Raw genomic sequence first — 43,466 nt, 5'->3', positions numbered from 1 at the left:
CGTAGGTCTTCGCCATTACGGTTGTTATTGCCGCAGTCAAGGTCGTCTTCCCGTGATCTACGTGTCCAATCGTGCCCACGTTCACGTGTGGCTTATTCCGTTGAAAGGTCTCTTTTGCCATGATTACTTAATTTTATCTTAGTGTTTAATTTCTTTTATGATTGACTCTCGATGATCTCCTGAGCAATTGCCTCAGGTACTTCAGTGTAATCAAAGAATTCCATCGAGTATACCGCACGACCCTGCGTCGCTGATCGCAAGTCTGTAGAATAACCGAACATTTCGGATAACGGTACATGAGCTTTTACAACTGACCCTTCATTATTAGAGTCCATACTCTGCATAATTCCTCGACGACTATTCAAGTCACCGATCACGTCACCCATATATTCTTCAGGAGTGATAATCTCAACTTTCATTACCGGCTCAAGTATTTTTGGCTTAGCCTTACGAGCTGAGTTTCTAAATCCAAGTTTTGCACATAATTCAAAACTTAACTGGTCAGAATCAACATCGTGGTATGAACCGTCATATAAACGGAACCCTACGTTTTCTACTGAATAGTTAGCTTGAATACCGGAATTTAGCGCTTCTTTGAATCCCTTCATTACAGATGGGATAAATTCACGAGGAATATTACCACCTACAATCTCATTGATAAATATGAAGCCTTCTTCTCGAGTGATACGATCTTCGTTTCCATCGTAATCCTCAAACTCCTCAATTGGTCCTACTTCAAAAGAGATATCAGCAAACTTACCACGTCCACCTGTCTGCTTCTTGTAGATTTCTCTGTGATCAACTTTCTTAGAGATTGTCTCTCTGTAAGAAACCTGAGGCGCACCAACATTTGCTTCTACTTTAAACTCACGCTTGAGTCGGTCAACAATAATTTCAAGGTGAAGCTCACCCATTCCGGCGATCGTAGTCTGGCCTGTTTCATGATCAGTTTTTACAACAAAAGTTGGATCCTCTTCAGCAAGTTTTTGAAGACCAGTTGATAGTTTTTCACTATCAGCTTTAGTCTTAGGCTCAACAGCCAGCTTAATTACTGGCTCAGGGAAAGTAATTTGCTCAAGAATTACCGGATGATCAGGATCACAAAGCGTATCACCTGTATGTACTTCTTTAATACCGATAACAGCAGCAATATCTCCTGCCTGAATATAATCTAAATCTTTTTTGTCGTTGGCATGCATCTCAAGCAATCGACCAACACGTTCTTTATTTCCGGTTGAAGAGTTAAAGGTATAAGAACCTTTTTCTAATCTTCCTGAATAAACCCTCACAAAAGTCAACCTACCTACAAATGGGTCGGTCATGATCTTAAATGCAAGAGCTGAGAAAGGAGCGTTTACATCAGGCGCCTTCTTAACTTCTTCTTCGGTTTCAGGGTCAATACCTTTAACCGGAGGAATATCTAACGGATTAGGCATGAAATCCAATACTCGGTCAAGTAGTACCTGCACACCTTTATTTTTCAAAGCTGTACCGCACAATACCGGAGTAATAGCCTTGGAGATAGTCGCTTCACGAAGAGCGTCAATGATCTCTTCCTCAGAGATCTCCTCTTCCATGAGATATTTTTCCATCAATGCGTCATTCTGATCAGATACAGCCTCAAGTAATAACATTCTATACTCGGCAGCTTTTTCCTTCAGATCTTCAGGAATGTCAACTACTTCATAAGTTGCACCCAAGGATTCATCATCCCATACAATAGCTTCCATCTTGATCAGATCAACAACACCTTGAAAGTTCTCCTCAGAACCAATAGGAATCTGAATAGGGATTGGGTTTGCGTTTAATTTCTCGTCAAGCTCCTTAACTACATTGTAAAAGTCAGAACCGGTTCGGTCCATCTTATTTACAAAGGCCATACATGGCACGTTATATTTATTAGCTTGTCGCCAAACAGTTTCAGACTGAGGCTGAACAGCTCCAACTGAATCAAGCACAAAAACAGCACCATCCAAAACACGCAAAGAACGCTCTACCTCAACGGTAAAGTCAACGTGACCCGGTGTATCAATAATATTAATTCGGTGATCTTTCCAGATACAATGTGTTGCAGCAGAAGTAATAGTAATACCACGCTCCTGCTCCTGCTCCATCCAGTCCATAGTAGCTGCGCCATCATGCACTTCACCCATACGGTGACTACGACCGGTGTAAAAAAGAATTCGTTCGGTCACGGTAGTTTTACCGGCATCGATGTGTGCCATGATACCGATGTTTCGCGTGCGGCGAATCTTCTCTAAAATTTTTGGATCTGTTTTTTGCTTCGTTTCGGACATAATACTTTTAATAAAATCTTTTAGAATCTAAAGTGAGCAAAAGCTTTGTTAGCATCTGCCATACGGTGCGTTTCGTCTTTCTTACGAACGGCACCACCTTCATTGTTTGACGCATCGATCAATTCTCTTGAAAGACGAATTGACATCGACTTGTCATTTCTGGAACGAGCAGCCTTAATCAACCACCTCATTCCCAATGCGGTTCCTCTTTCCTGGCGAACTTCAATTGGCACCTGATAAGTAGCACCACCAACACGGCGAGACTTAACCTCTACAACCGGTGTTGAGTTTTGAAGCGCATTTCGGAATACATCGATTCCGGTTTCGCCTGTTTTTTCTTCAATAACTTCAAATGCCTGATATACAATTTTGCGAGCTACATTCTTCTTTCCGTCTCGCATCAGGTTGTTTACAAAACGAGTTACCAGCTTATCCTCAAAAATTGGATCCGCTTGTACATCTCGTTTATCTGCTGTTTTTCTACGCATGCTCGATTAATCTTAATTTCTTAGTGTTACCCTTTTGGCCTCTTGGTGCCATACAGACTACGACTTTGAGTTCTTCCCTCAACGCCCGCTGTATCTAATGTTCCTCTAATAATATGGTATCGAACACCGGGTAAATCTTTAACTTTACCTCCGCGGATCAATACTATACTATGTTCCTGCAAGTTGTGACCTTCACCAGGAATGTAAGCCGAAACTTCAATCCCGTTGGTCAAACGTACACGAGCTACTTTACGCAATGCCGAGTTCGGCTTTTTAGGCGTAGTTGTATAAACGCGAGTACAAACACCACGCTTCTGCGGACAATTCTGTAGCGCAGGAGCAGTTGTTTTACTTACTTTGCTTTTTCTACCTTTTCGTATGAGTTGTTGTATAGTCGGCACTGTTCAATTATTTGGTTATTGCCATCGAATCGAGAGCTTGCAAATATAGGATACATTTAGGTACGAATGCAAAATATTTATCCGAATTATTTTCTTAATATTCAATACACCCCCTGTAGCAGTACTAAACATTAAATTAAACCATTAATTTCGGTATTTTATTTATAGACCGATATATAATTTTATAACAGTTGAATCTTTCTGATTTATCCAATTTAAGCTCCAAAAGACTCGAAGCCCTCAGTAATGAAGGCATCAAGGAAGTATACGATCTGCTCAACTTTTTCCCCCGTCGTTATCTGGACCGAAGTAATACCCAAAAGATCAAGTACCTGGCGGGGTCTGGTGAGGAGGTTACCGTAGCGGGAAAAGTTACCGATATTTCCACAGCCGGCTACGGAAAAAAGAAACGTCTGGAAGTCTATATCAACGATGGTACCGGAATGGTAAAAGGAGTATGGTTTAGGGGAGTCGGCTATTTCAGTAAGTTTTTCAAAGAAGGAGAAACGGTTGCTTTTTTTGGGCCTGCAAAACGATATGGGAAGTCTATCTCCATTGCACATCCTGAAGTGGATAAAATTTCTTCGGAAGGTGATCTCGATTCTTTTTCCCGGATCTTTCCTATTTATCCGGGAAGTAAAGCTCTTAGCAAGGCACGGATCACAAGTAAACTTGTGCAACAGTGGATGGAAGAAATACTCAATAAACATACTTTTGATGAGTTTCTGCCCGATCACCTTCTCTCTGAATTCAAGTTTCCGCGAAGGCAAGAGGCTTATCGGATGATCCACTTTCCTGAAAGTCACAACGAACATAAGAATGCCCTGAACCGATTTAAGTTCGAAGAACTTTTCCTATTTGAATTGAGCATGGAGAAGATCAATTACACCATAAAGGAAAGAGCCAATGGACATGTTTTTAACGAAACCGGCACCTACACTTCAAGATACTTTAATGAATTACTTCCATTTGAATTAACTGATGGACAACGCTCATCTCTTGCTGAAATTAAGACGGATGTCCGCTCGGGCCGACAAATGAATCGTTTGATCCAGGGAGACGTGGGGGCAGGTAAAACCATTGTTGCCATTGGAGCGATGTTGATGGCACTGGATAATGGATTTCAAGCCGCATTCCTTGCTCCGACTGAAATTTTAGCCGAGCAGCATTACAGAACCCTTGCCGATCACCTCAAAGAATTGGACATCAATGTTCGCCTCCTGGTCGGTTCACAAAAAAAGGCACTTCGAACTGACATCCTCACAGACACTGAAGGTGGAAATGCACAGATCGTGGTTGGAACTCATGCCATTATTCAGGACGAAGTTCGTTTTCATAACCTGGGCTTGGCGGTAATAGATGAACAGCATCGGTTTGGCGTACAGCAAAGAGCTGACCTATTAAATAAAGGGAGCCATCCTCACATGCTTGTAATGAGTGCCACCCCTATCCCCCGTTCCTTGGCCATGACTGTTTATGCGGACCTTGATGTTTCCATTATCAGGGATATGCCTGCGGGGCGGAAACCGATCAAGACCGCTATTAGATCCAATAAAAAAAGAGAAGACGTCTATAATTTTGTGCAGCAGGAAGTAAAAGACGGCGGACAAGTTTATGTGGTTTACCCATTGGTAGAGGAATCAGAAGCGCTGGACCTGAAAGATGCCACTGCAGGATTTGAGAAGCTCAAAAAACGATTTCCCGATTTCAATATTGGGTTACTTCATGGCCGGATGAAAACGGAAGAGAAAGATGCAGTTATGAAGGCCTTCATCAATAATGAGATCCAGATCCTTGTTTCGACGACTGTAATTGAGGTTGGTGTAGATGTAGCAAATGCTTCCATTATGATCATTGAACACGCCGAGCGATTCGGGCTTTCTCAGTTACATCAATTACGGGGAAGAATTGGACGTGGTGAGCGACAAAGCTATTGCATCCTCATGCCGGATGTGAAAGTGAGCAAGTCCGGAGCTTTTCGCTTAAAAACTATGGAAGAAACCAATGATGGATTCCGGATCGCTGAGGCTGACCTTAAGCTTCGCGGACCGGGAGATTTTCTGGGAACCAAGCAAAGCGGCCTTCCCGATTTCAAATTTGCTGATATTGTAGAAGACCAATTCCTACTTACCCAAGCCAAAGACAAGGCCAAAAAACTCTTGGAAAGTGATCCGGATCTACAAACTCCTCAAAACTCAGATCTGGAGAAGGTCTTCACTCCCTATTTCAAAGAGAAGGTTCAGTTTTATGGGATGGGGTAGATTGGCTTAATAAAACTTCCTTTCCGCCCAAAGAGTTGTTTGAAGCAGCAGAAATCCGATCAGCCAGATCCAGTTTGGGATCTTGGTCGTTGTAGATCCGGCTTCATCAATTGGAGTGGATCTCGTGATCAACTTCTTCGTGAATTCGTTCTTTCTTACTGAATCGTCATACCCCCATCTATCCCCATACACATAGAACCATGTTTTCCGGTTCTCATACTCTGCAAAATGCCACCCGCTTTCGGTTGGCCAAAAAGATGTCTCCCCCACACTTAAATTCTGTAGAGTTTGAGAGACTGGGATCTTTAATGAGTCGGATGAAAACACCGGTTTGATCAATATATCTGAGAACTCCGAAGGCTGAGAAATGAAAATTTTCGTTTCCTCATTTCTCCTTGGCAGAATGGGGGCTACTTCAATTTGTGATGACTCCAACATTACAGACCTGCTTAAATAATCTACCCAAAAAGAGTTGTAAGCTTCTTCCTCTCCTTCCAGCAACCATCCATAAGTTTGATAAAAAAGCTGACCGGTCACACTTCCCGAACCATTTAGTATTCTCACACTCACCGCCTCGTTACCTGCACTTTGGTGAAGAATCTCTGAGGCTTCGGGAAGGTCGATAAAATCAATATTCAGTAAGGGTGACGGAGTTATGATCTCAGCATTATCTTGAAGAAAACCGGGAAGCCAGTTCCGTTCTTCAAGACGATTGATCGGTTGCACGTTCACTTCTTCACCGGTAATATCTGAAAAAACCTCAGCCCATTGTTGTGAACTTTCAACGCTCGGAGATCTTAATATTACATCCATTCCATTTTGTACTGCCTCCCTTATCTGTTCTTTTGCTGAAAGCGGAAGTTCCAGATATTCCCGGCTGTCCAGGATCAGTACGTCCATGGAATTTAGGTTATCTATAAATGACTCCGCCTGGTCTGTATTGGCATTTATGCCATCGAATCGAAACCGGTCCTGACCCACCCGGGTTTTGCTTATTACGGCATGACCCCGGTTACCAAAATGCTCGGTTAGATAATTGATCTCAAAGGAAGGACTGTACATCAGCACTCCAAAGGTCAGTAATTCAGGTTGTACCGCTCTGATATTCAGGCTTTCGGTGTACAGTGAATCTTCTTTCATCCATTCCAGATCGTAGGTAATTGGGCCCTGCATATTCAACTGATCTTCTAATATGATCTTTGAATCCTGATCCACACTTTGGTTTTGCCAAAGTTTTCCGTCTTTATAAACCTGAATTGAATCCTCATCTCCGGCTCCTTGAGCAGTAATGGAAATTTCGAATCTTTTCCCAACTTCTACTTGTTTCGGAGCATCATCTAATATGAATCCATTTCCGGGGTCTTCGAGTCGGTCAAACCATCGATAATTTTCAGGCAGTTCTTCCTTCACCCCAAAACCAAACAAATCGATTCCGCTTCCCAAAGGTACTTCATCGGCGATCATAGATATCGAGCTTAGCCATGTTCTTCCTGAAGTGTATTTATCTTCATCCCTGAGTGAATAGACTACATCATATCTGTTCGGGTTGAAATATTCGGATTCAAATCCATCTGTCAGTAATGCATAACTACCGGATTCAGAAGGCCACCATTTCGGCTCCGCAACAAAGCCGATCAATAATAATCCGGATAAAATGATGAGAAGTGCTCTGATCTTATTTTGATATGCACGGAAGTCGACCCATACGGCAAATCCGGTGATAGCCACAATAACTAAAGACCAAATAGCGATGATCATCTCTGTGATTGAATTTTTCGGATTGACGGATAGGTTTTGGGAGTAGGGTCAAGCTGGATCTCACTGCTTATTTCACTGATCAACTGAGTGATCTGATCTTCGATTTCCTTATCTCGCCCTTCATTTTCAATGGTTCTGATACGGTTCAGCAAGAATAATCGGTTGGCATCGGAGATCTCTGCTTCTGCCAATAACTCTCTCGCTTCCTCAGCAAGATCCTGACCTGAAAGTGTTTCATCGCGAACCAAAAGCTGAAGCTGTACCAACGGGTTTTCAGGCCTTCCCATTTGTTGAGAACCATCAGGATCAGCAAAACCATCATAGGTTCCCGTTAATCTCTTTTCATCCTCATCAATAGGAGGAAGTTCATACCCTGCTTTTCGGGTGTATTGGCGATTAGCCTGCTGTACTGCTTTCAATAATTCCAGAGCGGCATATTCGTATGGCAGTGCTTCTTCAGGGCGCCGGGTACTCAGGTACAGCTCGGCATTCCACATATTATCGACTGCTTCTTTTAGCATGGCTCTCGGGCTTTGAGCAAACAGTGTATTCATTTCCGCGGCACCGTGATCATGAAAAAATTCATCGGGAATCACACTTGTGGCTTCACTTTCAGCGTTCGTCAATCCCACCCCATTGAGCTCTTCTTCCTCATGATCGTGGCCTTCCTCGGCACCGGCATCATGTTCCTCAGCTCCGGTTTCAGCACTTGCACCCATACTTCCACCCGTTGACGATGCCATTTCATCTTCCTGTCCAAGATATTCCCCATAACGCTGACGGAGTAAATTTTGATCATGCCCAATACTCTCTGAGCGATCGTTGAATTCATCCTTGCTGATGTTTGGCTTATCCTCCAATAACTGCTCGGTATCAATAATGATCTGACGCTGACTTCGAAAATATTCCGGGAGCAGATCCACACCTAATCCTGCCACTTCTATAGTGCTTACTTCGCCGGAATCTGCATAGATAATGAAATAGGTATCTGACCGGGCCAACTGAGGTTCGGGTTTATTATCCCTTGCAGTGATGTAGAAATAGAGTTCATCTCCCGGTTCCATCTCAAGCGAATCTGCATTTAATCTGCTTATCCCTATTACTTTTTTCGACCCCAGCCCGGATATTTCTGCAAACGAAAATGTTTGTTCCCTGAACCTAACGTTTTCGCCGGAACCTTTAGCCAATGTTGCGCGGATCTCTGTTTCAGTAACACCGTGATCATCTCCGATCTCAGCTTCAATATTGAAGGTTCTTTTTTGCGGGGTGATGAAGTCCCGTTTTGCTGTTGGCTGTAAAACTACAAATCCCGGTGGCTGATCGGTGATCACTTCAATACTCTTAAAAGCAGAGAACACGGTCGTATCCGCATTCGAAAGCCTGATCTGATAAATTCGATTCTCAATGCCTGTCATTAAAGCCGAATAAATTCCGGAATCTCCGTTCACGTTCATCTCAATTGATTCACCATTTGAAAATAGCACACTTACATTTTCCAGTGTCTCATTTACTTTCACGCTCCAGTTTATAGTCGCTCCCTCCGGCACGGAGATATTCTCAAATTCATATTCTTCTGTACCCAGTCCGGTATAAGAAGGAGGACTGATCTTGATCCGTGCTTCTTCAATTTCCGGAATCAGTGTTGACTCATCTTGCTCATTCCTCTCTTCAGTCACAGCATCAGTCTGGTTCTGAAATTGCGATAAACTTTGATTCAAAACCGGCTTGGCTATGATCAGGATCAGGGAAATGGCAAGCCACAGTCCGCCCATCGCAGATGCTTTTTTAAGCTCTTCTTTTGGAAGTTTTATTTGTGAAATTTCAGACCGAAGCCGATTTGAAATTATCTCTTTCTGCCAATTTTCTATTAATGACCCCGAACTTTCTGAGGTCAGTAATGAAGCAGACTCTTCCATAAAGGGATACTTTCGATCCAGAAACCTGGTGATCTCCTGGGCTGAAGGCTTTTTAAACCTACCCAACAAGACAGCAAGTCCAACGCTTCCCACAAAAAATACTCCACTTATTATCATTGGAGCGGCCGACTCATCCAATGCAAAAACAAAAGTGAACACCCCCATAAGAAAACTGACGGCTGCTATCTGAATAAGCTCGGCCAACACCCGGTTTCTATGAAGCCTTGATCTTAATTTCCGAAGCTGTTGTTCCATCACATCCCCCTCTTTGGCGCCAGCCATCTCTCGAATAACCAACAACACGCCAATAAACCCATCAGCCATAATTGTGCTGAACGCTGCTCTGTGGGAACTGATCCTCTTTCACTTGATGCAAGGGTAGCAAGATCACGCTGTGGCCCGATCAACTCAGGAGATAGAATGTGATCCGCTCCAAATGCTTCTATAAAAAGGCGTTGTGCAATTCCTGCATACACCCAGCTTTGCAGTTCTTGTGCTATTGTCCCGTTTACGACCATATTCCCATTTATATCAACATAAAGAAATGGAGTATTTCCATTCCGGGTAGTCAAAATTTCTTTTTGAGGCTGAGCAACAGCTCTCATCTCTTTTACTGATATTGAAATTCCAAAAATCCTGTTGGCTTCTATCAGATCGCTCCCCCTCAATTCCTCTGTTTCCTGAATCAGCCGGATCGTTCGTTCTCCAAATTCTAATTGCGGCAGTTCTTTCATGGGCTGTTCTTCCATTTCAATTTCCCACCTATCTGCTGCATATTCCAACCCAAGATTTATCCCTTCCTTATTTTCAGGATTCAGAATAAGTCTTGGTCCATCTATCACTTCCACTCCACTATTTCGAATCTCAGACGGAGTCACTTCCTCAATAAAAGTCTCAATTCCAGTCTCTGTCCTCTGCTGAATTAATGCCCGGTATTGTTCATCCCCAAGCTGCCATACAGCAAGGGTCAATTCATTGGTGTAAAGAGAATCCAAAGGCTCCCAGTTTATCACTGCATCAGAAGAAGGGCGCCCACCACGGAAATGAGCTTCTGACAGATCTCCTCTTATTGTCACCCTTTCCGGTTGCTCCCGGTATTCGATCTGCTCCAAAATATTCCACCATCCCTTTTGCTGCACTTCTTTGGAAGATACTGTCACTAAGGGAATTCCGTCTTCCTCCGCATCCTGTGCAAATTCTCCGCTTGAAGTTTCAGAAATGATAATGCGTTCAACTCCCTCCAATTCATCTTCCAAAAATAATCCGGCTAGTAACAGTGTAAGTAACAGAACTATCAGCATCCGTACCAACATCAATGGGATCTCGTGGAGCTCTATTCTTTTTGCAGAAGCAAAGGATTCCTCAGGAAGGAAACGGAATGTACCTAACAGCCGAGGCCGGCCCGATCTCTTATTCCATAGATGAATAAGTACAGGGATGATCACCGCCAAACCCAACCAAAGCCATATGGGGGTTCCAAGTATCATAATCGCTCCCTGAGTTTTAAAAATTCAAACAGTGCGTCCCTAATGGATTGGTTCATTTCCATTAAAAACAGATTCGTTCGCGGACTCATCAAGCCTGATTTCAATTCCTCCAGATAGGCGTGTAGATTTTTCAAATATTCTTTTCGCACTGAACTGGTTCGAATATTCTTTTTAGCATGACTTTCAGGATCTTCCACTGTAACCGCTTCTTCCAGTTCTAGGTGAAGTTCATCATGCCCTAAAATTTGCAGGAACTGAATTTCGTGTCCCACACTTTTACTCAGCTGAATGAAAGTCTCCCAGCGTTTCTCTCCATCCAGCAGGTCTGAACAAACGATCCAGAGTTCACGGTCATGCGTGTTCAAATTATTGGTAAGCCAATCTGTTGATTCCGGCCAGTGTCCCCGGCACTCCGTATTTTCAAGCAGATGAATGAATCGGTTTAAATGGCTTTTTCCTCTTTTCTCCGTGAGACTTTTATGTTCAGAATTATTCACCAGATGTAGTGCGATCGCATCTCCCTGCTGACTGGCGATGGTTCCCAGAACCGCTGTAACCAAAGAAGCATACTGAAATCTTGAGATACCGTTTTCCTCGTATTTCATGGAAGCAGACATATCCAGAAAAAACCGAACAGTAACTGACGATTCCGTTTCCGATTCTTTTATATAATAACGATCGCTGCGGGCAAACATCTTCCAGTCTATCTGACGGATATCGTCTCCCGGCTGGTAGCTTCGGTATTGACTGAATTCACTCCCAATTCCGCGCCGGGTGCCTTTGTGCATACCTATCATGAAACCATCCACGATGTGTTTGGCAAGCAAGCCGAGATCAACCCCGGAACGTAATAAATCCAGTTCTTCGGGTTCTCTTTCCATGATCGGTTATACCGTACTTTGCGGAGGCTGAATTTCTTTCAGCAGCTGTTCAGTTACATTATCTGTTGATATCCCTTCGGTTTCCGCTTTGAAATTGAGCAACATCCGATGCCTTAATACGGCCGGTGCCACAAAAGCCAGGTCATCCAGCGTAACCGCATAGCGATCATCTAAAAGTGCACGCGCTTTGGCCGTCAGAATCATAGCCTGCCCGGCTCTCGGACCTGCTCCCCAATCCACATTTTTTCTAACAGTTTCACTTTTGGTTTGATCGGGACGAGTGTTACGAACCAGGCTGTTTACATAGGTGATCAGGTCATCACTGATCACAATTTGCCTGACCAGTTTTTGAACTTCAATGATTTCCTTTGCCGACATAATGGGTTTTATGACCGGCTTTGAATCACCCGTTGTCAATTTCAGCACCTCAAATTCTTCTTGCTCGGTGGGATAATCCACTTTCAAGAACATGAGGAAACGGTCAAGTTGAGCTTCCGGCAGCGGATAGGTTCCCGATTGCTCGATAGGATTTTGAGTGGCTAATACGAAAAACGGGAGATCCAATTCCAGGGTCTTTCCACTGGCCGTGACTCTATATTCCTGCATTGCCTCGAGCAGTGCCGATTGAGTTTTTGGAGGTGTCCTGTTGATCTCATCCGCCAATAAAATGTTCGTGAAGATCGGCCCTTTCTCAAATTTGAAATAACGCTTTCCGGTTCCATGGTCTTCTTCCAGAATTTCCGTCCCGATGATATCCGTTGGCATTAGATCGGGAGTGAATTGAATGCGATTAAAATCAGCATCAATGGCTTCAGCAAGGGAGCGGATCATAAGCGTTTTAGCAAGCCCGGGAACACCTTCCAGCAAAGCATGTCCGCCGGCGCAAAAGGTGATTAAAAGTTCATCAAGCACTTTTTCCTGCCCAACGATCACCTTGCCTATCTCTTTTTTTAGCCGTTGAAGTTTACTTACTAATTCAATGACATTCTCTTTTTCGATATTCACGTACTGTACATGTTTTTGTTCATGGCGTACATCACGATGTTGACGCCAAATTTAGTGTTATCGCGGGCAAGCCAGCGTTTATTCCGATAGTCGTAATCCCATTCACAACCGTAATCCTTATTACTGTAAAGCACCCTGATCTCTCCATCAATTTCAATGGCTTTCAGGTAATCATGCACAAGGTCATCGCCCCAACCATTCAATTCAAAACTGGTAGTAGGAGGGCCATCCTCAAATTCAAAGAATGAAGAATAAATAGGGTGATCGTTGGGGATCTTTCTCAGGGCATCAGGACCGAAGATCTCTGCCATCTGTGCTTCAAATGATTTGGCAAAAAGTCCGTCAATATCATGGTTACAATCGTCCACAAAAATAAAGCTTCCGTTATAGACCAACTTCTCAAAATTCTCACGTTCCTTATTGGAAAACTCAACCAAACGGTGCCCACTCATATAACAGAAAGGTGAGCTAAGGATCTTATTGCTTGAAAGCGGAATTACCTTTTCTTCCTGATCGATGGAAAGCGTCGTGTACTCTACCAGGGAATTCAAAAGATTGGCCGGCATGCGTTCATCCACATACCAGTTTCCCGACTCATATTGAATACGAGTGAAGAAAAAATCAGTATTTGAAGATCTGGATAAAGCCATACCTGATTATACGAAATTGGAAGGGAAGTTGATTCCTGTAATCATCCTTAAATCCGCTTCGTAATATTTTTTAACGTTGTTTTAGTAACGAGTTCGATGCTTAATATTCACCGGCTCAATATTTGATATTAAAAAAGCCACACACGAAACTCGTGTGTGGCTTTGATAATTGATTATTTCGACGATCCTATACAGCGTCGGAGAGACTGCTGAAGGTAAAGTCGCGGATCTTCATTGGGGGGATCATATTTCCTTCACAACGAACGGGCTTGCCTAATTCTTCAATGTTATTAAGCATGATCACCGGACTTTCATTGAATCGGAAATTCTTCACAGCGTGTTTGATCTCACCATCTTCAATGTAGAACGTTCCATCGCGAGTCAATCCTGTTAACAGCAGTGACTGTGGATCAACCATTCGGATATACCATGTTCTGGTTACCAGTATTCCACGCTCTGTAGAGGCCACCAATTCAGCAGTAGATTTTGTTCCTCCTTCCATAATTCCGTTTACCGGTCCGGGAAGAGGATTTACCCCTTGTTGTTTCGCCCAGAATCTGGAATATGCAAGATTCTTGACTACACCATTTTCGATCCATGTAGTTCGTTCTACCGGTTGTCCTGAACCTGTGAAAGGTGCTGTCGGAACGTTTGAATGAAATGGATCTGAATAAACGGTAACCCGCTCATCGAACATCTTCTCACCTACACGTGTGCCTCCACCCTGCTTCGAAAGGAAACTTCGTCCTTCATCGGCAGTACGGGCATCCATTCTGAAAAACATATTTCCAAGAAGTCCAACTGAAGCATGCGGTTCCAGGATCACCGTGTACTTTCCGGGCTCAAGGGCAACGGCTTCTGCCGAACCTTTTGATTTCTGGATGGCAATATCTGAGGCAGTGGCTGTATCCATTAGATCAACATCGTTATAATCGCGTGATACCCATCCGGAACCTCTTCCGTCCCGGGTTCTCACTGTCACGGAAAATTCCACTTCCGTATCCTGATTGTAGGCGAACAAACCATTGCTGTTCATGATGGCATTGAATCCAGCGCCATCTTCCAGGAACCCGGCTGAGATCAACCCATTATCAATACTTGGCTTGATACTATTCTCTGCAGCTCTTGCTCTGTAATCCGGAGTTATTTTTGCAGTGGAATCAAAATAGGTCTTTGATTCCCTGTATTCCTGAGGACCCAGCGGTTCCATGTATTCAGGATTTTCCGGGGCCAGTTGTGCAAGTTCTTCAGAACGACGAACTACTTTTTCCAGGGATTCATCATCAAATTCATTGATAGATGCGGTTCCTGTTTTCTTTCCAAATGCTGACTCTACAGAAAGTGACGTATTCTGCTCTTCACCACTTGTGGTTACTGTGTTTCGTGCGTAGCGTATATTACCGCCCACACCACCTTGCAAGTTTACTTCACAGTGATCAGCCTTTGAAAGGTTGATCACCTTTTGCATGATGTCACGTGCTTCATCTCGTGTTAAAATGGCCATAATGATTCAGTTCTTATCGTTAATTTTTTATTTCCTTTAGATTCGTCGGGCGGTATTGATCACATTTATACCGTCAAACCGAGTAGTGGAGCTTCCGTGAGAAACCGCACTTGATTGGCCGGGCTGGCCTTTTCCGTCAAAAAATGAACCTCCCAAACGGAAATCGCTTTCATCACAAATAGCGGAGCAAGAATTCCAGAACTCTTGAGTATTTGATTGGTAAGCTACATCACGAAGCATTCCTGTTATTTCTCCGTTTTTGATCTCGTAGAATAACTGGCCGCCAAACTGGAAGTTATAACGCTGTTGATCAATGGAATACGATCCATCTCCAACTACATAAATACCATTCTCTACATCTTTGATCATATCATCAACGGATAGTGGATCTTTACCCGGAGCTAATGATACATTTGGCATACGCTGAAATTGAACACTGTTCCAGCTATCAGCATAGCAACACCCATGAGACTCATCTTCGTTAATGATATGAGCCTGGTCCCGTATGGCTTGGTAATTCACCAAAATACCATCCTTCACAAGATCCCATTTCTTAGTCTGAACTCCCTCATCGTCATAACCGACATGCCCCAGTGATCCTTTCTGAAGTTTATCTGCATAAAGGTTCACAATATCAGAACCATATTCAAAATCGCCGGATTCCCACTTATCGAGTGTAGCGAAGCTGGTTCCGGCATAGTTAGCTTCATAACCGAGTACACGATCAAGCTCGAGAGGGTGCCCAACATTTTCGTGGATAGTCAGCCATAAGTGTGACGGATCCAGTACCAGATCATATTGTCCGGGTTCAACAGATTTAGCTGAAAGTTTTTCTTTTCCTTTTTCTGCCAGTTGAGCAGCATCCTCGATCATATCATAAGATTGACCGTAACGTGTTACCACACCTTTTGCTTTCTCAGACTCATTCCCGTCTAAATATTCATAGCCCATACCCATTGGCGAACTCAGACTTTGAATGGATTCAAATGTTCCTGAATCCCGATCTACCAAACTGACGTTAAAAGTTGGCCAGATCCGGTGAACGTCCTGATCGATGTATGATCCTTCTGTAGAAGCAAAATATTTCTGCTCATTTACCAGAAACATGTTACTACCCACAAAAGAGGCTCCATTTTGCATGGCTGCGTTGTTCACTTCCAACAAGAAATCAACTTTTTCAGAAATAGGTACTTCAAAAGCATTTTTCTTGATCGGGGTTTTCCATGAAACTTCACCATGAGAATCTACGGGGGCTAACTGTACCGGCTCTGATTGAATAGAACCATTAGCCTTGGCGATCATCACCGCTTGCTGGGCTGCCTCAGCAACTCCTTCATTGGTCACGTTATTGGTGGAAGCAAACCCCCAGGTGCCATTGGCAATTACGCGAACACCAACACCAAATGACTCAGTGTTGACTGCGTTCTGAACCTGCTGTTCTCGTGTAATGATAAATTGATTCAGATATCTACCGATCCTGATGTCTGCATAGCTGGCACCAGCCATTTTAGCAGCATTAAGTGCTGTGTCTGCCAATGCTTTTTTATCTGAAACCGACATACCTGTCAGGGAAGAAAATGCTTCTACCCGGGTTCCAACGAGTGGGATCATCATTCCGCCCATCCCTATTCCTGCAATTTTTAAAAAATCTTTTCTCTTCAAGGAATAACTCCGTTTTAGTTTATGATTATTTTTTTAAATCCTTCGGCCGGTGTTAATTACATTAACGCCTTCAAACCGGGTAGTAGGACAACCGTGACTTACGGCACTAACCTGAGAAGGTTGGCCTTTTCCATCAAAGAAAGTACCTCCCAGTTCATATGTTGAGCGGCCACCCAGTTCTGCACAAGTGTTCCAAAATTCCTGAGTATTGGATTGATAAGCTACATCACGCAGCATCTGAGTGATCTCACCGTTCTTAATTTCATAATAAAGCTGTCCGCCAAACTGGAAATTATATCGCTGCTGATCAATGGAATAAGAACCACGTCCTTTTATATAAATACCGTCTTCCGTATTGGAAATAATATCCTGAACTGATTTGTCCTCTTTACCGGGTTCAAGCGAAACATTAGGCATGCGCTGAAATGGAACCGAAGACCAGCTGTCAGCATAGCAACAACCATGTGATTCATTCTGGTCAATAATATTCACCTGATCGCGAGTGGCTTGATAGTTTACCAAAATTCCATTTCGTACCAGATCCCACTTTTTTGTTTTTACTCCGTCATCGTCATACCCAACGGTAGCAAGTGCATCTTTCTGATTTTTGTCCGCAACAAAATTCACGATCTCACTTCCATACTGGAAATCTCCGGATCGCCATTTATCAAGAGTGGCAAAGCTGGTTCCGGCATAGTTGGCTTCGTAGCCCAATACACGGTCTAGTTCCAGCGGATGTCCGACAGATTCATGAATAGTTAAAAATAGATGAGAAGGGTCAAGAACCAGGTCATATTTTCCGGGCTCCACACTTTTAGCCGAGTGCTTTTCCTGGGCTTGTTCAGCTGCTTCACGGGCTTCTTCTACCAGCCCAAAGTTCTTCACATATTCGTATCCCATTCCAATGGGCTGGGCTAATGAATTTCGGGTTTCGAATCCCCCAGCATCCCGATTGATACTAGTCACTGTAAAGGTTGGCCAGCATCGATATACATTTTGATCTGCAAAAGTCCCTTCTGTAGAAGCGAAATATTTTTGCTCATTTACAAAAAACAGATTTGATGAACAGAAGTCAGCACCGGCTTTTTCAGCTTCGGAATTTATGTTCATCAGCAGGTCCACTTTTTCTTCCATCGATATTTCAAATGGATTGGTCTCGATAGGTGTATTCCAGCTAACATCTCCATATCCGGGAACAGGAGCTAATTGTACCGGCTCTGATTGCAATCGTCCGTTAGCTTTTGCGATCAGTACTGCCTGATTCGCTACCCGTCTAATTTCACGCTCGGTAACCTGATTGGAAGACGCAAATCCCCAGGTGCCGTTGGCGATCACCCGAATACCAAATCCAAAAGATTCTGTATTAGTGATCCCTGATATATTTTGCTCACGGCTATTTATAAATTGGTTGAGATAACGACCAATCCGAATATCCGCATAGGAAGCTCCGGCATTTTTGGCTGAGGTCAAAGCAATTTCAGCTAATCGCTTTTTCTCAGAGTCGAGCAAACCTGCTGCCAACGTATTACTGTTTATAAAAGGAAGAAAGGTTACACCTGCTGTTCCTATACCCGCTATCTTTAAAAAGTCTTTTCGTTTCATAAGAGAAATTTTTATTCCTTAATGAATCACTTATTAAAATAAAATGCCAATTGGCTTTCGTAAAATAATTTAATGCGATGTATTTACCTGAGCCCTTATGGTCTTTTTAAGTAACACGCTACGTATTTATCAATACTTCTTTTAAATCAAACCAAACGTATGTTTAAATATTTAGCATTTATCTTCATTTTTATTGGAACCTCAACAAACTTTTCAACACCTCTGATTGCCCAAGATTGGCTTACCGAAAACGGCGTAACTACTACAAACACGATAAACAGAGTACAATTTGTAACTGAACAAGTTGTATATGGTATTGGTGATTGGGGTACAATTCTTAAGTCCACTGATGGTGGGGAAACATGGACAGAAATCTCATATGAAGACACCCGAAATTTTACCGGACTCTATTTTTTTAATGAAAATACAGGCTTAGTTGGCGGTCCTTTTTCTACCGGAGGTGGAGGCAGCTCCGAGATGCTGGCCGAAACTACAGATGGCGGTGATAACTCGAGTTCAAAAAATGCCGGAACTGAAGTTCTAATAAAGAAACTCACCCTCATTCAATGAGAAAATAGAATTGAGATAGTGAATGTTGAATTGCTCTCCACAATCCAACATTCCTAATTTCTCATTCAGCATATTTATACTAAACGCCGGCTTTTTTCTTCTCTTCTCTCTTACGATCGTTATGATCCAGAAAAGTTTTTCGAATACGTAATGCTTTTGGAGTTACTTCCAGCAGTTCATCATTATCAATGAATTCGATGCATTGCTCAAGGCTTAATTTCTTTGCCTGGCTGATCTTAACGGCATCTGAAGTTTGGGTTGCACGGTGATTCGTGAGGTTCTTTTTCTTCACCACATTCACTACCATATCATCTCCGCGTTTGTTTACGCCAACCACTTGTCCCTGATAAACCGGGTCGCCGGGCTCAACAAAAAACTCTCCGCGATCCTGAATTCCTTCAAGCGCATAACCGGTTACATCACCTTGTTCAAGGGCGATCAGTGCTCCCCGTGTTCTTCCGGGAATTTCACCTGCGTAAGGCTCATAGCCATCAAACTGCTGGTGCATGATTCCGGTTCCACGTGTTTCGGTAAGCATCTCTCCACGAAAACCGATCAATCCACGAGAAGGTACACGAAACTGAATTCGGTTATTTTCCCCTTCCTGACTCATAGAAGTCATGATACCCTTTCTCTTTTGAAGGTTATCGATCACCCGATTGCTATAATCAGTCTGAACATCCACAACCACTTCTTCAACAGGCTCATGCGTTACTCCATCCACCTCTTTGAAAAGAACTTCAGGTCGTGAAACAGAAAACTCAAATCCTTCACGTCGCATTGTCTCGATCAAAATAGCCATCTGTAGTTCACCACGGCCCGATACTTTATAGATATCAGGACTTTCTGTCGGTTCTACCCGCATAGCAACATTTGTTCGCACTTCTTTATTCAGTCGATCTTTTAACTGATTAGAAGTCACATAATCCCCTTCCTTTCCAGCAAAAGGTGAATTATTAACCCTGAAATACATCGCAATCGTCGGCTTATCCATATCCACATACTCCAGAGGATTCATGTCTGCAGTATCAGTGAGTGTATCACCAACATTCACTTCTTCATATCCCGCAAGGGCAATGATATCGCCTGCAACAGCCGTTTCAACCGGCTCACGCTGTAGTCCGTTAAATGTATATAGTTTAGTAGCGCGGGCTTTTTCTTTTACTTTTCCCTTACCATCCATAAGGGCTACTTCCTGCCCGATCTTGATGGTTCCTTGCTCAATTCGACCTACTGCAATTCGACCTACATAATCATTCCAATCAATACTGCTAACCAACATTTTGAATTTCGCTTCAGTGTTTTGCTCAGGTGCCGGAACATGCTCCACGATCTTATCAAGCAGAGGAGCAAGGTTTTCATCCTCATCTTCCAGGTTTTCTTTGGCAATACCGTTAACGGCAACCGCGTACAATACCGGGAAATCCAACTGCTCATTTGTAGCGTCCAGCATCACAAAAAGGTCAAAGATCTCATCGAGTACTGCATCGGGACGGGCATCTTTACGATCAATTTTATTGATCACAACAATAGGGCGATAACCAAGGCTCAGTGATTTACGCAGTACAAATTTAGTTTGAGGAAGTGGTCCTTCTGCAGCATCAACAAGCAAGATCACGCCGTTCACCATTTTAAGGATGCGCTCTACCTCTCCACCAAAGTCAGCGTGACCGGGAGTATCCACAATATTGATCTTGGTTCCCTTCCAGTGAACAGCCGTATTTTTAGAACTGATGGTGATTCCACGTTCTTTCTCAAGATCTCCGGAATCCATGACTCTCTCATCAACTTGTTGATTCTCTCTGAATGTGCCGCTCTGCTTTAGGATTTCATCTACGAGTGTTGTTTTGCCATGATCTACGTGAGCGATGATGGCGATATTTCTTAAGTCTTGTGACATTACAATATTGAATTAGGGTGAATTTCTCTTCTTGAATACAACATTAGTGCGGTTTTACCACTTCAAATACGTTTTATCAGAAAAGTTGCAAGCCTTAAAGATACGGGTATTTTCACCAAATACTTACTATTAAAACATAATTTAATTTTGGCTTCTTTCATTGAACCCATAAACAAAAAAAGGAGCCCGAAAGCTCCCTTTTCCCTTAATTCAAAAAAGTTACCATTCCTGTTTCCAAATCATAAAATGCACCTGCTATGACTACGTCTCCGTTTCTTTCTAATTCAGCAATTATGGGGCTTTTCTCCCTCATCTCGTCCATTGTATGACGAACATTATTTTTGACAACTTCGGTAACATATTCATCATTTGAAGAAGATCGGTCTCCTTCAAAATTTGAGGTCATTTCTACAGCCGGATTAATTTTATCCAGCATAGCGGTGATGTTCCCCATCTCAACATTATCTATAGCTGCTTTCACTGCTCCACAGCTTTTATGCCCCATAATAACGATCACTTTTGAGCCTGCAACCGCAGTGCCAAACTCAGTACTTCCCAGGATATCTTCGTTAACAAAATTTCCGGCTACCCGGGCAACAAAGATATCACCCACACCTTTATCGAAAACCTGCTCAACAGGAACCCGGCTATCTATACAAGAAATGATCACAGCCTCAGGGTATTGACCTTCAGTGGTAGCCTGTACCTGAGCTTTATAGTCTCTTGGTGTTAGGTTATTATTAACAAACCGTTCATTCCCTTCTTTTAAATTTTGAAGTATTTGATCGGGTGTTAGTTTTTCCTGCGATTCACTGTTTAAAACTGTACTTGAAAGAGACACGTTATTATTCATGTTTTGAGACGTTTCTTTATTGGTGCATGCTGTTAATGTTAAAGTAAATACAACTATAATAGATATTGTGTTAATAATTCGGTTATTCATGATCTTATAATTATCAATTTGCAGATAAAATGATGCCATCAAAAGGATCCAGGCCCTTATCCTTTTCCACATTTATTAGTATTACTATCCTTTTTCTAGACGTACGTATAGTCTTGACAGTACCTATTGCTATGGATTATGGCGTTAAATTTGACGGGCAATCAGACCATGTCTGGTGGGGGAGATAAGACTTGGGCAACTCTGAGTTCTAATTTTGACTGAAGCCCTTTATGATATTTAATGTCTGTATAGTTACGGATATAAAAGCTCTCTTCATGTTCAATTTCGTCTTCAGTCCCCGGTTCCTCAACAATATCAGGGGTTGGCACTGGCGACAACGCAGAAGCAACAGGGACCGGAGATGACGGTATTAGCCAGTCAAATTCATGCATCATTGAAAACGTCATGAATAACGCTGCCGATAAAATAACCAGTATGTTCTTATATATACTTGTATCCATTTTGGAATAATTTTACCCACCAACTCAAGTTGACAAAAGAGCGTTCCAAAATTAATCAGTATTTAGAAACTATCCTACTCCCACTTATATTTCATATTCTTAATTAACCCATACGTACTCATATGTTAATTTCTATCGTTTGGCTGATCCTCGGTCTTTTACTTCTAATTAAAGGGGCCGACTGGCTTGTAAACGGAGCCTCTGTACTCGCAAAAAAATACCATGTTTCTGACTTAGCGATCGGACTGACCATTGTGGCTTTTGGAACTTCTGCCCCGGAACTTGTGGTAAATGTTCTTGCCAGCTTTAATGGATACGATGAGATCGTCTTCGGAAATATTATTGGCAGTAATAACTTCAACTTGTTTGTTATCCTTGGGATATCAGGAATGATCGCACCCTTAGCGGTTCAATCCAGTACCGTGTGGAAGGAGATCCCACTTTCATTATTTGCAGCTGTGTTACTCTTCATTTTAGCGAATGATTTCTTTGGGGCCTCCTCTCCCCTTATCTCAAGAGTTGATGGGTTTATCTTCCTGACTCTCTTCGGACTTTTTCTATTTTATGTATATAAACAATTGAAATCTGATCCTTCAGTTCAAAAGGAAGAAACTACTGAAAGTGACTTATCTCAACTTAAGATATGGGGATTGATACTCGCTGGTCTGACCGGTTTGATCATAGGCGGACGATTTGTTGTAAACAACGCCATTGAAATTGCTACTGTCCTGGGAGTCAGTGAAAAAATCATTGGCCTCACAATTATTGCAGCGGGAACCTCTTTACCGGAACTTGCCACCTCAGTTGTAGCAGCTATACGTAAGAATGTGGACCTGGCCGTAGGTAATATTATTGGATCTAATATCTTCAACATTTTTCTGATACTGGCTGTCAGTGCCTTTGTGAAGCCGGTTGCTTTTGATCCCTCATTTAACTCTGAATTATACTTGTTGGGAGGAGGTACACTACTGCTTTTTATCGCAATGTTTACGGGAGGCAAACAAAAGCTAGATCGTTGGGAAGCCGCTTTGTTACTAGTCACATTTATCGTTTACACCGGCTTCCTGATAATGCAAGAAATATAGCCTGAGCACTTTTTTTCTAACCTCACTGATCTTTACTTTATAAGTCCATTCTAAACAAACCCTAGAACATTATGGACCTCAAGTTGACAGACCAACGATTCATAGTATGTGGAGCCTCCAGCGGTTTCGGTGAAGCAATTGCACGGCAGCTTTTACAAGAAGGTGCAAACGTTGTGTTGGTAGCACGCCGTGGTGATATGCTTCGTGACAAGTTCAACCATTTCAAAGAACAAACAGAGATCATTGAGGGCAGCCTTCTTTACAGTGATACTCTGGATAGCATCGAGCAATCAGTGAAAGCCAAAAAAACTCACGGTATTGTTTTTAATGCCGGTGGACCACCAACCGGAACGCCACTTGAAACCAGTATGGACGATTGGGATTCGGCCTGGAAACTTGTCATGCGCTGGAAGATCGACCTCGCATTACACCTGGCTCCATACTTCAAAGAAAAGGAATATGGTCGCATGATATTTATTGAAAGTCAGTCTGTAAAACAGCCATTACTTTCGCTCACGCTAAGCAATAGTTTCAGGGCAGGAGTGGTTGGATTCTTTAAATCGCTGGCTCTGGAAATAGCTAAATCCGGAGTAACAGTCAATGTTCTCGCTCCCGGATCACACCAAACTCCCGCAATTGAACGGGTCATCCAAAAAAACAAAGCTTCGCTTAATATCAGTTTTGAAGATGCGAAAGAAAGAATGGAAGAAAGTATCCCCGTTGGAAGAATGGGAAAAGCTGAAGAGCTTGCATCACTGGTAGCATGGTTGCTTTCACCTCATGCGGGGTATGTAACAGGGCAAACCATTAGTCATGACGGAGGGAGTATTAAAGGGTTATTTGGGTAGCCATTCATCAACTATCCGGAAATTCTATATCCTTGCGGTGGAACGGTTTTAAACTCCATGGCTGTTCTTCACCCTAAATCAAACAAATTTAAATTTCGCTCTCTTATTTATGTCTAAGAACAGACTATTCATCATTGCACTTGTACTATTTCTTGGAATTCAGGCATCATTATTTGCACAATCTACGGGAACCATAAGTGGGAAAGTGACCGATGCTAAAACCGGAGAACCATTGATAGGTGCCACTGTTATCTTGGAGGGTACTGAACTGGGTGATGCCACTAATTCAGACGGGCGCTATACCATCGATAACATTCCTGCCAAAACCTATAATGTGAAAGTTTCCTATGTAGGATTTATCAGCCAAACCAAGTTCAATGTCGTAATACGTTCAGAAGGAAATATTGATATCAATTTTCAGCTTGAGGAACAGCTAAGCGAACTGGACGAGATCAACATAACCCCTAATCCTTTTGCTAAGGAAGATGTAACACCGCTATCCATTCAGAAATTAAATCAACAGGAGATTGCTGCCTATCCCGGAGGGAATAATGACATTGCTAAGGTAGTTCAGTCACTGCCCGGAGTTTCCGGCTCGGTAGGCGGATTTCGGAATGATGTGATTATCCGCGGAGGTGCCCCCAACGAAAATGTATACTATTTGGATGGCATCCCTATTCCCAACATCAATCACTTTTCGACACAGGGAAGCGCCGGCGGACCGGTAGGTCTGTTGAATGTCTCCTTTTTTGAGGGCGTATCGCTGGCTGCCAGTTCCTTCGATTCCAAATACGAGAATGTGCTTTCAGGTGTACTTCAATTCAACCAGCGAAATGGGAACGATCGTGAGTTTATGGGGAATTTGAGAGTCGGTTCCAGTGAAGCTGCTTTGACCGTTGAGGGGCCTCTTTTTAAAGGCGATGATTCCGAGGCTAATACTACATACATCGCGTCAGTCAGGCGATCGTATCTACAGCTTTTATTTCAGGCGATCGGCTTGCCTTTTCTACCTGACTACTGGGATTATCAATACAAAGTGAATCATCGTATTGATGACAAAAATCGGTTATATCTGACAGGAGTTGGCTCCATAGATGACCTGGCTATTAACGACCTGGATGAATTTGATCCTGAGCAGGAAGCTATTCAGAATCAGATCCCTGTTATTCGGCAAAACAGCAACACGGTGGGAATCGGTTGGCGCAGGCAGTTTGCTGACAACAGCGGTTTCATGGAAACGGTGATCAGTAACAACACGCTGGGAAATTTCTTTTATCGCTACGAGGATAATGTGAATGAGACCGGTCTGTATCTCAAAAATGAATCTCGCGAAACGGAAACACACTTACGATATCAAGCTACTAAATTCATTGATAACTGGACAATTTCAGGCGGACTGAATGTCATCAATGCAGATTACACCAATACTACCGAAGATATTATCAATAACCTTAACTTCGAGACTAATCTGAATTTCTTCAGATATGGAGTATTTGCTCAGAGTTCCGCTGATTTCCTTAATAACCGTTTAGGGCTTTCACTAGGTTTAAGAGCCGATGGCAACACCTTCACCGAAGCAGGAAATGAGCTCTATCACACACTCAGTCCCCGGTTTTCCATTTCCTATAAACTAACTGAGAATTTGACTGCAAATGCATCGGTTGGGAGATATTATAAGATCTTACCCTACACCACTTTGGGTTTTCAAACCAACAATGGAGATTTCCCCAATACTAACTCCGCCTACATTCAAAATGATCACTTAGTAGCAGGAATTGAATATCTACTTAACGAACGGGCACGAGTTTCTGCCGAAGGATTTTTGAAATTGTATGACGACTATCCCATTTCCACCATCGATAGTGTTTCACTGGCTAATAAAGGTGGTGATTTTGAAGTATTCGGAAGTGAAGAGATCATAAGCGAGGGCAAAGGTCGCACTTATGGGTTAGAGCTTCTCTATCAACAAAAATTTACAGGCAAGTTTTACGGAGTAGCTGCTTTAACATTTTATAAAAGTGAATTTACCAACTTGTACGACGATGAATATAAACCGGCTGTTTGGGATAATGGTGTCTTGGTTTCTTTGTTAGGAGGGTATAAATTCGGCAACAACTGGGAAGTGAGCTCGCGCTATCGATTCCTCGGCAAATCTCCTTACCCACCGGTAGATCAGCAACAAACTCTTGATAATTATCCGGCCGTGTTTCGGGATTATGAGGAGTTGGGATCCGTTCTTTTAGACCCACTAAGCCAACTCGATGTCCGTATAGATAAAAAATTTAATTTCGAGAATCTCAGTCTTGATGTCTATGTGGAAGTACAAAATGCTCTGGGACAATCAAGTCCATCCGAACCTCGATATGGTTTAAACCGCACAGAAAACGGAGAGGTAATTACACCAAGAGAGCTGATTAAGGTAAATACAACAGATAGTGGGGAAATTCTTCCGTCCATCGGGCTTGTGCTGAATTTTTAATGGGGGAGCTCTAATTCAGCACTATAAAATATGCCACTGCTTTAGGCTGAAAACTTCGGAGCCTGAGTTCAAACTGATTTTCTACAAGTTCTATATCAGGAGTAACGAAGCCTGAAGAATCTTCCAGTATTTTGGAGTAAGGCACATATACTTCATAAGGCTTCATTTGTTCAACATCGGCAAATTGTTCGATAGGCACGTCGAATTTAATAGTAACAGAAGATGGATTGTAGTTCACATTCTGACCGCGGGGTAAACCTCTTGTGCGGATATATACCATAGTTTCGCCTTCCGTAAATTCTGAAACATTTGCTGTAAAAGTGACCTTTGTTTCAGATAACTCAATTACGCCTTCATTCTTATTCAGAGATATATTCATCGAAATATCATCTCTTACATCTGAAAGCCTCAATGTGTCATGTACAACCCATTCATCGATCTCTTCTATCATTGATTCAGCGCCGGTTATGGTTATGCTGTCCGGACTAAAAGAAGGGCTACCTACTACTCCAAATCGGTTTTGAAAACTTATCTCTGAGGGAACTTTAACAGGGACTTTCTTGGATACCTTCGGCTCCATATCAATAGAGAGAAGCAGCGGTTGAACTTTGGCTATATCAATTCCCTGTAAGTAACTGAGGCGTTGACGAACCTGATCAAATAAATTTACCTCTCTATTCTCAATGTTAATGACAACCACGGGGGGATCATTATATAAGTTCAACAACTGCCAGCCGTCGCCGGAAACCCCAACCTGAACAAACTCCGGCAGTTCTTCTGTCAGAGCCATATTCTCCGGAATATTACCCGGTTCGATGGGAACATTCACATTAATACTGAAACTCCCGCTCAGGTTTACGATAAACCACAACGAAACCGCCATAATGTATGCCCCGGCAAAAACAATGATCTTTTCGCGGCGCATGAAACTCACTTCAGTTTCTTCAACACCGGGTTTTGTGCCGGATTTTATCAGCCCTTTAAGACGGTCAAATATGTTATTATCTGAGATATCAGCCATAGCCGAATATAGATGCAGGATTAAGGTTAATCAACTAACTGCGCACAATGATATCTGAAATGATATCACCTTTAACTTTGGAGTTCAATTTCTTTGCAATACTAAACCTGTTACCATGGATCTCCTGACGCCATGCAGGATGTTTTACTTTCATCGCCAGTTTATTTCCTTCAAAGTGAAGATCTTCAACTTCTGAGGCCATTCTTGTTCCCACCACGTCTTCAAAAGCAGATAGTATCATGCCTTGCTTCAGTTTTCTTTTCTGCGGAAATTTTTCAAGGAAATCTTCCAGCACCGAACTCAGCGACTTTGGCGGATCAAATCTCATTTCGTAACCTCGCTTACTTTGCCATCTTGCACTTCATAAAACCGATTATCTGTTCCATCAAAGGTAACATAATCTTCGAAAGGAACCGGATTTGCGGAAGTTATGAATATTTGACCTTTATGTTGTTGCAGAGCATCTAATAAGATCTCTGTTTTCTTGGGATCCAGATCTCCAAAAACATCATCCAGCATCAATATGGGGAGATCATCAAGTTCATCGGAATAATAATGAAGCTGAGCAAGTTTAAGGGACAAAGCAAAAAGCCGATGTTGGCCCTGAGATCCAAACCGCCGCAATTCAAAATCATCCAGGTAAAAAATAATCTCATCCCTATGCGGCCCGATCGTCGTTATCTCTCTTTCAATTTCCTTGGACTGTACCTTTTCAAGTTGCTCATAGTATTCCTTCTCGAGGACTTCCACATCGGTGCTCGGTTCACAAAAAGTCTGATATTCAAGATTTGTAGTGAGGTCCATTCCCGATATCATCGCATAATCTTTTTCTAAATAAGCTTTCAGGTTTTCCAGAACTTCATGCCGTTTTGCCACGATCCGTGCTCCGGCTTCCACCAGCTGAACATTCCATGGTTCCAGATAAGCTTCCAATACAGAAAGCGGACCCCGGTATTCTTGTAATAAAGAATTTCGCTGCTTTCTCACTCTTCGGTACTCGATAAGGTCTCTAAGGTAAGCCGGAGAGATCTGGCTGATAAAAGAGTCAATAAATGATCTGCGCTCAGTTGGACCTTCCAGCGTCAGCTTTTTGTCATCCGGGGTGAGGGTAACCACGGGAACCATTCCGATCAGATCCGATAGCCGGTCAAGAGGGGAGTCATTTACAAAGATCTTCTTTCCATCCCCCCGCGAATAGGAACAGGATACATCAAACTCAGAACGAATATTCCCTTCAAAATGCCCCTTTATCATGAAATAGCTTTCATCCTGATTCACAACGTACATATCAGTGCCCGATACAAAACTTCTTGACATACATAAGTAATGTATGGCATCGATCAGGCTTGTTTTCCCGGAACCGTTTGGGCCTGTGATCACATTCAGGTGAGGTGCCCAATCGATCTTGGTGTCAAGATGATTACGGAAATTGAGAAGTTCGGTATGAGTGTTCTGCATGACCTATATGGTACGCATTCTGATGCTTTTTAGCAGATAGTTTTGAAATTAAAAGAGCCGCCCTCAGTAATCAAAGGCGGCTCATAAAAGCTACTACGTATTATGTAAGAGCGATCTCAAAACAATTCCTTACAAATTATTTTAAAAGGATGACGATCGCCTCAATAATCTCAAAGTCCAAACGCATCGTGACCTAAAAATAGTGCCGAGTCTCCTAGTTGTTCTTCAATCCGTATCAACTGATTGTACTTCGCAATTCGGTCCGTTCTGCTCATAGATCCAGTCTTGATCTGTCCCGCGTTGGTTGCCACCGCAAGATCTGCAATGGTTACATCTTCTGTTTCACCTGAACGGTGAGAGATAACAGCTGTATACCCATTCTTATGCGCCATCTCAATGGCATCCAGTGTTTCGGTAATAGTACCGATCTGATTTACCTTGATCAGAATTGAGTTGGCAATACCCCGCTCAATTCCTGTGGCAAGTCGCTCTGTATTGGTTACGAAAAGGTCATCCCCAACAAGCTGAACTTTATCACCTACGGCATCAGTAAGTTTTTTCCAGGCATCCCAATCATTTTCAGCTAAGCCATCCTCGATAGAAATGATCGGGAATTTATCAACCCAATTACTCCAATATTCCACCATAGCGTCGGTATCTTTGGTTGAGCCGTCACTCCATTTGAATTCATACATTCCGGTTTCAGCATTGAAAAACTCGGAGGCTGCCGGGTCAAGTGCGATCAATATATCCTCTTCCGGTATATAACCTGCTTTCTCAATTGCTGTTAATATTACCTCTATCCCTTCTTCATTTGACTTCAGGTTTGGAGCAAATCCACCCTCATCCCCAACAGCTGTTCCATACCCTTTATCAGAAAGTACTTTTTTCAGATTGTGAAAAACTTCAGCACCCATTTGCAAAGCATTGCTAAAAGAGTCAGCTCCGGCAGGCATGATCATAAATTCCTGAAAGTCTACGCTGTTATCAGCATGAGAACCTCCGTTAATAATATTCATCATTGGAAGCGGCATCACTTTAGCATTCACTCCACCTATATATCTCCAAAGAGGCATTCCCAGCTCTTCTGCTGCTGCTTTAGCTATCGCCATTGAAACCCCAAGTATCGCATTTGCCCCCAACTTTGCTTTATTGGGTGTTCCATCAAGGTCAAGTAAGAGATTATCAAGGCCAACCTGATCAAACACTGAAAGACCATTCAATTCCTGAAAAATAATAGTATTTACATTCTCTACTGCTTTAAGAACGCTTTTACCTAAATAATAATCCTTGTCGCCATCGCGCAATTCCACAGCTTCATGTTCACCGGTTGATGCTCCTGAAGGAACTGCTGCTCGTCCTGTTGTCCCGGTTTCAAGGGTTACATCCACCTCTACGGTAGGGTTACCCCGGGAGTCTATCACCTGCCTTGCATGAATGTCTTCAATAAAACTCATTATACGTTCTCCAATTTGTTAGTCAGAATAATTCCTCAAAGGTACTATGATTTAACATGTCCGTAAAGCCATTTCATATCAAGTTTTGTAACTTAGCCGAATACGCAATAAATGGTTTTTTAAAAAACTGAAATACCTAACCAATAAAACTATTCATCTTGCAACAAGATCAACAGCATCCCTGGGTCATCCTTTTTGACATAGACGGGACTCTTTTAACTGTAGACAGCAAATTTAACCGTAGTCATCTTCGCAGGATAATTGATGAACTTGAGATCAACTTTCCGGACATGGAAGGCGAATCTTTCTCCGGAAGAACTGACCATGACATTTTCACCTCCTTTTTGGTGAACCATGATTTTGATGAAAACCTGTATCAGGAATTTAAGATCCGATATCTCGATTACCTGAAAAATCTATTACTAACGAACAAAGATCGAGTAAAAAGACTTGATGACATTGATGAGGCGTTGGAATTCTTCTTTGGCGGGGATTTTATTTGCGGGCTACTTACAGGTAATTATCCACAGGCAGCACAGATCAAGTTAAAAGCTGCAGACATTCATCGCGACTTTTCCTTTGGAGCGTTTGGGGAATTTGAAAAAGATCGTAATAAACTACCTCAGTTAGCCATTAATGAAGTTCAGAAAATTCATGACTTCAATCCCAAGCCTGACCGGTTTTTAATATTGGGCGATACCCCTCGTGATATAATCTGCGCAAAAAATGCCGGAATGAAATGTGTTGCTGTCACAACAGGTAAGTATGGATATAAAGAACTTTCTGAACATGATCCGGATTTGATCATTGACAGTTTAGCTAAACCGAACGAGTGGTTTGGTAAAATCTCAAACACTTGATTTTACTACCACATCCACCCGAACACAAAGCTGAGCTGAGCTGAACCAAAATATTTTCTGGGATCGTTGGCTTGCTCTAGAGGTGCCAGTTCCGTTGTTACAGTTCCATTATTTACATTTAAAACTTCTGCGTAATTAACTCCCGATCCACAAGGATTAAGTGGAGCTTCACCTACTCGATTTAAGTCTGGCTGGCAAGGTTCCAAAACCTGAATTCCATCTGGAAAATAATTCATAGTATATCCAAACTGTACACTTGAGAGATTTGCGAAATTTTCACCGAAATCAATTCCCAGGACAAATTCACCACCCATACCCCAGTGGGTTTCAGAATTATTCCATCCTGTGAAAATATCATTGACCGGTTCTACAATAGGATACAATCGCCCGTCATTTTCACGAAATCCGTTTTCATTAAAGTCATCGAAATAACTGTAAGAGAAAGCAAATGTGGGCCCCGCACTCAATGATGCATATGGTCTAAAGCTATCTGAGATTGCTTTAGGGAAAAACCGTTTTTTGAGGCCAACATGAAAAGGCACAGCTATTACACGCTGGTATTTTTCCGGTATAGTCCGATATCCTAAAAAATCAGTAAACGTTTGCTCGGTTGGGTCCTTTAATCCAGTAACCTTAAGTGTAGCTATACCCTCAGTGTATTGCCCAAGTCCAATCCTTAACTGACCTCCAACCCCTATACCAAAATCACTAAGTGCTAAATTAAAGCCAAACCCTACATTATATCCTTCATCATATAAGTTCCGCGGGTTATCTCTTTCTTCTACCTCAGGCTCTCCAAATTGAGCATAAACCTGATTGGTTTGAAAACATATCAAAAAAGTGGTTATTAATAAGAACAATTTTTTCATCTAAAAAATGGTTTTAAGTGTGTCTGAGGCCTAAATTTGAACAGATAACGAAATTTTCCTGAATTTCTTATTGTCTTAAAGCAATAACCTGTTATTTTCAGCACAAATTTTTGATATACAACATACCTTTAAAATAATTAATTCAAGCTACAAAGCATGAATTCACACACAACTTATTTTGTATTTGGACCAACTGCAACGCTTCGCAGAATGTCATCCAAAATGTTCAAAGAACATCCGCCTAAATTTTTATACGAATATTCTCCTGAAGGTACTTCTGAGACTATATATGTAGCTGTTTATGAGGAATATGAAAAACAGATCAATTCCAGCGTTACATTAACTTGTATTCTGGAAAGTAAAGGAAAACATAATAAAATAGTCCTCAAGAAAACCGGTGGTCGAATGGGCTTCCGTGGAAGTTCCCTCTCAGAAGAGCAAAATGTGGAATCGCACGTAATCGATTTCATTCTTGACTTTTCCAAGCGTCACGGACTCACTCTTCAGGAAGAACAACCTCCTGCCGAAGCAGAAGAAGAATAACCCATGTCTAAAGTTCCATCCGTTTGGACGGTTCTTAGCATGCTGGAATGGGCTACTGATTTCTTTGAGCAAAAACAGGTTAAATCACCTCGATTTAGCATTGAATGGTTATTGGCTCATGTACTTTCCATCAAAAGGTTAGACTTGTATCTGGCTTATGACCGCCCACTTTCTTCAACAGAGTTGGAAGAGCTGCGTCCTATGGTTAAACGCAGGTCAAATCATGAACCTCTCCAATACATAACCGGCGAAATTGACTTTCACCACGTCAAGATCAAAGTTCAGCCCGGAGTTCTCATACCCAGACAAGAAACTGAGCAGTTAGTGGATTGGATACTCGAACTCCATGGCGACGTTGACTCATTAAAAGTACTTGATATCGGAACCGGTTCGGGGTGTATCCCTATTGCTTTAAAACATGCCCGGCCGGGATGGGAAGTTTTTGCAACCGAGATCTCTCAAGAGGCTCTGGACATTGCAAAAAAAAATGCAGAGTACAATAAGACAGATATTTCTTTTCATAAAGATGATCTGTTCCATCCGGAGTCTTTGGAGAATCAAAAGTTTGATCTCATTATTTCAAACCCACCATACATTCACCCCGATGAGAAAAATTCATTAGATGATGAGGTGAAAAACTACGAACCGGAACTTGCTTTGTTCTGTGAGTCAACTCAAAAAATGTACCAAGCTCTTGAAGATCTGTGCTCAAAATATTTGCAGACAAAAGGCTCCGTTTTTTTAGAACTTCATGAAGATCATTCTCAGGAAGTGCTTCACATATTTCAGGAGCACGATTGGGAAGCTATTGTAAAGCATGACTACGGTCAAAAGCCTCGATTTTTAAAAGCAAAAAAGCCTTGATTCTTACTCAAAAATTTCAATAATCCGACAAATTTTATTGGTTTTATATAATGTGGAAAACTTGTGGAAAATAATTTCAAAAATTTACAATCCTTGTTTCATAAAGGTCAATTCAGTGTTACGGCAATATTAAGGGGTGTCAAGCAGTAATTAGGAATTATTTATAGAAATCCATAATCTGCTGAGCAGCAATACTTTAAGTTAAATTTGTCAATGTGGATAACTTTTGCAAAATACATGTACCACCGTTTGACAAGTGCTCAATAAATTGCCATTTTCAAATCAGTACAAAGCCGGAGTTTTAAAAATCTTTGTGGATAACTGGCTTTGGTTTGATCTCACACTTTTAAGCTAACTACCGTAAGGGGGATTTGGAAAATTGCACGAGTTATCGGTTGAATCGGCATGGGAAGACTGCCTAGATATTATTAAAGACAACATCAGTTATCAGAAGTATAAATCTTGGTTTGAACCAATCAAGCCGGTATCCTTGAAGGACAATACACTTACCGTACAAGTGCCTAGTCAGTTTTGGTATGAATGGCTTGAAGAGCACTACTATAATATGCTTCGCTCCACACTTGCAAAAGTACTCGGGCCCGAAGGAAAACTTGAGTACTCTATAGTAATGGAAAAATCTGATCAGTTTGAAAACAACCGATCGGTAAGAATGCCACAGCGACCAATGGGACCCGTGCAACCACAGGAGTCAAATGGATACCCAGAGTATCAACCCGACCGAATTGAAAATCCTTTTGTGATCCCGGGAATCCGCAAGACCAAGATCGACTCAAACCTGAATAATAATTATGTTTTTGAGCGATTTATTGAAGGAGACTGTAATAGACTTGCCCGATCCGCAGCAATGGCCATTGCTGATAATCCGGGAAGTAATTCCTTCAACCCATTTTTTGTTTACGGGCCTACCGGACTTGGGAAAACCCACCTCGTACAAAGCATTGGCAACAAGATCAAAGAAAAATTTGGGGATGAGAAGTCTGTGCTTTATATCTCCTCCGAAGCTTTCACCAACGAATTTGTTCACGCAATCCGGAATAACCGCGCCAGTGAGTTTTCCATGTTCTACCGTAACATCGATGTTTTGATGGTAGATGACATTCAGTTCTTCAGCGGCAAAGAGAAAACACAGGAAGAATTCTTCCATATCTTTAATGCGCTCCATCAGGATGGAAAACAGATCATTCTCAGCAGTGACCGCGCTCCCAAAGATGTTCCTGATATTGAAGAACGCCTGATCTCTCGGTTTGGCTGGGGATTGAGCGCAGATCTAAAAATGCCGGAGTATGAAACGCGATATGCGATCCTTGAACGTAAAGCCAATGACAACGGTATTGAGATCGATCCGCAGATCATTGAATTCATCGCTCATAACTTTAAATCTAACGTACGTGACCTTGAGGGAGCTATCATCAAATTATTAGCTCACGCTTCCCTTCAGAATATTGATGATATTGACCTAGCGATGGCTAAGCGCGTTTTAAAGGATATGGTAAAGGATTCAAACACACAGATCTCTATAGAGCAGATCCAGAATTATGTGTGTGATTATTTCGGTATCGATACCAATAAGGTTCGGGAAAAAACACGGAAACAAGAAATTGTGGAAGCACGGCAGATCGCCATGTATCTCTCCAAGAAGTTCACCAAGTCCAGTTTAAAAACCATTGGTTTACATTTTGGTGGACGCGATCACTCTACCGTAATTCATGCTATTTCAACAGTGGAAGAACGTGTATCAACCAGTGCCAAACACAAGCGGATGGTTGAGGAACTTCATCAGCGAATAGAAGTAGCCAGCCTCTAATTCATGGATACCCTCACCATCAAAGGGATGAAGTTCAGAGCATTTCACGGAGTGCATGAACATGAAAAGAAAGAGGGTAATGATTTTGAGATTGATGTTATCTTTTCCACGGACCTTTCATTGGCGGGAAAATCCGATCAACTTTCCGATGCCATCGATTACACTAAGATCCATACCATCGCTTCTGATGTGATGCACGGAGCTTCCGTAGATCTTATTGAGCACCTTTGTTTTAAAATAGGTTCTGAAATTGAAGCTTCTTTCCCGGATCAAACTAAGTTTGAAGTTATTGTTCGGAAATTAAACCCTCCCCTCTCATCCCAAACTGCATATACTGAAGCGAGGATGTCATGGCCCGCGTAGTGGTTGCCCTGGGTTCTAACCTGAATGATCCTCATCAACAACTTAAAGAAGCAGGGAATTTCCTGGAAGAGATTTCAGATGAGGAAGTTATTAAGTCTTCTATCTACCGCTCGGAACCTGTGGGACCATCAGAAAATGACTTTCTAAATTCGGTAGCCATACTTGAGACTTCTCTGGATCCTGAAGAACTCTTTGAACGGCTCAAGGAGCAGGAAAAGAAACAAGGACGACCTTCCCGTTATCCAAAATGGACCGCCCGCACATTAGATCTGGATATAATTGCCTGGGATAACTTGGTCATTGAAACAGATAGCCTTATCATTCCCCATCAGGAATATAGTCGGCGTTTATTTGTTCTGTTGCCATTAAAAGAGGTTTTACCCGATTGGCACGATCCCGTTTCCGCTCAGCATGTGGATGATCTAATTGAGCAGGCGCCGCTTCTCGAAATTGATAAAACAACATTGAACTGGTAGCTGATGCCCAACCCATATGATTTTATTGCGATTGAAGGTGTGATAGGAGCCGGTAAAACCTCACTGGCTTCCTTATTAGCTGAGCGCAGGAACGCCCGTTTGGTTTTAGAGGAATTTGAAGACAATCCTTTCCTCCCAAAATTTTATGAAGACCGTGAGCGGTATGCCTTTCAAACTCAACTGGCTTTTTTAGCGAGCAGGTTTAAGCAACAGCAGAATATGATGAGTCAGGATCTGTTTCATCAATTGACCATCTCCGATTATATTTTTGATAAAGATCGAATTTTTGCGCGGCTCAATCTCGATCAGGATGAAATGGCCTTGTACGATAACATATTTAGCATCATGACTGGGATTGCCGCTCAACCTGATCTGATCATTTACATTCAATCCTCGGTTGAGCGATTAATGGAAAATATTGAGAATAGAGGCAGAGATTATGAACGTAATATTACACCGGAGTATCTCAAAGAACTCAATGATGCCTACAACCACTTTTTTCACCATTACAGCCGGGCTCCCCTTATTATTCTGAATGCTACGGAGATAGATTTTGTGAATAATAAAGAGCACCTGAGTTATATCGAAGAACAGATCTTTGATAAACCGGTTCGTACCAACACCCACATTCACATTGCACCATAAGCATTATGCTTAAGTTTATATTTTTTACCATCGTGTTTTTCTTTTTGGTGAGATATATCAACCGATTGTTCTTACCTTCCAATAAGCGTCAAAAGAACTTTGATCCCTTTAAAAGCGGATCTGGAAACCCGCGCAATAATATCGATGAAATTGAAGAAGCGGAATACGAAGACCTTTCAAATAAAGACAAATAAAGAGACTCCATGAATTTCGAAGAGAAACTGAATAAAGGATTTGAATTATTACGAGAAAAGGAAATTGATTACGCTCTGGATGTAGCGAGAGAATTACAGGAGGAGCAACCTGATTCTCATGAGGCTTTTTACCTTGAAGCGTTGGTTATGCAGCAACTCAACCAATGGGACATCAGTATGAAAGCCATTGAAAAGGCTTTGGAATTGTCTGATGACAATGCTCCTTATTACAACCTTAGAGGAAATGTGAGGATGCAGCTCGAAAAGCTTAAAGAAGCCGAAGAGGATTTCGACAAAGCCATTGAAATTAATGATACTTCAGCTGCACACCGGAATAAAGTTATGCTGATGCTGATGACGGATCGCGGACAGGAAGCTATTCCTTATCTTATTAACCGTATCAAGGAAGATCCCAAAGATGCTGAGAACTGGATTCTTATGGGAGACATGATCAACAAAGGCGGCCAACCTGATAAAGCGCGGACCTATTACGAACAAGCTCTCAAGATCGATCCTGATAACGAATACGCTAAGCGACAGCTGGAAACAGAAGAATAAAACTATTGGCTTGGCAGGCTCGTCTCACTGTTGAAGAAGAGCAATTCGCCTAAGCTTGAAGTATATCTGAACGGATGTACACTCAGAAAAACCCATTCATTAATTTGGATGGGTTTTTTTATGGAAACCATTGAATTTTGAGAACTAAAAACGCTATCTTTGTCGCCCTTCCAATTACCAATGCTCACGTGGCGGAACTGGTAGACGCGTGCGCTTGAGGGGCGTATGGCCTAACGGCCGTGGAGGTTCGATTCCTCTCGTGAGCACTTAATAATTAAGCCCGTTTCTTATTTAGGAGACGGGCTTTTTTGTTTGATTATTCTTCTGGTCATTTTCATTCATTAATCCCCCAGCCCCGTAGAGACGCGATGCATCGCGTCTCTACGGGGCTGGGCAGATACAACCTTTCTCCTTCTTGACATTATCAATCAAAACAAGTAAATACTATTTAATTAGTAATATACTAACTCATTGATCATGCTTTCTAAATTCATCTCTCCAATTTTGGTATTGATGATCATTTCTATCGGGTGTACAGAAAAAGAAACTACCGAACAAGCTGAACCTGAATTGATCAAGATCGATACTCTATACACTTTTACCGAATTTGATTCCCATAATATCGCACAACCCACAGATGTAGAAATTTTAGATGGTGGGCAAATCCTTGTTTCCGATTACGGAACTGACAAAATTACTTCCTTGAATAAAAATGGAAATATAAACTTTGTTTTCGGGAGAGAAGGACGAGGGCCCGGTGAGTTTCTAAACATCAATGATATATTTGAATTAAACAGCCAAATTATCGTATTCGATAATCACCTGTATAAAATTTCAGTTTTTGATACCCTGAGTAATTTTTTAAATAGTCATACTTTGCCAAAAGATGTCTTCAATAAAGATTTAGCTCTAATTAATGACAGCCTTTATGTAGTTGGTCTTGATGGACTCGAAGATTCTTTATTTCGGATTCAAAGCCTTACTTCAGATTATAAGCTTCAATTTGGAGAGACTCGGCTTAAGAGACAAGGGCGCATAGATATGCAGAAAAATAAAAACCAGCTGAAAACAGGTGAAATACCCGACTTTTACAAAAATAAGGTTAAGCTTCGATCTGACGGAAAATATATTTATGCGTTTTTTGAAGGGTATAGTGAAATGAGTAAATATGATCTTTCAGGTAACTTGGTTTGGAATGAAAAAGTTGAACTTACATTCAATGATGAAATATTTAATCGAGCAGTTGAAAGGGCAAAAACTCATAAGAACCCAAGGTCAATGCCTGGAATAACTTACATTTTAGAATTTAAGCCTTATGAACAGGGCATATATATCTTAACTTCAAGCTCACTGAAAAGAATACAGCAATTCGTTAAGCTTGACCATAATGGCGAAATGAGAACCATTTATACATTACCCGATAGTACAACTGTATACGATTTTGATATCGATTTTGACAATGAAGAAGTTTACTTCACATCATGGAACTATGGTATTGTTGGGAAGGCTGATTTAAAAAATTAACCCTTGACAGGGTTCAAAAAACCAACGATCATTTTAAATCAATCTTCCAACACCTTATGTTATCTAAGATATACTCAGCAATTAGCTCATACTCCTCATAATCTCTTATTACCCGATCATGGTAATTTGGCTGCCAACAAAATTCAGAATTTAACCTTCTACCTTGAATAGTCACTGAAGATTTATAACCCCTCATTATGGAAGCCAAATTTTTTCTTTGGGGACCAAACCGTTTTTGCGAATCAGTTTCAAGATCAACCCCGGTAGAGACACGATGCATCGTGTCTCTACCAGGGTTGGGTTTTGATTCTTTCGTATTAAATTCATTATTCCCAATAATAATGATCCCATGTATATGATCCGGCATGATCACATATTCTCCCAATGTAATATTCATATCTTTACGGATCTTCGGAGTTTTCTTCCATTCAGATTCAGCAATGGATCCAATCTGATTTAATACCATTCTTCCTTTCTCTATTTCACCAAAAAAATGTTCTTTATTCTTCGTACAAATCGTAATAAAATAGGCTCCGGGATTTTTGTAATCCCAATATTCCCACCGGTTAGACTTGAATCTATATTTGCCCCGAAATTTTGACATTGATTACCCGATTCTCTTGTTCTGTCTCAAGATTATAATCTCCTTCAATCATTATATCAAATTGTAATTATCACTGCCCGTAGAGACCCAATGCATCGCGTCTCTACGGGCAGGGAAACATCCTCATTCAATGAATAAATAACTCCACCATAATTCTTGTATCCAATCCGTTGTCTTGAAAAACGCGTAATTGATAATGGGTGACTATTTCAGAAGAAACGAAATCACACCAAACACTTGTTGTAAACAATCCTGACTTAAAGCTATTTTGAGTTAGAAATAATATTTAAGATCGAGATTATGATAAAATTATTATCAATATTAGGACTCATATTGGGTCTCGGAACAACCTCATTATTTGCACAACAAACGGAGAAAAATTTGGAACAAGCAACTTTTGGTGCCGGATGTTTCTGGTGCGTAGAAGCAGTATATGAAATTGTAGAAGGTGTTGAGCGTGTAGAATCCGGATATTCCGGTGGACATGTTGAAAACCCATCATACAAAGAAGTTACCAGCGGTAGAACGGGGCATGCCGAAGTAGCGCGTCTTTATTTTGACCCGGAAGTGATCTCTTATGAAGAATTGCTGGAAGTACTTTGGCATACACACAATCCTACTACCTTAAATCGACAAGGAAATGATATTGGGCCACAATATCGCTCAGTGATCTTCTATCACAATGAAGAACAGAAAGAGATTGCTGAAAAATCGCTGAAAAGAACGGATGAGTCTGATCTTTGGGAAGACCCGATCGTGACCAAGATACAGCCGCTTGAAAATTATTATGTAGCTGAAAATTATCACCAGAATTACTTTGAAAATAACCCTAATGCCGGATATTGTTCAATAGTGATCGCTCCCAAGATCGCAAAGTTCAAGAAAGAGTTTAGCCACCTGTTGAAAGATAATCCTAAGTTCTAGGTCAAATTTTCTGATTTTATTGCTTACGTCATTCCTAAGTCCTGTATTCTTTTTTGTGCAGGGCTTTTTCAATTGCTGTAGCCTCTGTACATTCACACAGCTTAAAATTATTGATTATACTCAGGTATGAAAAAATTATCCTTATTACTACTCTTCGCTCTATGTACACACATGCTTTTTGCTCAGGAAGCTGATACCACAATGACTTTCGAGGAATATCAACCTGAGTCTACCTTGGTGGTACCTGCTGAGGAAGTAACTTCCGCAAAATTCCCATTTATAGATGTTCACAGTCACCTCTGGAGAATGGCTTCAATGGATCTTACCGAAACCACTGCTGAGATGGACGACCTCAATATGAAAGTATTGGTGAATTTAAGCGGCCGATCCGGTCAGAGTTTAAAAGAAATGGTAGATGCTGCCCGGGAACAAGCTCCAGGCCGGTTCGTAGTTTTCGCCAACATTGACTTTGATGAAATTGACGAGCCGGGCTGGACCGAAAGAGCTGTCGCTCAACTTCAGGAAGATTACGATAATGGCGCACGCGGAATAAAGATATTCAAGAATCTGGGGCTTACTGTTTTGGATTCCAATGGAAACCGGGTGCAAACGGACGACCCACGCATTGATCCTGTTTGGGCCAAAGCCGGAGAACTGGGAATACCTGTTCTCATTCACACCGGAGAACCAGCTGAATTTTGGGAACCGATCGATAATACCAATGAACGCTGGCTCGAAATGAAGAACTTTCCTGACCGTCACCGCGGTGATTCAACCCGCTACCCCAGCTGGGAAGTAGTGATGCAGGAACAGTGGAATGTATTTCGTAAGCACCCTGAAACAACTTTCATAAATGCACACTTCGGCTGGATGGCTAATGACCTTGCCCGACTTGGTGATCATCTGGATGAATTTCCAAATGTATATACCGAGACAGCTGCTATCATTGCTGAACTTGGACGTCAGCCGAGATTTGCCAAGCAATTCTTTATCAAATACCAGGATCGTTTGTTATTTGGGAAAGACACCTACCGGCCCGTAGAATTTCATACTTATTTCAGGATATTGGAAAGTGACGACGAGTATTTTGATTATTTTCGAAGACGCCATGCTTTTTGGCAAATGTATGGATTGGATCTTCCCGATGAAGTGTTAAAAAAAGTGTATTATAAAAATGCCCTGAAAATAATACCGGGCATTGATGAATCTTTGTTTGAATCTAATTGATGACCTTTAAATAACGGTACAATGAAAAAACTAATAAAATATCTTTTTATACCAATACTGGCCTTCTTTTTTATGGCCGAATCAGCCTTTGCTCAAGAGCGAGGAAATGACAGTAACAGAGCCAGTCCTAATGCTGCAGTTAGTCAAACTATAGGTACAACTGAAGTCACCATAACCTATGGTCGCCCGGCTCTTAGAGAACGGGGTTATTTTGGTGATGGCACTCCTTTGGCTCCCATTGGGAGTGTATGGAGAACCGGAGCTAATGAATCTACTGCCATAACATTCTCTGATGACGTTATGTTTGGAGGAAAAAGAGTAGAGGCAGGAACCTATTCTTTATATACCATTCCTGGAATGGACGAATGGACGATCATTCTTAATGAAAAGCTTTCTTGGGGAACGCAATATGATGAAGCAGAAGACGTCATTCGTGTTACTGCTGAACCTGGTGAAGGCTCAAATCTGGAGTGGTTCGAGATCTACTTCAATGAGCTGTCTGATACTAAAGCTCATTTAAACCTTCACTGGGGAACTACCCGAGTACCGGTTCCTATTGAAACCATGTAACTATATTACCCCTGCTTAAATTTAAAAAACCCCGTACACTTAACATGTACGGGGTTTTTTATTGGAAAAATTTCCATAAATAAAAAATGGGCAAGCGACCTATATCACGCCGCTACGACCAAATTACCGCTGCTGCATTCCTGCCCTGACGGAGTTCAAAGGGAGCTGGCTGTATAGGACTTGCCCAAGGCTTAAAGATAAGGGTTATTACCCTCCACTATCAAGCCTTTTTTGGTGTATTTATACCTTCCGGATCTATTTTTTTATCTTTTTGAGAAGCCTGAATTATTGTTGTGAGTATTATTCGGTGATGTTCACAATATTCATATCTTTGGAGTTCACTCAAATTTATTCCTATGCCCGAATTTCCCGCTTATATATTACCCTTATTGATTTTCTTTGCACGGATCGCTGATGTTTCTTTAGGTACACTGCGAATTACTATGGTCTCGCGTGGGTACAAATGGGAGTCGGCGATACTCGGATTTTTTGAAGTCTTGATCTGGGTTATCGTGGTTGCACAATTGCTTACCAACCTTGATCACTGGGTAAATTACATTGCCTATGCAGCAGGATTCTCAGCAGGTACTTTTATAGGGCTTTATATTGAAGACAAGATGAAAGTTGGAACCGTTTTGGTACGTATAATAACCCTCCAAAAATCTCATGATATTATAGAAGCACTTAAAGAAGCCGGAGTTGCAGTAACGAGCATGGATGCCAAAGGTGGTTTCAATGATGTAAAAGTGATCTTCACAGTACTCAAAAGAAAGAAACTTAATAAAGTATTTGATATCGTTAAGGAAATAGACTCTGAGGCATTCTTCTCTACAGAAGACGTGAAATACTCGAATAAACATCACGATCATCTCGTTGACCCCGATAGCCGAAGTCCGATTGACCGATTGCTGAGAGTTCGAAAGGGTTTATAATATTCACTCCCCATTCAGCGTAACAACCAGCTTTCTGGACCCACCCTGGTTTCTATGCTCGCATAAATAGATTCCTTGCCAGGTACCCAGGTTGAAACTACCATTTGTGATAGGAATGGAAATTGATGAGCCAAGCAGCGAGCTTTTAATGTGAGAAGTCATGTCGTCGGTTCCCTCTAAAGTATGCTCGTAAAGGGAAGTGTCTTCAGGAACTGCCCGGTTGAAGTGTGATTCAAAATCTCTGCGTACCGAAGGGTCTGCATTTTCGTTGATCGTCAATCCGGCACTGGTATGTTTAATTAAAATGTGTGCAATACCGGTTTTGATGTCTTTGATCTTCGGAATTTCGCGAAG

42 protein-coding genes, 1 tRNA gene and 1 other RNA gene (1 of these 44 cut by a window edge) are annotated in these 43,466 nt (G+C 41.8%); 20 read left to right on the top strand and 24 right to left on the bottom strand.

Annotation, left to right across the window (positions count from 1 at the left end; all coding sequences use genetic code 11):
* From ACFSVN_RS03720 to rpsL, 4 genes are all read right to left on the bottom strand, one after another.
* Window positions 1-121: GTP-binding protein (locus ACFSVN_RS03720; RefSeq protein WP_390297298.1), on the bottom strand; the 121-nt coding region annotated here is incomplete at its 3' end.
* A 34-nt stretch (window positions 122-155) separates the two neighbouring features.
* Complete coding sequence (fusA, locus tag ACFSVN_RS03715; protein ID WP_390298805.1) at window positions 156-2,297, bottom strand: elongation factor G; 2,142 nt, start codon at window positions 2,295-2,297, stop codon at window positions 156-158.
* A 20-nt stretch (window positions 2,298-2,317) separates the two neighbouring features.
* Window positions 2,318-2,785, bottom strand: coding sequence for a 30S ribosomal protein S7 (rpsG, locus tag ACFSVN_RS03710; RefSeq protein WP_390298802.1), 468 nt, complete (start codon window positions 2,783-2,785; stop codon window positions 2,318-2,320).
* A 26-nt stretch (window positions 2,786-2,811) separates the two neighbouring features.
* A complete protein-coding gene (gene rpsL, locus ACFSVN_RS03705; protein ID WP_290876668.1) occupies window positions 2,812-3,186 on the bottom strand; it encodes a 30S ribosomal protein S12 in 375 nt (124 codons plus the stop codon).
* Between the two features lie 191 nt (window positions 3,187-3,377).
* Between rpsL and recG the strand changes: the two genes are divergently transcribed.
* Window positions 3,378-5,447, top strand: a complete 2,070-nt coding sequence (gene recG, locus ACFSVN_RS03700) for an ATP-dependent DNA helicase RecG (RefSeq protein WP_390298798.1) — start codon at window positions 3,378-3,380, stop codon at window positions 5,445-5,447.
* Window positions 5,448-5,453: 6 nt separating this feature from the next.
* Here the strand turns inward: recG and ACFSVN_RS03695 are convergent, their stop codons facing one another.
* From ACFSVN_RS03695 to ACFSVN_RS03655, 9 genes are all read right to left on the bottom strand, one after another.
* Window positions 5,454-7,205 carry a hypothetical protein gene (locus ACFSVN_RS03695; protein ID WP_390298795.1) on the bottom strand — a complete coding sequence of 584 codons (1,752 nt, stop codon included), beginning with the start codon at window positions 7,203-7,205 and terminating at the stop codon, window positions 5,454-5,456.
* Window positions 7,202-9,445: a hypothetical protein gene (locus tag ACFSVN_RS03690; protein WP_390298793.1), complete on the bottom strand. Its 2,244-nt coding sequence runs from the start codon at window positions 9,443-9,445 to the stop codon at window positions 7,202-7,204. Before ACFSVN_RS03690 ends, ACFSVN_RS03695 begins: the two co-directional genes overlap by 4 nt.
* Entirely contained in the window at window positions 9,376-10,608 is a 1,233-nt protein-coding gene (locus ACFSVN_RS03685) for a BatA domain-containing protein (protein ID WP_390298790.1), read from the bottom strand. Before ACFSVN_RS03685 ends, ACFSVN_RS03690 begins: the two co-directional genes overlap by 70 nt.
* Window positions 10,605-11,489: a DUF58 domain-containing protein gene (locus tag ACFSVN_RS03680; protein WP_390298787.1), complete on the bottom strand. Its 885-nt coding sequence runs from the start codon at window positions 11,487-11,489 to the stop codon at window positions 10,605-10,607. The genes ACFSVN_RS03685 and ACFSVN_RS03680 overlap by 4 nt, the downstream gene beginning before the upstream one ends.
* 6 nt (window positions 11,490-11,495) lie before the next feature.
* Window positions 11,496-12,494 carry an AAA family ATPase gene (locus ACFSVN_RS03675; protein WP_390298784.1) on the bottom strand — a complete coding sequence of 333 codons (999 nt, stop codon included), beginning with the start codon at window positions 12,492-12,494 and terminating at the stop codon, window positions 11,496-11,498.
* Window positions 12,491-13,144 (bottom strand): DUF4159 domain-containing protein, encoded by a 654-nt coding sequence (locus ACFSVN_RS03670; RefSeq protein WP_390298781.1) that lies wholly within the window; start codon window positions 13,142-13,144, stop codon window positions 12,491-12,493. Before ACFSVN_RS03670 ends, ACFSVN_RS03675 begins: the two co-directional genes overlap by 4 nt.
* Window positions 13,145-13,331: 187 nt before the next feature.
* The gene (locus ACFSVN_RS03665) at window positions 13,332-14,648 is read right to left on the bottom strand and encodes a TldD/PmbA family protein (RefSeq protein ID WP_390298778.1); all 1,317 of its coding nucleotides are present in this window, start codon (window positions 14,646-14,648) and stop codon (window positions 13,332-13,334) included.
* Between the two features lie 36 nt (window positions 14,649-14,684).
* On the bottom strand, window positions 14,685-16,310 hold the full coding sequence (locus ACFSVN_RS03660) for a TldD/PmbA family protein (protein WP_390298775.1): 1,626 nt from the start codon (window positions 16,308-16,310) through the stop codon (window positions 14,685-14,687).
* 33 nt (window positions 16,311-16,343) lie between these two features.
* Complete coding sequence (locus tag ACFSVN_RS03655) at window positions 16,344-17,912, bottom strand: TldD/PmbA family protein (protein WP_390298772.1); 1,569 nt, start codon at window positions 17,910-17,912, stop codon at window positions 16,344-16,346.
* 159 nt (window positions 17,913-18,071) lie between these two features.
* Here ACFSVN_RS03655 and ACFSVN_RS03650 point away from each other — a divergent pair, with 159 nt between their 5' ends.
* Entirely contained in the window at window positions 18,072-18,482 is a 411-nt protein-coding gene (locus ACFSVN_RS03650) for a WD40/YVTN/BNR-like repeat-containing protein (RefSeq protein ID WP_390298769.1), read from the top strand.
* A gap of 79 nt (window positions 18,483-18,561) precedes the next feature.
* On the opposite strand, the gene typA is transcribed toward ACFSVN_RS03650, so the two are convergent.
* From typA to ACFSVN_RS03635, 3 genes are all read right to left on the bottom strand, one after another.
* Window positions 18,562-20,382: a translational GTPase TypA gene (typA, locus tag ACFSVN_RS03645; protein ID WP_390298766.1), complete on the bottom strand. Its 1,821-nt coding sequence runs from the start codon at window positions 20,380-20,382 to the stop codon at window positions 18,562-18,564.
* 205 nt (window positions 20,383-20,587) lie between these two features.
* On the bottom strand, window positions 20,588-21,364 hold the full coding sequence (locus ACFSVN_RS03640) for a carbonic anhydrase family protein (protein ID WP_390298763.1): 777 nt from the start codon (window positions 21,362-21,364) through the stop codon (window positions 20,588-20,590).
* 122 nt (window positions 21,365-21,486) lie between these two features.
* Complete coding sequence (locus tag ACFSVN_RS03635) at window positions 21,487-21,786, bottom strand: hypothetical protein (RefSeq protein WP_390298760.1); 300 nt, start codon at window positions 21,784-21,786, stop codon at window positions 21,487-21,489.
* 122 nt (window positions 21,787-21,908) lie between these two features.
* Here ACFSVN_RS03635 and ACFSVN_RS03630 point away from each other — a divergent pair, with 122 nt between their 5' ends.
* The 3 genes from ACFSVN_RS03630 (at window position 21,909) to ACFSVN_RS03620 (ending at window position 26,198) form a co-directional block, all read left to right on the top strand.
* On the top strand, window positions 21,909-22,871 hold the full coding sequence (locus ACFSVN_RS03630; protein ID WP_390298757.1) for a calcium/sodium antiporter: 963 nt from the start codon (window positions 21,909-21,911) through the stop codon (window positions 22,869-22,871).
* Between the two features lie 71 nt (window positions 22,872-22,942).
* Window positions 22,943-23,719: an SDR family oxidoreductase gene (locus tag ACFSVN_RS03625; protein WP_390298754.1), complete on the top strand. Its 777-nt coding sequence runs from the start codon at window positions 22,943-22,945 to the stop codon at window positions 23,717-23,719.
* 109 nt (window positions 23,720-23,828) lie between these two features.
* On the top strand, window positions 23,829-26,198 hold the full coding sequence (locus ACFSVN_RS03620) for a TonB-dependent receptor (RefSeq protein ID WP_390298751.1): 2,370 nt from the start codon (window positions 23,829-23,831) through the stop codon (window positions 26,196-26,198).
* Window positions 26,199-26,208: 10 nt separating this feature from the next.
* On the opposite strand, the gene ACFSVN_RS03615 is transcribed toward ACFSVN_RS03620, so the two are convergent.
* The 4 genes from ACFSVN_RS03615 to eno all read right to left on the bottom strand — a co-directional run bounded on the left by ACFSVN_RS03615 (window position 26,209) and on the right by eno (window position 30,134).
* Entirely contained in the window at window positions 26,209-27,219 is a 1,011-nt protein-coding gene (locus ACFSVN_RS03615; protein WP_390298748.1) for a CdaR family protein, read from the bottom strand.
* A 34-nt stretch (window positions 27,220-27,253) separates the two neighbouring features.
* Entirely contained in the window at window positions 27,254-27,547 is a 294-nt protein-coding gene (locus tag ACFSVN_RS03610; RefSeq protein ID WP_390298745.1) for a DUF721 domain-containing protein, read from the bottom strand.
* Window positions 27,544-28,677: a DNA replication/repair protein RecF gene (gene recF, locus ACFSVN_RS03605; protein WP_390298742.1), complete on the bottom strand. Its 1,134-nt coding sequence runs from the start codon at window positions 28,675-28,677 to the stop codon at window positions 27,544-27,546. Before recF ends, ACFSVN_RS03610 begins: the two co-directional genes overlap by 4 nt.
* Window positions 28,678-28,847: 170 nt before the next feature.
* Window positions 28,848-30,134 carry a phosphopyruvate hydratase gene (eno, locus tag ACFSVN_RS03600; protein ID WP_390298739.1) on the bottom strand — a complete coding sequence of 429 codons (1,287 nt, stop codon included), beginning with the start codon at window positions 30,132-30,134 and terminating at the stop codon, window positions 28,848-28,850.
* Between the two features lie 158 nt (window positions 30,135-30,292).
* On the opposite strand from eno, the gene ACFSVN_RS03595 reads away from it, so the two are divergent.
* Window positions 30,293-30,994, top strand: a complete 702-nt coding sequence (locus tag ACFSVN_RS03595; RefSeq protein WP_390298737.1) for an HAD family hydrolase — start codon at window positions 30,293-30,295, stop codon at window positions 30,992-30,994.
* Window positions 30,995-30,999: 5 nt separating this feature from the next.
* Here the strand turns inward: ACFSVN_RS03595 and ACFSVN_RS03590 are convergent, their stop codons facing one another.
* Complete coding sequence (locus ACFSVN_RS03590) at window positions 31,000-31,863, bottom strand: hypothetical protein (protein ID WP_390298734.1); 864 nt, start codon at window positions 31,861-31,863, stop codon at window positions 31,000-31,002.
* Window positions 31,864-32,019: 156 nt separating this feature from the next.
* Here ACFSVN_RS03590 and ACFSVN_RS03585 point away from each other — a divergent pair, with 156 nt between their 5' ends.
* The 10 genes from ACFSVN_RS03585 (at window position 32,020) to ACFSVN_RS03540 (ending at window position 38,855) form a co-directional block, all read left to right on the top strand.
* Window positions 32,020-32,406 carry a hypothetical protein gene (locus tag ACFSVN_RS03585; RefSeq protein WP_390298731.1) on the top strand — a complete coding sequence of 129 codons (387 nt, stop codon included), beginning with the start codon at window positions 32,020-32,022 and terminating at the stop codon, window positions 32,404-32,406.
* A 3-nt stretch (window positions 32,407-32,409) separates the two neighbouring features.
* Window positions 32,410-33,270, top strand: a complete 861-nt coding sequence (gene prmC / locus ACFSVN_RS03580; protein WP_390298728.1) for a peptide chain release factor N(5)-glutamine methyltransferase — start codon at window positions 32,410-32,412, stop codon at window positions 33,268-33,270.
* 379 nt (window positions 33,271-33,649) lie between these two features.
* A complete protein-coding gene (gene dnaA / locus ACFSVN_RS03575; protein ID WP_390298725.1) occupies window positions 33,650-35,095 on the top strand; it encodes a chromosomal replication initiator protein DnaA in 1,446 nt (481 codons plus the stop codon).
* Window positions 35,096-35,098: 3 nt separating this feature from the next.
* The gene (folB, locus tag ACFSVN_RS03570; protein ID WP_390298722.1) at window positions 35,099-35,458 is read left to right on the top strand and encodes a dihydroneopterin aldolase; all 360 of its coding nucleotides are present in this window, start codon (window positions 35,099-35,101) and stop codon (window positions 35,456-35,458) included.
* Window positions 35,446-35,934: a 2-amino-4-hydroxy-6-hydroxymethyldihydropteridine diphosphokinase gene (folK, locus tag ACFSVN_RS03565; protein ID WP_390298719.1), complete on the top strand. Its 489-nt coding sequence runs from the start codon at window positions 35,446-35,448 to the stop codon at window positions 35,932-35,934. Before folB ends, folK begins: the two co-directional genes overlap by 13 nt.
* A gap of 3 nt (window positions 35,935-35,937) precedes the next feature.
* Entirely contained in the window at window positions 35,938-36,579 is a 642-nt protein-coding gene (locus ACFSVN_RS03560) for a deoxynucleoside kinase (protein WP_390298716.1), read from the top strand.
* Between the two features lie 5 nt (window positions 36,580-36,584).
* Entirely contained in the window at window positions 36,585-36,773 is a 189-nt protein-coding gene (locus ACFSVN_RS03555) for a hypothetical protein (protein WP_390298713.1), read from the top strand.
* 9 nt (window positions 36,774-36,782) lie between these two features.
* A complete protein-coding gene (locus ACFSVN_RS03550) occupies window positions 36,783-37,331 on the top strand; it encodes a tetratricopeptide repeat protein (protein ID WP_390298710.1) in 549 nt (182 codons plus the stop codon).
* Window positions 37,332-37,513: 182 nt separating this feature from the next.
* Window positions 37,514-37,597 (top strand) — tRNA-Leu (locus ACFSVN_RS03545).
* A 247-nt stretch (window positions 37,598-37,844) separates the two neighbouring features.
* On the top strand, window positions 37,845-38,855 hold the full coding sequence (locus ACFSVN_RS03540; protein WP_390298707.1) for a 6-bladed beta-propeller: 1,011 nt from the start codon (window positions 37,845-37,847) through the stop codon (window positions 38,853-38,855).
* Between the two features lie 28 nt (window positions 38,856-38,883).
* Here the strand turns inward: ACFSVN_RS03540 and ACFSVN_RS03535 are convergent, their stop codons facing one another.
* Window positions 38,884-39,459, bottom strand: a complete 576-nt coding sequence (locus tag ACFSVN_RS03535) for a transposase (RefSeq protein ID WP_390298704.1) — start codon at window positions 39,457-39,459, stop codon at window positions 38,884-38,886.
* A gap of 300 nt (window positions 39,460-39,759) precedes the next feature.
* Between ACFSVN_RS03535 and msrA the strand changes: the two genes are divergently transcribed.
* The 3 genes from msrA (at window position 39,760) to ACFSVN_RS03520 (ending at window position 42,180) form a co-directional block, all read left to right on the top strand.
* A complete protein-coding gene (gene msrA / locus ACFSVN_RS03530) occupies window positions 39,760-40,383 on the top strand; it encodes a peptide-methionine (S)-S-oxide reductase MsrA (protein WP_390298701.1) in 624 nt (207 codons plus the stop codon).
* A 126-nt stretch (window positions 40,384-40,509) separates the two neighbouring features.
* A complete protein-coding gene (locus tag ACFSVN_RS03525; protein ID WP_390298698.1) occupies window positions 40,510-41,610 on the top strand; it encodes an amidohydrolase family protein in 1,101 nt (366 codons plus the stop codon).
* A 21-nt stretch (window positions 41,611-41,631) separates the two neighbouring features.
* Entirely contained in the window at window positions 41,632-42,180 is a 549-nt protein-coding gene (locus tag ACFSVN_RS03520) for a DUF2911 domain-containing protein (protein WP_390298695.1), read from the top strand.
* A gap of 85 nt (window positions 42,181-42,265) precedes the next feature.
* Here the strand turns inward: ACFSVN_RS03520 and ffs are convergent.
* An RNA gene (gene ffs, locus ACFSVN_RS03515) (signal recognition particle sRNA small type) lies at window positions 42,266-42,366 on the bottom strand.
* A 170-nt stretch (window positions 42,367-42,536) separates the two neighbouring features.
* Between ffs and ACFSVN_RS03510 the strand changes: the two genes are divergently transcribed.
* On the top strand, window positions 42,537-43,112 hold the full coding sequence (locus ACFSVN_RS03510) for a DUF2179 domain-containing protein (protein ID WP_390298692.1): 576 nt from the start codon (window positions 42,537-42,539) through the stop codon (window positions 43,110-43,112).
* Between the two features lie 3 nt (window positions 43,113-43,115).
* On the opposite strand, the gene ACFSVN_RS03505 is transcribed toward ACFSVN_RS03510, so the two are convergent.
* Window positions 43,116-43,466, bottom strand: the 3' portion of a protein-coding gene (locus ACFSVN_RS03505) for a secondary thiamine-phosphate synthase enzyme YjbQ (protein WP_390298687.1). 69 nt of this gene lie beyond the right edge of the window; 351 of the gene's 420 nt are visible here — the last part of the coding sequence; the start codon falls outside the window, past its right edge; it ends in the stop codon at window positions 43,116-43,118.

The sequence above is a fragment of the Gracilimonas halophila genome, assembly GCF_042684365.1.
In the GTDB taxonomy this organism is placed as follows: domain Bacteria; phylum Bacteroidota; class Rhodothermia; order Balneolales; family Balneolaceae; genus Gracilimonas; species Gracilimonas halophila.
The sequence above is the reverse complement of the archived record's forward strand: the minus strand, read 5'-3'. Positions and strand labels throughout refer to the sequence as shown.

Excerpts from the sequence above, each read along its gene's own strand:
- fusA (WP_390298805.1), bottom strand. The coding sequence starts at position 2,297 with ATGTCCGAAACGAAGCAAAAAACAGATCCAAAAATTTTAGAGAAGATT.
- rpsG (WP_390298802.1), bottom strand. The coding sequence starts at position 2,785 with ATGCGTAGAAAAACAGCAGATAAACGAGATGTACAAGCGGATCCAATT.
- ACFSVN_RS03695 (WP_390298795.1), bottom strand. The coding sequence starts at position 7,205 with ATGATCATCGCTATTTGGTCTTTAGTTATTGTGGCTATCACCGGATTT.
- ACFSVN_RS03690 (WP_390298793.1), bottom strand. The coding sequence starts at position 9,445 with ATGGCTGATGGGTTTATTGGCGTGTTGTTGGTTATTCGAGAGATGGCT.
- ACFSVN_RS03685 (WP_390298790.1), bottom strand. The coding sequence starts at position 10,608 with ATGATACTTGGAACCCCCATATGGCTTTGGTTGGGTTTGGCGGTGATC.
- ACFSVN_RS03680 (WP_390298787.1), bottom strand. The coding sequence starts at position 11,489 with ATGGAAAGAGAACCCGAAGAACTGGATTTATTACGTTCCGGGGTTGAT.
- ACFSVN_RS03670 (WP_390298781.1), bottom strand. The coding sequence starts at position 13,144 with ATGGCTTTATCCAGATCTTCAAATACTGATTTTTTCTTCACTCGTATT.
- ACFSVN_RS03665 (WP_390298778.1), bottom strand. The coding sequence starts at position 14,648 with ATGGCCATTTTAACACGAGATGAAGCACGTGACATCATGCAAAAGGTG.
- ACFSVN_RS03655 (WP_390298772.1), bottom strand. The coding sequence starts at position 17,912 with ATGAAACGAAAAGACTTTTTAAAGATAGCGGGTATAGGAACAGCAGGT.
- ACFSVN_RS03650 (WP_390298769.1), top strand. The coding sequence starts at position 18,072 with ATGTTTAAATATTTAGCATTTATCTTCATTTTTATTGGAACCTCAACA.
- typA (WP_390298766.1), bottom strand. The coding sequence starts at position 20,382 with ATGTCACAAGACTTAAGAAATATCGCCATCATCGCTCACGTAGATCAT.
- ACFSVN_RS03640 (WP_390298763.1), bottom strand. The coding sequence starts at position 21,364 with ATGGCATCATTTTATCTGCAAATTGATAATTATAAGATCATGAATAAC.
- ACFSVN_RS03635 (WP_390298760.1), bottom strand. The coding sequence starts at position 21,786 with ATGGATACAAGTATATATAAGAACATACTGGTTATTTTATCGGCAGCG.
- ACFSVN_RS03630 (WP_390298757.1), top strand. The coding sequence starts at position 21,909 with ATGTTAATTTCTATCGTTTGGCTGATCCTCGGTCTTTTACTTCTAATT.
- ACFSVN_RS03625 (WP_390298754.1), top strand. The coding sequence starts at position 22,943 with ATGGACCTCAAGTTGACAGACCAACGATTCATAGTATGTGGAGCCTCC.
- ACFSVN_RS03620 (WP_390298751.1), top strand. The coding sequence starts at position 23,829 with ATGTCTAAGAACAGACTATTCATCATTGCACTTGTACTATTTCTTGGA.
- ACFSVN_RS03615 (WP_390298748.1), bottom strand. The coding sequence starts at position 27,219 with ATGGCTGATATCTCAGATAATAACATATTTGACCGTCTTAAAGGGCTG.
- ACFSVN_RS03610 (WP_390298745.1), bottom strand. The coding sequence starts at position 27,547 with ATGAGATTTGATCCGCCAAAGTCGCTGAGTTCGGTGCTGGAAGATTTC.
- recF (WP_390298742.1), bottom strand. The coding sequence starts at position 28,677 with ATGCAGAACACTCATACCGAACTTCTCAATTTCCGTAATCATCTTGAC.
- eno (WP_390298739.1), bottom strand. The coding sequence starts at position 30,134 with ATGAGTTTTATTGAAGACATTCATGCAAGGCAGGTGATAGACTCCCGG.
- ACFSVN_RS03590 (WP_390298734.1), bottom strand. The coding sequence starts at position 31,863 with ATGAAAAAATTGTTCTTATTAATAACCACTTTTTTGATATGTTTTCAA.
- ACFSVN_RS03585 (WP_390298731.1), top strand. The coding sequence starts at position 32,020 with ATGAATTCACACACAACTTATTTTGTATTTGGACCAACTGCAACGCTT.
- prmC (WP_390298728.1), top strand. The coding sequence starts at position 32,410 with ATGTCTAAAGTTCCATCCGTTTGGACGGTTCTTAGCATGCTGGAATGG.
- folB (WP_390298722.1), top strand. The coding sequence starts at position 35,099 with ATGGATACCCTCACCATCAAAGGGATGAAGTTCAGAGCATTTCACGGA.
- folK (WP_390298719.1), top strand. The coding sequence starts at position 35,446 with ATGGCCCGCGTAGTGGTTGCCCTGGGTTCTAACCTGAATGATCCTCAT.
- ACFSVN_RS03560 (WP_390298716.1), top strand. The coding sequence starts at position 35,938 with ATGCCCAACCCATATGATTTTATTGCGATTGAAGGTGTGATAGGAGCC.
- ACFSVN_RS03555 (WP_390298713.1), top strand. The coding sequence starts at position 36,585 with ATGCTTAAGTTTATATTTTTTACCATCGTGTTTTTCTTTTTGGTGAGA.
- ACFSVN_RS03550 (WP_390298710.1), top strand. The coding sequence starts at position 36,783 with ATGAATTTCGAAGAGAAACTGAATAAAGGATTTGAATTATTACGAGAA.
- ACFSVN_RS03540 (WP_390298707.1), top strand. The coding sequence starts at position 37,845 with ATGATCATTTCTATCGGGTGTACAGAAAAAGAAACTACCGAACAAGCT.
- ACFSVN_RS03535 (WP_390298704.1), bottom strand. The coding sequence starts at position 39,459 with ATGTCAAAATTTCGGGGCAAATATAGATTCAAGTCTAACCGGTGGGAA.
- msrA (WP_390298701.1), top strand. The coding sequence starts at position 39,760 with ATGATAAAATTATTATCAATATTAGGACTCATATTGGGTCTCGGAACA.
- ACFSVN_RS03525 (WP_390298698.1), top strand. The coding sequence starts at position 40,510 with ATGAAAAAATTATCCTTATTACTACTCTTCGCTCTATGTACACACATG.
- ACFSVN_RS03520 (WP_390298695.1), top strand. The coding sequence starts at position 41,632 with ATGAAAAAACTAATAAAATATCTTTTTATACCAATACTGGCCTTCTTT.
- ACFSVN_RS03510 (WP_390298692.1), top strand. The coding sequence starts at position 42,537 with ATGCCCGAATTTCCCGCTTATATATTACCCTTATTGATTTTCTTTGCA.